The following is a 57,166-nucleotide window of genomic DNA, read 5'->3' on the forward strand; positions in this document are numbered from 1 at the left end:
ACTTGGACAGCAGCTCGCGCACTTCCATTTCGACCAGTTCCAGCAGTTCGGCGTCGTCCACCATGTCAGCCTTGTTCAGGAAGACCAGGATGTACGGCACGCCCACTTGGCGCGACAGCAGGATGTGTTCACGGGTCTGGGGCATCGGGCCGTCAGCGGCCGAGCACACCAGAATGGCGCCGTCCATCTGGGCGGCACCGGTGATCATGTTCTTGACGTAGTCGGCGTGACCGGGGCAGTCCACGTGAGCGTAGTGGCGGTTGGCCGTTTCGTACTCGACGTGAGCGGTGTTGATGGTGATGCCGCGGGCCTTTTCTTCAGGCGCTGCGTCGATCTGGTCGTACGCCTTGGCTTCGCCGCCGAACTTCTTCGACAGCACAGTGGCGATCGCAGCCGTCAGGGTGGTCTTGCCGTGGTCCACGTGACCGATGGTGCCCACGTTCACGTGCGGCTTGGTCCGTTCAAACTTGCCTTTTGCCATGATGCGCACTCCAGCTTTCGAATGAGCTCAGAAGATTCAGATGGGGAAGATTGTGGTGCCCATGGGCAGGATCGAACTGCCGACCTCCCCCTTACCAAGGGGGTGCTCTACCACTGAGCCACATGGGCATCGACACAGGTGTGTGCACGCAAAACCTGCACACACCGGTATCGACCGCGGGTACCACAGAGAAAACCGCGAAGATTTTGATTCTAGCACGCCTTGCGTGACAGTTTGGCGACAACCTCGAGCCTGGAGCGGGAGACGGGAATCGAACCCGCGTCATTAGCTTGGAAGGCTAAGGTTCTACCATTGAACTACTCCCGCCCGGGAGTGTTTCACTGACACAGCGCGCCGGGCCTGGTAAGGACCCCGGTGTTGCCTGGTGGAGGAGGCTGGATTCGAACCAGCGTAGGCGTTAGCCAACAGATTTACAGTCTGCCCCCTTTAGCCACTCGGGCACCCCTCCAAGGCAAGAACGCTACTGTAGCACAGTGTTTTTGGCTTTTTCAAGCCTCGCTGAAAATTTCTTCAAAAATCTTGCAGCGCCCAGCCCAGTGACACGCCTCGCTCGGCCAGGAAGCGTTGGGCCTGCCCGAAGTGCCCGTTGCCCACAAAGGGCGCTGGCGGGCGCGTGGCCGACAGGGGCGAGGGGTGGTTGCTTTGCAGCACCAGCAGGTCAGTGGCGGCATGGCCACTGGCGGCGCGGGCCTGTTCGATGCCTGCGCGCTTGCGCTGCGCGTGGGCGCCCCACAGCATGAACACCTTGGGGCCCGGGTCAGCGGCCACGGCCTGCATGAGCTGGTCGGTCAGGCGCTCCCAGCCCCAGCCGGCATGGCTGGCGGCCTGTTCGGCCTGCACCGTGAGCACGGTGTTGAGCAGCAGCACGCCGGCGTCGGCCCAGTCGCCCAGGTGGCCGTGCGCGGGCGCCGGCAGGCCCAGATCGCGGGCGATCTCCTTGCGGATGTTGCGCAGGCTGGGCGGAATGGCCAGGCCCGGCGGCACCGAAAAGCTCAGGCCCTCGGCCTGGCCGGGGCCGTGGTACGGGTCTTGCCCCAGGATGACCACCCTCACCTGCTGGCGTGGCGTGCGCTGCAGGGCCGCAAACACCTGGGCCGGGTAGATGAGCAGGCCGGCGGCCACGGCCGCGTCAACTCGCCGCACAAGGGCCTGGCCCTCGGGGCTGGCGACGAAAGGATCCAGCAGGGCGCGCCAGCCCGATGTGGGCGGCACGGCATCGAACTGGGCCTGCAGAGGGCCCTGCAGCCGGTTGTCGGGCGTGGGCTGCGGGCCAGGTGGGGCCGCCTTGCGCGGGGAGCGGCCGGCCCTGTCGGGCAAGGGCTCCAGTTCAGGGAACAGCGACACCGGGGCGCTGCTCAGGCGAACAGCTCGGCCAGGGCCAGGCCCGGATCGGGCTGGCGCATGAAGGCCTCGCCCACCAGGAAGGCGTGCACATCGGCGGCGCGCATGCGCTGCACATCGGCTGCGCCCAGGATGCCGCTTTCGGTGACCAGCAGGCGGTCGGCCGGCACGCGGTCGAGCAGGCCCAGCGTGGTGTCGAGCGTGACGTCGAAGGTGCGCAGGTTGCGGTTGTTGATGCCGACCAGCGGGGTCTTGAGCCTCAAGGCACGGTCGAGTTCTTCGCCGTCGTGCACTTCCACCAGCACGGCCAGGCCCAGGCTGTGGGCGCAGGCTTCCAGGTCGGCCATCTGGGCATCCGACAGGCAGGCGGCGATCAGCAAGATGCAGTCGGCGCCCATGGCGCGGGCTTCGTACACCTGGTAGGCGTCGACCATGAAATCCTTGCGCAGCACGGGCAGCGGGCAGGCGGCACGGGCCTGCTGCAGGTAGCTGGCATGGCCCTGGAAGAACTGCTCGTCGGTCAGCACGCTGAGGCAGGCGGCACCGTGCCGGGCGTAGCTGGCGGCGATCTCGGCGGGCACGAAGGGGTCGCGCATGACGCCCTTGCTGGGGCTGGCTTTCTTGATTTCGGCGATGACGGCGGCCTGGCCGGCGGCCACTTTGGCGCGCAGCGCGCCGGCGAAATCACGCAGGTCGGCCTGTTCGCGGTTGCGGGCCTCGGCGGCTTCGCGCACGCTGGCCAGCGACTGGCGCTGCAAGGCCGCAGCAACTTCCTGGTGCTTGACCGCGACGATTTTCTGGAGGATGTCGGACATGGGAAAGGCTTTCGGCGCGGGGCTCAGGCGGTGGGCTTGAACGATTGCGTGGTTTGCACGAACTGGTACAGGCGCTCGGCCGCGGCGCCACTGGCCAGGGCCGCGCGGGCACGCTCGATGCCATCGGCCAGGGACTCGGCCACACCCGCCACGTACAGCGCGGCACCGGCGTTGAACAGCACGATGTCGCGGGCGGGGCCGCTCTGGTTGTCGAGCACGCGGCGGGCGGCGTCGACCGAGGCCTGCGGGTTGCTCACGCGCAGGGCCGAGCCGTCGTGCACGGCCAGCCCGAACTGCTCGGGGCGAATGGTGTACTCGCGCACTTCGCCGTCGCGCAGCTCGGCCACGTGGGTGTCGCCGGCCAGGGTGATCTCGTCGAGGCCGTCGCAGCCGTGCACGATCAGCACGCGTTCAGAGCCCAGGCGCTGCAGCACGCGGGCCTGGATGCCGACCAGGTCACGGTGGAAGACGCCCATGAGCTGGTTGGGCGCGCCCGCCGGGTTGGTGAGCGGCCCCAGGATGTTGAACAGGGTGCGCACGCCCAGCTCTTTGCGCACGGGCGCGGCATGCTTCATGGCGCCGTGGTGGTTGGGCGCGAACATGAAGCCGATGCCGGTGGTTTGCAGGCTTTGGGCCACCTGCTCGGGATTCAGGTTGATGTAGGCGCCCAGGGCTTCGAGCACGTCGGCACTGCCGGTGCTGGACGAGACGCTGCGCCCGCCGTGCTTGGCCACGCGGGCCCCGGCGGCGGCGGCCACGAACATGGCCGTGGTGGAGATGTTGAAGGTGTGGGCGCCGTCACCGCCCGTGCCGCACAGATCGACCAGGTGGGTGGTGTCGGCCACGGCCACCGGGGTGGCGAACTCGCGCATGACCTGGGCGGCGGCCGCGATTTCACCCACGGTTTCCTTCTTGACGCGCAGGCCGGTGATCAGGGCGGCCATGGTGACGGGCGACATCTCGCCCTGCATGATGCGGCGCATGACGCTCAGCATCTCGTCGTGGAAGATTTCGCGGTGCTCGATGACGCGCTGCAGGGCGTCCTTGTCGCTGATGGTGCTCATGACGTGGGCCTTGCGTGGGTCACATGGTCAGGAAGTTCTTGAGCATGGCGTGGCCGTGCTCGGTCAGGATGGACTCGGGGTGGAACTGCACACCTTCCAGCGGGGCGAAGTTCTGGTCGGTCTGCGGGCCCTTGTGGCGCACGCCCATGATCTCGCCGTCGTCGGTGGTGGAGGTGATCTCCAGGCAATCGGGCAAGGTGGCGCGCTCGATGGCCAGCGAGTGGTAGCGGATCACGGTGAAATCGGCCGGCAGGCCGGCGTACACGCCCTTCTGGTCGGTGTGGATGACGGCGGTCTTGCCGTGCATCTGCACCTGGGCACGCACCACCTTGCCACCCAGGGCCGCGCCGATGCTCTGGTGGCCCAGGCACACGCCCAGGATGGGCAGCTGGCCGGTGAAGCGCTGCAGTGCGGGCACGCAGATGCCGGCCTCGGCGGGCGAGCAGGGCCCGGGCGACAGCACCAGGCGGTCGGGCCGCAGGGCAGCGATCTCGTCGAGGGTGATTTCGTCGTTGCGGACGACCTTCACCTCTTCACCGAGTTCGCAGAAGTACTGCACCAGGTTGAAGGTGAAGCTGTCGTAGTTGTCGATCATGAGCAGCATGGCGGATTCCTCAGTCGGGCCAGGAGGGGGTTGCGGGGCGCGGGGTGTGCACTCAGTGCAGACACAAGCGGCGCCATCGCCACGACTCACCGCCACGGTGAGGGCTGTTCAGGATCGCAAGGGGCAACACGGCAAAACGGTGGCAACACATGATGGTTGCCACATTATCGCCCCCCAGGGGCGTGCCTGCTCAGGGCCGGGTCATGCCAAGGTGCAGCCGGTGCTTCGGGCGGCCGCGGGGGCGGGCCAGCCCCGTTGTTCGGGCGCGGCCAGCTCGGGCAGGCCCTGGCGGCTGCGCTGGCGGGCCGACACCAGTTCTGCCGCGATCGACACGGCGATCTCGGCGGGGGTGCGGCTGCCGATCGGCACGCCGATGGGGCCGTGCAGACGGCCCACCTCGGCCTCGCTGAGGTCGAAATGGCGGCGCAGCCGGTCACGGCGGGCCTGGCTGTTGACCTGCGAGCCCAGGGCGCCCACGTAGAAGGCGGGCGAGCGCAGGGCCTCCAGCAAGGCCATGTCGTCGAGCTTGGGGTCGTGCGTGAGCGCCACGACGGCCAGGTTGGCGTCCGGGCGCTGGGCCACGACCACGTCGTCGGGCATGCCGGGCAGCCAGGGGGCCTGGGCCAGGTCCCACTCGGCATGGTATTCCTCGCGCGGATCGCACACGCTCACGGCAAAGCCCAGGCTGTGGGCGATGGGCACGAGGCAGCGCGCCACCGGGTTGGCGCCAATGAGCAGCAGGCGCCAGCTGGGGCCATGGGTGGTGGCCAGCACCCGGCCGTCCCACTGCACCTCGGGGGTGCCTGTGGCGTCGAGCACCTGCACGGTGCCGCTCGCCAGGTCGATGCGGCGGCACATGCGGCGCCCCTCGCGGATGCCGGCCTGCAGGTGAAGCAGGCTGGCCAGGTCGGGGCAAGACTCCACCACCAGCGCCAGGGTGCCGCCGCAGGGCAGGCCGAAGCGGTGGTTGGCCTCGCGGTGGCCGCCGTAGGTGACGCATTCGGGCGTCGCGCCGTGGTGGGCCAGCTCGCCCCGGCGCACCCGGTCGATCAGGTCGTCTTCGATGCATCCCCCTGAGACGGAGCCTTGCACGCGGCCGTCGTCACAGATGGCCAGCCAGGCGCCAGGCTGCCGAGGAGCCGAGCCCCAGGTCTGGGCCACGGTGACCAGGGCAAAGCGGCGCCCCTGGGTGTGCCAGCGCAGCACGGCGTCGAGCACCTGCAGGTCGAGGCTTTCCATGGCCGAACCTGTTTCAGCGGGCGGCGCCGGCCATGCGCGAGGCGGCCAGCTTGATGGCTGCGCGGATGCGCCCGTAGGTGCCGCAACGGCACACGTTGTCGAGCGCGTCGATCTCGGCGTCGGTCGGGTTGGGGTTGCGGTTCAGCAGCGCCACCGCCGCCATGATCTGTCCAGGCTGACAGAAACCGCACTGCGACACGTCGAGGTCGAGCCAGGCCTGCTGCACAGGGTGCAGCTGCCCGTTGGGTGCCAACCCCTCGATGGTGGTGATGTGCTGGCCGCGCACGGTGGCAACCGTGGTGGAGCATGGCGTGAAGGCTTTGCCGTTGACATGGCAGGTGCAGGCTTTGCACACGTTGATGCCGCAGCCGTACTTGGGCCCGGTGATGCCGAGCTTGTCGCGCAGCACCCAGAGCAGGGCCATGTCGTCGGGGGCGTCGACCGACACCTGCTTGCCATTGACGGTGAGGTTCTGTGTGGGCATGTGGGACTCCTCGGTGCGGGATCGGGGGGGGCAGGGTCAGTTCGGCAGGGGCAACTTCAGGCGCTCGGGCAGCTTGCCCGGCGGGAAGGGCGTGAAGTCCACCGGGAAGAACAAGGGGAACTTGCGCACCTTCGTGCCGGTGGCGCGGGCATAGGCATTGGCGATGGCGCCGCTGGAGGCCGACAGCCCGACCTCGCCCAGGCCACCGATGGCTTCGCCGTTGGCAGGCATCTGGATCACCTGCACCTGTTTGGGATAGCTGTTGATGCGGCCGTAGTGGTACTGCGAATAGCTGCCTTCCAGCGGCAGGCCGTTGCGGATGTGCAAGCCGGCGCTGAGCACGATGGAGATGGATTCGGCCAGCGCCCCCTGCACCTGAGCGTCGATGCCACTGGGGTTGATGGGCACGCCCACGTCGATGGCAATGACCGCCCGGGTGACCAGGGCCGGCCCTGTGCCTGCGATGGCGGGCCGGGCGTCGAGTTCGACCAGGCAGGCCGTGTAGGCGCGGGTTTCCTGGTGCACGGCAATGCCCTGGGCAAAGCCTTTGGGCATGGCCTTGCCCCACTGCCCGGCTTCGGCCACGGCCTTGAGCACCGCCTTGGCGCGTGCCTGGCGCAACAGGCGCATGCGGAAGGCGTAAGGGTCTTGCCGCAGGGCCTTGGCCATCTCGTCGACGATGACTTCCTCGACCAGGCGTGCGGGCTGGATGTGCACCGAGCGGTACGAGCCCGTGTTCATGATGATGGGCTGGGGCAGCAGCAACTTGTTGGCCACGCCGAAGTTGTAGGGCGAGGACACCATGGTCTTGAACAGGGCCTCTTCAACCGCCAGATTGCCCAACGACTGCTGGACGATGGCGGGCGCCGCCGTGGCCACGGCGCTGAGCAGGTCACCGAAACCGTGGCGGGTGTCCAGACGCGGGCTGGCGATGCGGTGGTCGACCGACACCACCTGCCCGGCCACGGCCGTGGCCCGGATGCGGTGGTACTGCGCCGGGCGGCCGCGGCCATGGCGCATGTCGTCGGCGCGGTGGTACATGAGCTTGCAGGGCCGACCCAGCAACTTCGACACCTGCGCAGCCTGCTGCACCGGGTCCCAGAACAGCCGGCGGCCAAAGGAGCCGCCCGAGGGCAGCACGTGCGCCTTCACCGCCAGGGGCGACAGGCCCAGGTCGAGCGCCACCGACTGGGCCGCGGCAATGGGCGACTGCATGCCGGCCCAGATTTCACACCCCACGACCTTGCCGTTGCCGTCGGTGCGCACATCGGCAATGGCGCAATCGGTTTCCAGGGGCGCGTGGCTGAGCGGCGCCATTTCGAACTCGCCCTCGACCACCACCGAACCCAGCGATGGCAGGTTCAGCATGGGCGGCACGGCCTTCTTGAGCTTGGCCGTGATGGTGTCGTTGTTGTCGGCGTCGATGGTGCCGGCGCCCCAGGTGACGTCGAGCGCATTGACCGCATCCCAGGCCTGGCCGAAGGTTTCGGCCATGACCGCCACGCCGGGCGGAATGGGCGTGACGGCGCCGCCCTTGGGCAGCACGCACACCCCGATCACCCCGGGCATGGCCTTGACCGCGGCCAGGTTGTTCACGCGGACCACCGTGCCCAGCAGCGTGGGCGGGCGGCGCACCATGGTGGGCTTGGCGTTGGGCACCGGCAGGTCCAGGGTGAACTGCTTCTTGCCGGTGACGATGTCCAGCGCGTCCAGGCGGCGGGCGGCCTTGCCGATCACCTTGTACTGGCCCGGGTTCTTGGGGCGCACGTCGAGCGGCGGCGGGATCAGCGAGGCGGCCAGCGTGAGCGCGCCGTAGGTGAGCCGGCGGCCGTCGGGCGCGACCACCGAGCCATTGACCGTGATCAGCGTCGAGGCGCCCACGTTCAGCTGGGCGGCGGCTGCGGCCACCAGGCGGGCACGGGCCTTGGCGGCCAGCAGGGGCAACACCCCGGCAAAGCTGCGCACCGTGGTCGAGCCCCCGGTGAGCTGGTTGAACACCAGTTCGGGCCGCATGTCGGACAGCACCACATCCACCTGGGACAGCGGCACGTCCATCTCCTCGGCGATCATCATGGCCAGGGCCGTGTTGATGCCCTGCCCCGACTCCAGCCGCGGCAGCTCGAACAGCACGCGGTTCTGCGGCGTGACCTGCAGCTTGACCAGCGGCATGGTGGGCAGAGCCGCCTGCGTGACGGCGTCACCCAGGTCGTAGAAGTCGGTGGTATCGGGGGGCGTGAGGGGCAAAGCCGCCTGGGCCTCGGTGGGCAGGGCCAGCCCCGCGGCCATGGTCATGACCGGTGCGCTCAGGGCGTAGGTCAGCAGGGTGCGGCGGGTGAGGCCCGTCGGTGCATCGCCCTCGGCAAGCGGGCCCTCGGCCTGCTCGGTGTCTCGCTCGTTCATCGCGCCAACCTCCGTCGGTCAGTGCTGCCCATGCAGCGTGACCGGAAGGTTACGGAATGTATCGAGCGGTCATTCAGGGGGTCTGAACAAACAATCGCAGGGCGTGCGCAGCGTCACGAACTGGTGCGCCGCACCATGCCACCGCGTGCGGTTTCGCACGCTGGCGTGTGCCCCTGAAAACACACAAGCCCCACCGGGCGGAGGGGCTTGCAGACAGATCGCGCCACGAACGCGACAAATGGCGACAGAAGAAATCAGGGCGGGGTTCAGAGCCCCTGCTCGACCATCTCGGCCGCACGCATCACGGCACGGGCCTTGGCCTCGGTTTCCTTCCACTCCAGTTCGGGCACCGAATCGGCCACCACGCCGGCCCCAGCCTGCACGTACAGGGTCTGGTCCTTGATGACCCCCGTGCGGATGGCAATGGCCACGTCCATGTCGCCCGCAAAGCTCAGGTAGCCCACGGCGCCGCCGTAGATGCCCCGCTGCACGGGCTCGAGCTCGTCGATGATTTCCATGGCGCGGATCTTGGGCGCACCGCTGAGCGTGCCGGCCGGGAAGCTGGCGCGCAGCACGTCGAGCGGGCTCATGCCGTCTTTCAGCAGGCCTTCGACGTTGCTGACGATGTGCATGACATGCGAATAGCGCTCAATGCCGAAGGCTTCGGTCACCTTGACCGTGCCGGTCTTGGCGATGCGGCCGATGTCGTTGCGGGCCAGGTCGATCAGCATGACGTGCTCGGCCCGCTCTTTCGGGTCGGCCAGCAGCTCGTGCTCGTGGGCCACGTCCTGCTCGGGGGTGGCGCCCCGCGGGCGGGTGCCGGCAATGGGGCGCACGGTGATCTTCTCGCCTTCGTCCACCCGCTCCTGGCGCACCAGGATCTCGGGGCTGGAGCCCACGATCTGGTGGTCGCCCATGTCGTAGTAGTACATGTAGGGGCTGGGGTTGAGCGAGCGCAGCGCGCGGTACAGGCTCAGCGGCGAGGCGGTGAAGCGCTTTTCCAGGCGCTGGCCGATCACGACCTGCATGCAGTCACCCGCGGCGATGTAGTCCTTGCAGCGCAGCACGGCGGCCTCGAAATCGGCCTTGTCGAAGTGACGCTGCACCGGGTGGGCCTCGGTGGCTTCGGTGGACGGCACGCTGTAGCCCTGCTTGAGTTGCGCCTGCAAGGCGGCCAGGCGGGCCTGGGCACGCTCGTAGGCCTGCGGCTGAGCCGGGTCGGCATAGACGATCAGGAACAGCCGGTCAGACAGCTTGTCGATGACGGCCAGCTCTTCGCACTGCAGCAGCAGGATGTCGGGCGTGCCGATGCCGCCGGTTTTGTGGGTTTTCGCCAACCGGGGCTCGATGAAACGTACCGTGTCGTAACCAAAGTAACCGGCGAGGCCGCCAATGAAACGCGGCAGCCCCTGGGGCACGGCCACCTTGAAGCGCTGCTGGTACTGGGCGATGAAGTCGAGCGGGTTGCCCTCGAAGGTCTCGACCACCTGGCCGTCGGTGACCACCTCGACATGGTGCCCGGTGGCGCGCACCAGGGTGCGGGCGGGCAGGCCCACGAAGGAATAACGGCCAAAACGCTCACCGCCCACCACCGATTCGAGCAGGAAGCTCAAGGGCTGGCCCTGCGTGAGCTTGAGGTACAGCGACAGCGGGGTGTCCAGGTCGGCCAGGGCCTGAGCGACCAGGGGGATGCGGTGGTGGCCTTCGGCGGCCAGGGCCTTGAATTGGTCCAGGGAAATCATGTTCAGGCGCTCCAGCAGGGGCCGCATGGCCCTGCCTTCAGGATGTGGGGGCGGGAGGGGTGCCCGCATGCCGCAAAGCGGAATCAGGCGGGCTGTCGCAACACGCCGCGACGCCAGGGCCAGGCCCCCCGGTCGTTGCAACCTTTGGTGAACTTGCGCGGCAGAAACATGCAGATGAGTGTATCAGGGCCCACTTTGTGACAGATTTCCGGGGGTAGATACTGAGAGGTGAAATCGGGGCCGCATGTAACATGGGGTTACTTAATGCGAGTGATGGCCAACGCATAACACCAAGCATTTCACTGACGGGCCCTCACCAATGGAAGAGACAATGACACGCAGCTTTCAGCGACTGGGCGCCGCAGGCCTGATCGCCCTGACCTTGGGGTTGGGTTTCAACGGCCTGGCAGCGGCCGGCAACACCGACATCGCCGGGGTGCACTACGACGCCACCGTGAAGGTGGAGGGCCAACCTCTGCAGCTCAATGGCTCGGGCTTGAGCTACAAGGCGCTGCAGAAGGTCTATACCGTGGGCCTGTACACCAAGCGCAAGGCCAGCAAGGCCGAAGACGTGCTGCGCATGGACGGCCCCAAGCAGCTGAAGTTCGTGATGCTCGTGCCCATGCGCATCGACGAGCTGGGCAAGCTGATCGCCCGTGGCATCGAGGCCAACAGCCCGCGCGACGAGTTCATGCGCCTGATCCCGTCCACCGTGGACATGGGCCGCACCTTCTCGAAGCTGCGCCGCATGAGCCCGGGCGACAACGTGGTGATCGAGTACGTGCCACGCCGTGGCACCGTGTTCTATGTGAACGGCCAGCCCGCGGGCCTGCCGATCGGCCAGCAGGATTTCTACAACGCCATCCTGAAGGTGTGGCTGGGCAAGAACCCCACCAGCCAGGACCTGAAAGACGCCCTGCTCGACTTCAAGCCCGCGCCGCTGCTCGACGCGCTGGAATGAGCGCTGCGTCGCCCCACTGAAAAAAGGCCCCGAGGGGCCTTTTTTCATGCCGGAGGCCCCATGCCGGGCGCGGAATCAGGTTCGCACCTGCCATTCGATCTGGTCCATGCGATCGACATGGGCCAGCGCCGGCACCTCGTCGATCGGGTGGCCATGGTTGTAGCCATAGCGCACCAGCACCACGCCACAGCCGGCGGCGGTGGCGGCCTGGGCGTCGTTGCTGGAATCGCCCACCATCACGGTGTCGGCCGGGGCCACGCCCAGCGCTTCGCAGGTCTTGAGCAGGGGCAGCGGGTCGGGCTTCTTGCGCTCGAAGGCATCGCCCCCGAACACGCAGGCGAAATGCCCGCGCAGGCCCTTGAGCTGCAGCAGCTGCTCGGCAAAGGCCGTGGGCTTGTTGGTCAGGCAGGCCATGGGCAGGCCCAGGGCGGCCAGCTGGGCCAAGCCTTCGGCCACACCGGGAAACACATCGGCATGCTGGCCATTGAGGCGCTGGTAGTGGCCCTGGTAGTGCCGCCAGGCTTGCGGCACCTGGGCGGCCACCTCGGCATCGTCATCCGGCAGGCCCCAGGCATGGGCCAGGCTGCGGCGCAGCAGGTCTTCGGTGCCCTTGCCCACCGTGAGCTCCAGGAAGGCACGATCGACCCGCGCGATCTCGACCGGGTGGCACCCCATGTCGGCCAGGGTGTGCTGCAGCACGACGACGAAATCGCCCAGGGTGTCGACCATGGTGCCGTCGAGGTCGACGATGACGGCGCGGGCGGGGATGGCAGAAAGCTGTCGGTGTAGATTCACGGTGATCACGCTGAGAGCGACGCGGAACAAGCCCGCGATGTTCTCAGAAATCGTCCCCGGGACGGCGCAATCCCAGGCGCCTGACCATGGCCATGATCGCCCGAGGTTGTACCCCGGCCTTGTCGGCATAGCGGCTGTCGGTGTATCCCCACCAGTCCCAGCAGCCCTGCGGGTTGCGTGGCTCGAGCGCATCGACCTGCGGGTACAGCACCAGAATGCGGTTGGTGTCCGCCCAGCGGTTGTACCCCGTGTCGCGCAAGAAAACCTCCCCGACCTTCGTCACCGACTGCGCACACCCATGAAGCGCGACATGAACGCGGCATCGCGAGCCCACAGGCTGACATGCTGGCGGCACGTAAAGGTAAGCGGCAGCGGCCATGGACGAAGACGCGGGGGCGAAACCACGTTGCCGAAACTTCAGCAAGTTGCCCTGGGCCTGCGCCGAGGGCGGCTGCAGTGTGCCCAGCAAATGCGTGAGCAGGTCACCGGCCTGGTCATAGGCTTGCCCTTGCACCTGACAGTGATTGATGTATGGCGAGGCGTTGTCGGCGCAATCACGCCCCTGCCCGGTTGTGATCAGCGCGTGGCCCGAGGGAATGTCGTTGACGTAGCGCAGATGCGCGGTCGGCACCCCGACCTCCTCGAAGAAGGCCACGGTTGCATCCACGGCAAGGGGCCGCACGATGTTGTCTCGCGTGCCGCTGTAGACATAAACACGCCGGGCTGTCAGATGCTCCAAAGGGTCGATGCGTCCATCCGCGGCGCGGTCTCTGGCAAAGCCAGCCCGAAGGCTCGCATTGGGCGGCAACAAAGGGTTCTGCCCCATGCACTGCCAGGTGAAGAACACCGAATTCAGTGCGCAGTAATACGGCCCACCGGCCACCACACCGACGCCTGCAATGCGTGAGGAAAAGGCCACTTGCAACTGAACGGCCATGAACGCCCCCGAAGACAGCCCCGACACCGTGGTCTGGCTGAGATCGGCCCCCATGCGGGGCAGGGCCGGCACCGCAGCGCCAACAGGCAGGCAAGCCAGCAAAAGCGCACCGAACCACCCCCAACACCACGACCTGTTGTGCATGCGCCCTCCCGCTGTGATGTGATTCCGGCAGAGTGTGGGCGGCATGCGGCGCCGCAACAATCCCTAGTTCTGCAGCACCACAGCCGCCCCGTAAATGCGCAGGAAAGGCTCGGGCATGCGCCGCACCTTGCCCTGCGCAATGTCCACGCACACATAGTGCGTGCGGGCGCGGAACACGGTCTGGCCGTCGCTGGCGCGCACAAACTGGTGATGGCGGTGCAGCGAGAGCTTGTCGATGGCCACCAGCCAGGTGCCACGCACAAGGGTGTCGCCCAGGCGAGTGGGCTGCAGGTAGCTCAGCTCGTGCTGGCGCACCACCATGCCATGGCCGAGGGCTGCGTACTCGGCCTGCCCCAGGCCCAGGGCCGTGGAATGCGCCCAGGCCATGTCTTCCACCCACTGCAGGTAGTTGACGTTGTTGGTGTGCTGCATGAGGTCGATGTGGGCAGGCTGCACCACAAGCGTCTCGGTGTAGGGGGCCGGGTGGTCCCAGGCGATGTCAGGCAGGCTCATGGCGGCAGATCATGCCACCGAGGCCCACGCAGCACTGAAAGGTCGCTGAAAGGCATGTTGGCGTACAAAGTAGGCCTGACGCCCACCCCGTATTGCGGACATCCACACCACCGCCCGGCGCTGACTTCCTACAATGGCTCCCTCAGGCCACTCAAACCACCCCATGACCACGCCAGAACAGAAACGCGCTGAACTCAAAAAGGCAGCGCTTGAGTACCACGAGCTGCCCACACCCGGCAAGCTCGCCATCAGTGCCACCAAGCAACTGACCAACCAGCGCGACCTGGCGCTGGCCTACTCGCCCGGCGTGGCTGCGCCCTGCGAAGAAATCGTCGAGAACCCGGCCGCGGCCTTCAAGTACACCAGCCGCGGCAACCTGGTGGCCGTGATCACCAACGGCACGGCCGTGCTGGGCCTGGGCGACATCGGCCCGCTGGCGGCCAAACCCGTGATGGAAGGCAAGGCCGTCCTGTTCAAGAAGTTCTCCGACATCGATGTGTTCGACATCGAGATCAACGAGAAAGACCCGGAAAAGCTGGTCGAGATCATCGCCAGCCTGGAGCCCACCTTCGGCGGCATCAACCTCGAAGACATCAAGGCCCCCGACTGCTTCTACGTCGAGCGCAAGCTGCGCGAGCGCATGAAGATCCCCGTCTTCCACGACGACCAGCACGGCACCGCCATCGTGGTGGGTGCGGCCATGCTGAACGGTCTGAAGGTGGTCGGCAAGGACATCAAGCAGGTCAAGCTGGTCACGTCGGGCGCCGGTGCGGCCGCCCTGGCCTGCCTGCAGCTGCTGGTCAAGCTGGGCCTGCCGCGTGAAAACATCTGGGTGACCGACCTCGCCGGCGTGGTCTACGAAGGCCGCACCGAGCTGATGGACCCGGACAAGGCGCAGTTCGCGCAGCCCACCGAGCAGCGCAAGCTGGCCGAGGTGATCGAGGGCGCCGACATCTTCCTGGGCCTGAGCGCCGGCGGCGTGCTCAAGGCCGACATGGTGGCCAAGATGGCCGCCAAACCCCTGATCTTCGCGTTAGCCAACCCCAACCCCGAGATCCTGCCGGACGAGGTCAAGGCCGTGCGCGACGACGCCATCATGGCCACCGGGCGCACCGACTTCCCCAACCAGGTCAACAACGTCCTGTGCTTCCCGTACATCTTCCGGGGCGCACTGGATTCGGGTGCGACCACCATCACCGACGAGATGGAGATCGCGGCCGTGCACGCCATTGCCGAGCTGGCCCAGGCCGAGCAGAACGAGGTGGTGGCTGCCGCTTACGCCGGCTCGAACCTGAGTTTCGGGCCCGAGTATCTGATCCCCAAGCCGTTCGACCCGCGCCTGATGATCATGATCGCGCCCGCGGTGGCTCAGGCTGCGGTGGCCTCCGGCGTGGCGACCCGCCCGGTGCCGGACATGGCGGCCTACAAGGAAAAGCTGCAGAGCTTCGTGTACGCCTCGGGCAACACCATGAAGCCCATCTTCAGCGTGGCCAAGCGCGCCAAGAACAAGCGCGTGGCCTTTGCGGAAGGTGAAAACGAGCGCGTGCTGCGCGCCGCGCAGATCGTGGTCGACGAAAACCTGGCCCGCCCGGTGCTGGTGGGCCGCAGCGACGTGATCGCCCAGCGCATCGAGCGCTTCGGCCTGCGCCTGCGCCCCGGCATCGACGTCGACCTGGTCAGCACCGAGCACGACCCCCGCTACCGCGAGTACTGGCAGACCTACCACGAGCTGACCGAGCGCAAGGGCGTGACCCAGCAGATGGCCAAGATCGAAATGCGCCGCCGCCTGACGCTGATCGGCTCGATGCTGCTGCACAAGGGCGAGGTGGATGGCCTGATCTGCGGCACCTGGGGCAACACCTCGCTGCACCTGCACTACATCGACCAGGTGATCGGCAAGCGCGCGGGCGTCAAAACCTACGCGGCCATGACCGGGCTGATCCTGCCGGGCCGCACGGTGAACCTGCTGGACACGCACATCAACTACGACCCGACCGCCGAGCAGCTGGCCGAGATCACCATCATGGCCGCCGAGGAAATGATGCGCTTCGGCCAACGCCCCAAGGCAGCCCTGCTGTCGCACTCGAATTTCGGATCGAGCAACCAGCCCTCGGCCGTGAAGATGCGCGAGGCCCTGGCCCTGATCCAGCAGCAGGCCCCCTGGCTGGAGATTGATGGCGAGATGCACGGCGACACCGCCCTGGACGAGGCCTACCGCCAGGAACTGATGCCCCGCACCACCCTGAGTGGCGAGGCCAACCTGCTGGTGTGCCCCAACATCGACGCGGCCAACATCTCGTACAACCTGCTGAAAGTGGCCGCCGGCAACAACATCGCGCTGGGCCCCGTGCTGCTGGGTGCGGCCAAGCCGGTGTGCATCCTGACGCCCTCGGCCACGGTGCGCCGCATCGTCAACATGACCGCCATGACCGTGGCCGACGCGAACGCGATTCGTTAAATTTCGCTGACAAAGTGGGTGAACGCCCACTTGTCAAGCCCCGGCCCAAAGGCCCCGCAATGCTGTCATCGCAGCCTGCGGGGCCTTGAGTTTTTGGGGGGGTTTCTATAGAGTTGCGGCTTCGGAATTCGCACGATTTTGAGCGCCAAGCTGGAACACACGGCCAAGGCATCGGACATGAGGCAGCACGTGACATCTGGGGAGACTTCCTGGACCACCCGGGCCCGGCAGGCGCTGAAAGCAGGCGCACTGGCAGCCGCCACCGCCCTCACGTTGGCAGCGGGTTGGGCGCCACAAGCGCAGGCCTTCGTTCGCAGCCAACCCGCCGAGACCGCTCCAGCCACCGAGGTGGTGGGGCTGTCCCAGCTGCCCAGGCAGGCGCAAGACGTTCACCAGCGCATTCTGGCTGGTGGCCCGTTCCGGTACGAGAAGGACGGCACTGTGTTTGGCAACCGCGAGCGGCTTCTGCCCCGCGAGCCCCGTGGCTTCTACCGCGAGTACACCGTGCCGACGCCGGGCGCTCGCAACCGGGGCGCGCGCCGCATTGTGTGTGGCGGCAAAGTTGTGCAAATGCCCGAAACTTGTTTTTACACCGCGGATCACTACCAGAGCTTCAGCCGTATTGATCCCGCGCGTTGAGCCCGATTTGACCAGCTTCCGTACCCGGTAACTCCATGCATCAGTCTCAAGCGATCATGTTGCTGCAATCCATCCGCCCGAACATCGTTCAGGCCATCCGCGCGTACCGCCCGGACGACCTCCAGGCGGCCGCCCAAGAGGTGGGTCAGCACTTCCTGTACACCAACCTGTCCGAAGCGAAGGACAAACAGGACGTGTTCGACATCATTGCACGCGACTTCCTGTTCCCCGACCACTTCGGCAAGAACCTCGATGCCCTGTACGACTGCATCACCGATGCCGTGCACAAGTCGGGCCCCCAGCCCGGCTTCATCGTCGTGCTGGAACTGCTGCCGAACGATGCCCGCATGGACCGCGAATCGCGCGAGCTGCTGCTCGACGCCTTCCGTGACGCCGCCGACTTCTGGTCGGAGCGCAAGGTGCCCTTCCGCGTGTTCTACTCCATCGCCGTCTCGGGCAAGGAATCGGCCGGCAACTGGGACAAGGCCGAAGTGGCCCAGAACGACACCCCGGCCAAGCCGGTGAAGGTGTCGAAGAACGCCCCTCAGCCGATGATCATGAACCTGCCGCCGATGAGCAGCGTGTTCGACACCGCCCAGCTGCTGTCGGCCGCCTGATTTCAGGCTCCCCCACATGCTGAACAGGCCACCTTCGGGTGGCCTGTGTCGTTTACAGCGCGGGTTGATGGGGCGGTTCAGCGCCCGGCCAGGCTGCGCAGGAAGTCGAGCCGGCGGGCCCAGTCACCGCTGCGGTTGAGGTACTGCGGCGCGATCGCCTCGGCCGAGGCCGGCGTGATGCCCAGTTCGGCCAGCCCTGGCAATGCCCCGGTGGCCACATTCGGCACCTGCATCGAGTCGAGGTTGTCCTTCGACATCAGGGGCTCGCCCGGCATGAAGGCCATGGCCGCAGCCTGCAGGCGCCCCACGGCCATGGGCATGGGCACCACCCAGCGGGCATGGCCACTGCCCTTGCCGGCCAGGCGCACCAGATCGGCCAGGGTCAGCACCTGCGGGCCCGCGCATTCGTAGGTTCGGCCTGCGGTGGCCGGGTCGAGCAGGCAGGCCACCAGGGCCCGGGCCACATCTTCCACCCACACGGGCTGAAACCGCGCCTGTGCACCGGCCAGTGGCATGAAGGGCGCCACGGCCTGCAATTGGGCGAACAGGTTCAGGAAGCGATCGTGCTCACCGAAGATCACGCTGGGGCGCAGCACGGTCACGTCCAGAAGGCCAGCCGCCTGGGCTTCGCGCAGGGCCTTTTCGCCCTCGGCCTTGCTGGTCAGGTAGTTCGAGGGGGCCTGGGCGGGGTCATCGGGCACGCCCAGCGCGCTGACGTGCACCAGGCGTCGCACCCCCTGCTTCACGCAGGCCTGCACCAGGCGCTGCACCAGGGTCACATGGGCCTGCTCGAAAGCCTGGGGCGTGCCATGCAGGATGGCGACCAGGTTGACCACGGCGTCGGCGCCGGCCAGCACGCGCTGCAGGTCGGCCTCGCGGTGCACGTCGGCCTGCAGCACATCGACGCGCGGCAGGGTGAACAGGTGCTTGGCCCGCTCGCGCCGTCGGCTGGGCACCAGCACGCGCAAGCCACTGAGGGCCGGGTGCGCCGAGATCTGCTCGCACAGGGACCGGCCCACGAAGCCGGACCCTCCCAGGATCACCACGCGGTTCATGTGTTTTCCTTCAGCCCCAAGGCGTGCTCAGGGCAGTTCGGTGTTGTCGGGAACGCCGCCAGGGGCCTTGGGCCCGACGCCACTTCCCAGACGGTTTTTAATCGACAGCGACTTGCCGTGCAAGACGTGGCCGTACATGACGGCGTTGTACAGCACCTTCTTCACGTAATCGCGTGTTTCGTTGAAGGGCACGTTTTCGGCCCAGGCGGCGGTTTCCAGGCGGGCGCCTTCACGCCATTTGCGCGGTCGCCCCGGGCCGGCGTTGTAGGCAGCCGCGGCCATGGCCTGCGAGCCGTCGAGGTCGTCCATGACCAGCTTGAGGTAACCGGCACCCAGGCGCAGGTTGGTGTCGCGGTCGGTGATCATGTCGGGCGTGTAGTCGTTCATGCCCAGCTTGCGGGCCGTCCATTGCGCGGTGGCCGGCATCACCTGCATCAACCCTGCCGCACCCACGTGCGAGCGCACCGTGATCTGGAAGCGAGACTCCTGCCGGATCAGGCCGAACATGTAGGCCGCATCGAGGCCCACGTCACGGGCTGCGGCCACGATTTCGCGGCGGAAGGGCAGCGGGAAGCGGGTCACGACATCGAACTCGCTGCGCGTGCGCTCGCTGGTGTTGATGCAGCGGTCCCAGATGTCGAGGCTGCAGGCCAGCTCGGCGGCGGCGATCAGCTCGCGGTCGTTCATGCCGCCCGGCTTCTGGAAGTTCAAGGCGTAGTTCCATTCGCGCGCACCTTCACTGCGCCAGCCTTGCTCGTACAGGCGCAGCGCGCGGTCAAGCCCCGGGTGCTGGCGCGCAGCGTCCATCTCGTCGGGGCCCGGGCGGGCCAGGCGGCTGGGCGCTTTGAGGGGCTGCCCGTTCAGGTCTTCGGCGGCCAGCAAGCCGTAAAAGTGATGGGGCGAAGCCACGCGGCTCAGCATTTCGCGACCGGCCATGCGGCGCGGATCGGCCACCGAGGCCCCAGCCGACTGCGCCAGCAGCGACCGTGCCTTCCAGTACATCCAGGCCGGGTCGGCCTTCTGCTCGGCCGACATGGACTCGTAGGCGAAATCGACCAGCGGCCAGGCGCTGGACTGCCCTGACGTGCTGGCGCGCACGCCCGTGCGCACGGCCCAGGCCAGGGTGTCGGGCGCCCAGGCACGGGCAAAGGGCATGGGGGCTTCGTTCAGCTCAGCCATCACCATGGCGCGGTCGAAATGGCGCACGGCCTCGGGCATCAGGCGCCCGGCCGCCACACGGCCCACCGAGGCCCAGGCCCACACCTGCTGTTCGCGGTCGAGCTGCCAGCGGCGCGCGGCACCGTCCTGACCCAGGGCGGCGGCGGCGGCCACCGGGTCGAGCTGCGCCCAGCGCTGCAGGGCCAGCAGGTTCACCGGGCCCGCGTGAGCAGTGGGCACGGGCGGCGGCGGCGGTACCAGCGCACGGCTGGGTGCCTGTTTGCCCTTGCCGGCCTTGGCGTTCTTCTGGCGCTGGGCCTTGGCCGAAGCTTTGGCCCCCTTGGTCGGCGTGGGCTCGACGGTGGCACCTGGTGCGTGGGCCCCACCGGGTGGCACCACGGCCTGGTCCTGCGTGAGGAAGGCCTGAGGTGCGCCCATCAGCCGGGCAATCGCCTGCTGCGTGGGCTCGCCCAGCAAGCGTGAGGTCTGCGAGATGGCCTTGGGCATGGCGTTGTCCATCGACTGCCACAGCTTGCGCCACACGTCGGAAGGTTGCAGCACATTGGCCGCCAGCAGGGCCTGGGCCATGGTGTCGCAACCGTTGTCGGCGTCGCGCTGGGCCAGCCAGGCCTGACGGGCCTGCTCGCGCAGGTCATTGGGGCCCTCCATGGGCAGGCCCAGCTGCTGGCGGGCCAGCAGGCCCAGGCACAGCACTTCACGGTCATCGGCCATGCGGAAGGCCGGCTGCACACGCAAGAAGTTGCGCCAGTCCTTGCGGCGCCCCAGCTCCAGCAGCCAATCATTGCGGAAGCGGTCGGCCACGTAGGCATCACCCCATCGGGCCATGAACTCGTCGGCCTCGGCCGGGCCCATCTCGACGATGCGCAGCGAGGCCCACCAGTAGTCGGCCCAGGGCGCCAGTGGGTGGCGCTCGGCGATCAGGGCATCACGGGCAGCCAGCAGGCGGGCACGGTCTCGCAGGCGCCAGGCCTCGCGGGCATCGGAGATGCTGTACTCGGCCGCTTGTGCTGTGGAGGCTCCCAGGCCCAGCCCGCTCGCTCCGACCACCAGGGCACAGGCCATGACCACCGACGCCAGCACCGGCCGACGCCCCTTCGCAAAGGTCCACAATCGCATTCTTGATTCTTTCCTCGGGCCCTTGGGCCTCGCACGCCATGCCAGATTCCCGCACCGCCCTTCGCCAGCAACTGCTGCAGGCCCGTCAGGCCTGGGCAGCCACCGAAGCAGCCGTGGCCGCACAGGCCCGGCTGAACGAGCACCTGCTGGCCTTGCTGAGCCAGCTGGAGCCCGAGGGGCTGGGCCTGTACTGGCCAATTCGTGGCGAATTTAACCCATGCCCTGTGGCCGAGACGCTGGCCGGGACATTGAATTTGCAACGCAGCCTGCCCCACGCCTTCAAGGGTGAAGGCGGGGCCGGCCGACGCATGGAGTACCGCGTGTGGGACGGGCAGGCGCCGCGTGCGGTGGACGAGTGCGGCATCGCATGCAGCGACGGCGCGAAGGCCTCCCCCGACGTGCTGCTGGTGCCCTGTGTGGGCTTCACGCGCAGCGGGTTCCGGCTGGGCTATGGCGGCGGGTATTTCGACCGCTACATGGCCGCACACCCCCACGTCACGGCCGTGGGGGTGGCATGGGACGAAGCGCTGGTGGATGACACCGCCTTCGCCCCGCAGGCACACGACCAGCCCTTGATGCTGATCGTCACGCCCTCGGGCGTGGTGGACGCCTGATCAGAAACGCCAGCCGATGCCGACGCCAGCCAGGATCGGGTCGATCTTGACCTTGCCGATCGATGTGCCGCCCGCCAGCAGGTCGGTGCGGATGTAGACCTTCTTGAGGTCGAGGTTCAGGTACACGCCCTTGCCCACCGGGATGTCCACACCGGCCTGGAAGGCGGCGCCGAAGCTGCTGCGGTCGACGTCAAAACCGGCCGGCAGCTTCACGCTGGAGAAGTTGGTGTAGTTCAGGCCAGCCCCCACGTACGGGCGCACACTGCCTTCGGGCATGAAGTGGTACTGCAAGGTCAGGGTGGGCGGCAGGTGCTTGAGGGTGCCGATCTTGCCGCCGTGCGCGGTGGACGACACGTCCTGCTTTTGCGGGTAGGTCAGGATCAGCTCGGCCGCGATGTTCGGCGTGATGAAGTAGCTGATGTCCAGCTCGGGGATGACCTTGCTGTTGATCGACACGTCGGTCACGGCCACGGTGTCCTTGTTGGACGGGTCGAGGTTCACGGCGCGGGCGCGCACCAGCCAGGGGCCTTCGGCGGCCTGGGAGGCCATCACGGGCAGCATCAGGGCGGCAGCAGCAGCCAGGGCGAGCAGGGAGCGTTGCTTGTTCATGGTCTTGTCCTTCAGGTCAATGCGTTGGAATCACGTTGGGTGTGACGCCATTGCAGCAAGACATGCAACCATCGCGATTGACGCACCGCAAGGTCTGCAAGGCCGCCGGCTCGCGCGCCCCGCCCACCTGCGGCAGGTTTGCGCTTGATCAGCATCCCGCGCTCCAGCTGAGGCATTGAGGCAACATGCGCGACCCAAGGCCCAGGGTGTTTCACTCACGCGCAACGGTCGTCAGACACGGCAAGATGTGCACACCCTGATCAGCACCGGCATGACGCCCATGCAACCGACCGCATCCATCGATCAAATCGCCACCCAGGAATTCAAGGTGGCCTTCCCTGAACTGCAGGCACAGCCGGTGCAACAGGCACAGCTGAGGTTTTTCAAACGCCTTGATGACGCTGTGGCAGACGCCTTGTCACGCACCAGCGTGGCATGCCAAGCCGGGTGCGATCACTGCTGTCACTACGTGATCCGAGCCACCGGCGCCGAATTGCTGATGATTCGGCAACACCTGCTTGACCACTTCCCGGCAAGCCGAATCAAAGAAGTGATCGACCGGGCCAAGGCCAATGTGCAGGCGGGCAAAGGCCTGAGCAATGAACAGCTGACTGCCATCAACCTGGCCTGCCCGTTCCTCTCGGCTGGCCAATGCACGATCTACCCGGTACGGCCTGCCAACTGTCGCGGCTACCACTCGACCGACGCCCAGCAATGCCGAGACACCTTCGAGCGGCCTCAAGACGTGCTGCCTCGCAAAGTGGCGCGCGCCGTTGAAGATGCCGCTGGCGGTGTGCTGGGCGGCTACCTCGATGCTCAAAAACGCGCCGGCCTGGACACCCGGGAATACGAATTGAGTTCAGCGCTGGTGGAGGCCATGGCGTCGCCCCAGCTGGCCCAACGCCTGAAGGCCGGCAAGAAAACCTTGCAGAAGGCCCGCGTGATGGCCGGAGGCGCCTGAACTCGGGCTCACAGTCCCAGCTGTTCGCAGATGGCCTTGACCGGCCCAGACTGGTTCATGGTGTAGAAGTGCAGTCCCGGCACGCCCACGGCGCGCAGCTGCTCGCACAGGTCGGTCACCACATCGAGGCCGAAGGCCTGGATGGAGGCCTTGTCGTCACCGAAGCCTTCCAGGCGGGTGCGGATCCAGCGGGGGATCTCGGCGCCACAGGCATCTGAAAACCGCATCAGCTGCGAGCTGTTGGTGATGGGCATGATGCCCGGCACGATGGGGATGTCCACGCCCAGGGCCTGCACGTCTTCGACGAAGCGGAAGTACGCATCGCTGTTGAAGAAGTACTGCGTGATGGCCACGTCGGCACCGGCCTTCACCTTGGTGACAAAGGCCTGCAGGTCGGCCTGCGGGTTGCGGGCCTGCGGGTGCATCTCGGGGTAGGCGCCCACCTCGATGTGGAAGTGGCTGCCGGTTTCTTCGCGGATGAAGGCCACCAGCTCGCTGGCGTACTTGAACTCGCCGAAGCCGCCGTAGCCGCTGGGCAGGTCACCGCGCAGGGCCACCAGGCGCTTGATGCCCTCGGCCTTGAACTGGGCCAGCTGCTCGCGCACGCTGGCTTTGCTGGCGCCGATGCACGAGAAGTGCGGGGCCGCGTCGTGCCCTTCCTTCAGGATGGCGCGCACCGTCTGGATGGTGCCGTCTTGCGTGGAGCCGCCCGCGCCATACGTGACCGAGCAGTACTCGGGCTTGAGCGCGTACAGCTGCTGGCGCACGGCCGTCAGCTTGTCGGCGCCCTCGGGCGTCTTGGGCGGGAAAAACTCGAGGCTGATGGGCAGTGGGCCCGAAGCGAAATCGCTCATGTGTTCAGCTTTCCGGATCAGAGAAAGGGGCAGGTCAGGCCGCAGACGCTGCAGCAGGTGACTGAGCCCAGATGAAGAATTCAAGGTTGCCATCGCCACCCTTGATGGGGCTGTCAAAGCCCTTGAGGGCTTTCCAGCCCAGGTCGGTGCAGGCACGGCGCACCATGTCGCGGGCGCGGGCGTGCTGGGCCGGGTCTTTCACCACGCCGCCCTTGCCCACGTGCTCCTTGCCCACCTCGAACTGCGGCTTGATCAGCAGCAGCACCTGGCCACCCGGCTTGAGCCAGGGGCCCAGGCTGGGCACGATCTTCGACAGCGCGATGAAGGACAGGTCGGCCACGATCAGGTCGAAGCCGCCTTCGGGCGCATGCTGCCCCAGCACGCTGCCTTCCAGCTCGCGCGCGTTCAGCTCTTCGAGGCACACCACGCGCGGGTCGGCGCGCAGGCGCTCGTGCAGCTGGCTGTGGCCCACCTCGATGCCCACCACGCGGGCGGCACCGCGGCTGAGCAGCACGTCGGTGAACCCGCCGGTGCTCTGGCCCACGTCCAGACAGTTCATGCCGGCCACGTCGATGCCGACCACCCCCAGCGCCCCTTCGAGCTTCAGCCCTGCGCGGGACACCCAGCGCAGCTCCTCGTCGTTGGTGATGCGCACCTCGGCACCGTCGGGCAGGTCTTCACCCGATTTGCGCACCGTGGTCCAGCCACGCGGGCCGTTCCATTGCACGCCACCGGATTCGATCAGGCGCTGGGCGGCCGACCGGGTGGGCGCATGCCCCCCGGCCACCAGTTGTTGGTCGGCTCTTGGCATGTCGATCAGTAGCGGTAGGTGTCAGGCTTGTAAGGGCCTTGCTTGGAAACGCCGATGTAGGCGGCCTGCTCGTCGCTCAGCTCGGTCAGCTGGGCATTGAGGGTGACCAGCTGCAGGCGGGCCACCTTTTCGTCGAGGTGCTTGGGCAGCACGTAGACCTTGCCGTTTTCGTAGGCTTCGGGGCGCGTGAACAGCTCGATCTGGGCGATGGTCTGGTTCGCGAAGCTCGACGACATCACGTAGCTGGGGTGACCCGTGCCGCAGCCCAGGTTCACCAGGCGGCCCTTGGCCAGCATGATGATGCGCTTGCCATCGGGGAAGATCACATGGTCGACCTGCGGCTTGATCTCTTCCCAGGTGCACTTGGCTTCGGCCTCGGCCACATCGATCTCGTTGTCGAAGTGACCGATGTTGCACACGATGGCGTTTTCCTTCATCGCCTCCATGTGCTTGTAGGTGATCACGCTCTTGTTGCCGGTGGCGGTCACGAAGATGTCGGCCTTGTCGGCAGCGTAGTCCATGGTCACCACGCGGTAGCCTTCCATGGCGGCCTGCAGGGCGTTGATGGGGTCGATCTCGGTCACCCACACCTGGGCGCTCAGGGCGCGCAGGGCCTGGGCCGAGCCCTTGCCCACGTCACCGTAGCCCGCCACCACGGCGATCTTGCCGGCGATCATCACGTCGGTGGCGCGCTTGATGCCGTCGACCAGCGATTCGCGGCAGCCATACAGGTTGTCGAACTTGCTCTTGGTGACCGAGTCGTTCACGTTGATGGCGCGGAACAGCAGCGTGCCCTTGGCGCTCATTTCGTTCAGGCGGTGCACACCGGTGGTGGTCTCTTCGGTCACGCCGATGATCTCGGCGCCCTTGCGGCTGTACCAGGTGCTGTCTTGCGCCAGCTTGGCCTTGATGGCGGCAAACAGGATGCGCTCTTCTTCGCTGCCGGGGTTGGCCAGCACGGACGGGTCGGTCTCGGCCTTCTTGCCCAGGTGCATCAGCAGTGTGGCGTCACCACCGTCGTCCAGGATCATGTTGGGGCCTTCGCCCTTCGAGCCCTTGGGGCCGAATTCGAAGATGCGGTGGGTGTAGTCCCAGTAGTCTTCCAGCGACTCGCCCTTGTAGGCGAACACGGGCGTGCCGTTGGCCACCAGGGCGGCCGCGGCGTGGTCTTGCGTCGAGAAGATGTTGCAGCTGGCCCAGCGCACTTCCGCTCCAAGAGCTTGCAGGGTCTCGACCAGCACACCGGTCTGGATGGTCATGTGCAGCGAGCCGGTGATGCGCGCGCCCTTCAGGGGCTGGCTGGCGGCGTATTCGCGGCGGATGGCCATCAGGGCCGGCATTTCATGCTCGGCGATGGTGAGTTCCTTGCGGCCCCAATCGGCCAGGGACATGTCGGCGACGACACAGTCAACGCCTTGGTGCTCGGTTTGCAGGGATTTCAGGACAGCGTTCATGACAAAAGCTCCGGTTCAGAGGTGGTGTCTGAAACCGCAGGGCCGACCGGGAAGCTGTCAGGGCGCAAAAACACCGGGCGTGGCTGTTTCAGCCACACGGCGCGCGCAAAGTTCTGCAAACTCACCCAGAGGGACACATGCGGGTGAGCGCCGTTGCAATGGAAAGCGTCTCGAGCCTGGGGACATGCGCCAACGGTGTGGGCAGCCTTGCAACGCTCCTCGAGACAGGCTGCATTCTACATGGGTGAGGGGGCCTGTGCCTGAACACTGGCCGGTCAAAACCCGCCATTTCCGCGAGGCATTTCACGGGTGGTGTCCCCTTGAGACGAGGGTGCTGATTTCCCGCAATGCGGGCTGCAATGCAAGCTCATTAGGGTAACCCCGGTCCTTCTCATCCAGAGCTTCGGCGTTGAATACGCACGGGCAAACGACGTGCCCACGTGCTCTCTAAGGATCCCATCACCATGAACATTCGCCCCCTTGCCATTGCCGCCGCTGCGCTGTTTGCTGCTGCCGGTACCGCCCAAGCCAAACAACTGCTGTGCGTCTGGGACGTCGCCGGCAAGTCGGGCGACGTCTTCAACATGGCCATCGACTACAGCGTGGCCATGCAGAAGGCCGCTGGCGTTGATTTCGAACTCAAGAGCTATGTCGACGAACGCGTGGCCGTGGAAGATTTCCGCGCCGGCCAGTGCGACGGCGTGATCGCCACCGCTTTCCGCATCAAGCCCTTCAACGGCGTGTCGACCTCGATGGACTCCATCGGCTCGGCCACCATCGTGCGCAACAACAAGATCGACCTGCCCGCCAGCTACGACGTGGTACGCAAGGTCATCCAGGTGTTCGCCAGCCCGGCCGGCGGCAAGCTGATGGTCGAAGGCAACTACGAAATCGGCGGCATCTTCCCGCTGGGCGCGGCTTACCCCATCGTGCGTGACCGCACCTGGAACTCGGTCGAAGCCCTGTCGGGCAAGAAGATCGCCGCCTTCGACTACGACAAGGCCCAGGGCGCCATGATCCAGCGCATCGGCGCTCAGCCCGTGTCGGTCGACGTGACCAACATCGGCCCGCGCTTCAACAACGGCTTCGTCGACATGGTCACCCTGCCGGCCGTGGCCTACAAGCCCCTGGAGCTGTACAAGGGCATTGGCAGCAAGGGCGGCATCGGCCGCTTCCCGGTGATGATCCCGACCGTGCAGATGGCCTTCAACCGCAGCAAGCTGCCTGAAGGCTTCGGCGAGAAGTCGCGCACCTTCTGGTTCAACCAGTTCGACCGCGCCATGGGTCTGATCAACAACGCCGAAAAGGGCATCCCGGCCGCCACCTGGGACGACCTGCCCGCCGAAAACGTGCCGAAGTACGTGCTGATGCTGCGCGAGTCGCGCATCGACATCGCCAAGCAAGGCATGTACAACAAGCAGGCCCTGAACATCATGAAGAAGGCCCGCTGCAGCGTGAACCCCTCTGACGCCGAGTGCGCCAGCAAGAACGAAATCGACTGAGTCCAGAACTTCAGCGAACACCTCGGTACACGAGGAGACAAGGAAAGGCCCGCTCACAAAGCGGGCCTTTTTCTTGGGGCGCGGCACTCAGCGCATGGCGATGCGGCACGTCACCAGTCGATCTCGACGCGGTTTCGGCATTCCGCATCCTGCGGGTTCACATGGCAGCGCACGCGCTTGATGATGCGCAAGCCCCGCTGGTCATAAATGCCCTGCTTGGCCATGTCGACGCGGGCCTCCTGCAGCATCAGGGTGTAGCGGTACATGGCATCGGCCGACAGGTCGATCCAGGCCGCCGCCGGGATGTCCATGGTTTCCGCGCGGCGGATCAGCTGCAGCGACCGATCGAACTGCGACAACCACCAGCTGCGCGATTTCTGGCCAAAGCCTTCGGGGAACTTGCTGCGGTCCAGCACCAGCTGGTAGGTCAAGATCATCAGCGGAAACCGCGCCACCCCCCCCTTGGGGCCCATGGCCTCGTCCACGCGCAAAGGGCGAAAGGCCAGCGCGGGCAGCGCGATCACGTCGGTGCGTGCTTCGCGCAGCGCAGGCACCACCGTGGTCACATCGGTGGACACCGGCTGCGCCTGGATGCGCCGGATCATCATGGCCTGGGCCGGGTCGTAGTCCATGGCGGCAATGCGCTTGCCCTTCATGGCCTCGACCGAATCGATGCGGCGGTCACGGGTGATGATGTAGGCGGCCCCAATGGGCGCCATGCCCCCCACCTCGTGCTTGCCCTGGTTCATCAGGGCCTGGGCCTGACTGGAATCGGCCGCAAAGGTCTGCACCAGCTTGCGCAGCACCTCGTAGCTGGCATTGATGTCGATGGCACCGTTGCGCACGATGGTGGTCGAGCCCAGGGTGTCGATGGCACCCGACACGGTGTTGAAGGGCCGTGTGCGCAAGCCCGTGGCCCACAGGGCGTCGCAGCGGCCCGCCTTGTAGTCCTCCACCGCGCGGGCCTCGCTGGTGTAGGCCCGCATCTCGATGAACACGTTCTCGCGCTGCATGGCGAGCACGTAGTCTTTGGCGAAGTTGTAGGCGTCGCCGGTGGTGCCGACCAGGTCGAACACGCACATGGATGCGGCCTGCACAGCACCGCTGGCCATCAGGCCCCAGGCCAGCATGACCCGTTTGGCTCCCGCCACTTTTTTCATGATGTCTCCTCTGAACGGCCACTAGCATACGTCCATCGGCAGACATTCAACTGTCACTTCAGTTCCAGTCTTCCTCCTGGCGGGTCTTGCACTCGTTGTCAGAGGGGTTCACGTGGCAGCGCACTTTTTTCATGATGCGCAGTGCTCGCTTGTCGTAGATGCCCTGCCGCGCCATGTCGATGCGGGCTTCCTGCAGCATCAGGTTGTAGCGGTAAGTGGCCTCGGGGCTGGGGTCCAGCCACAACGAAGCCGACACGTCGATGGTTTCAGCCTTGCGGATCAGCTGCAAGGCCCGGTCGTATTGCGACACCCACCAGGTGCGCGACTTCTGGCCGAAGCCTTCAGGGAACTTGTTGCGGTCCAGGATGACCTGGTAGGTCAGGATCATCAGAGGGAAGCGCCCGATGACGCCGTTGGGCCCCATGGCGTCCTCCACCCGCAGGGGGCGAAACGCCAGAGCCGGCAGGGCGATGATGTCGATGCGGTTGTCCCGGAAGGCCGACATCACGCCATTGATGTCGGTGAGGAAGGGCACGGCCTCGATGCGCCGCACCATCATGGCCTGCGCCGGGTCGTACTCCATCGACATGATGCGCTTGCCCTTCATCGACTCGACCGAGTTGATGCGGCGGTCTTTGGCCAACAGATAGGCCGCGCCAATGGGCGCCACACCGCCCACCTCGTAGCGCCCTTGCGTCATGAGCGCCTGGGCCTGCGGAGAATCGGCCGCGTAGATCTGCAGCAACTTGCGCAAGACCTCGTAGCTGGCATTGATGTCCATGCGGCCATTGCGCACGATGGTGGTCGAGCCATAGGTGTCGATCGAGCCCGACACCAGGTTGAACTGGCGCGTGCGCAGGCCGGTGGCAAACAGCGCATCGCAACGCCCGGCCTTGAACTCTTCCACGGCACGGGCCTCGCTGGGATAGGCCTTGAGGTCGAAGCTCACGTTCTCGCGCTGCATGGCCAGCACGTAGTCTTTCGATGCATTGAAAGCATCGCCTGTGGTGCCCACCAGGTCGAACACGCACAGGGTGGCGGCCTGCGCCGCCCCACTCAAGGTCAGCAAGGCACACCCCGCGGCCAAGATCCATGCGCTCACATGACGTACTGCTGTCGTGACCACTTCAGTTCCAGTCTTCTTCCTGGCGCGTCTTGCACTCGTTGTCGGCAGGGTTCACGTGGCAGCGCACCTTCTTCAGGATGCGCAAGCCCCGCTTGTCGTAGATACCCTGGCGTGCAATGTCGAGCCGAGCCTCCTGCAGCATCAGGGTGTAGCGGTAGATGGCGTCATCGGGCAAGGTCATCCAGGCGCGGGCTGGAATGTCCAATGCTTCAGACCGGCGAATGAGTTGCAACATGCGGTCGTACTGGCTCATGAACCAGGTGCGCGAGCGGGGCCCGAAACCTTCGGGAAACTTGCTCGGGTCGATGATGACCTGGTAGGACAGCAGCATCAGCGGAAACCGCACCACGGCACCCGACACGCCCAGTGCCGAATCGACCTGGAACGGCCCGAAGGCCAGGGCTGGCAGGGCAATGACATCGACCTTGTTGTCACGGAAGAAGGGCACGATCTGCGACACCTCCATGGGCGTGGGCACCGCCTTGATGCGCCGGATCATCATGCTTTGCGCCGGGTCATGCGGCAGCGCGATCACGCGCTTGCCGGCCAGCGCCTCGACCGTGGTGATGCGGCGGTCTCGGGTGATCAGGTAGGCCGCCCCCACAGGCATGATCCCTCCCACCTCGTACTTGCCCTGCACCATCAGGTTGTAGACCTGCGGCGAGTCGGCCGAGTAGGTCTGCAGCAGCTTGCGCATGACTTCGTAGCTGGCGTCGATGTCGAGCTGGCCATTGCGGATGATGGTGGTGCCGCCCAGGCTGTCGATGGCGCCGGTCGCCCGGTTGTACTGACGCAAGCGAAGCCCGGTGGCCAGGATGCCATCGCACAGCCCCGCCCGGAAGTCGTCATGGGCCCTCGCCTCGTCCTGGTACACCTTGAACGTGAGCGAAGCCCCCTGCCGCTGCATGGCCAGTGCGTAGTCCTGCATGAGGCTGGGCATGGGCCCTGCATTGCCCGCAGGGTCGAACACGCACATCGACGCGGCGTGCGACACCCCGCTGCCCAGGGCACCGATGGCCAAGAGTACCGCTGAACACCAAGACCTGAACTGCATGGGTGGCGCCTTACGCTCAATACAAACGAAGTACCAGCATATCCAGACACCCCCGGCCACCGCGATGCGGGAATGCCCGCTCCCGCTCGCTTTCACTGATGGGGGAAGTCAGGCCACCGCACCGTCACATTGCACCCTGTTGCGCCCGGCACGTTTACCGGCGTAGAGCGCTGAATCGGCCCGGGAAATGGCCTGCTCGGCCGTTTCACCCTCGCGCACCTCGCTCACGCCGAAGGTGGCGGTGATCGGCAGGCCGCGCACCGGTTGCCGGGCCACCGCCTGACGCAGGCGTTCGGCCACCTGAACAGCCTCGCCTGCATCGGTGTCGGGCAGCACGATGAGGAACTCTTCGCCACCCCAGCGCGCCAGGTGGTCGATGTCGCGCACCCCGGCGGCCAGGGTCTGGCTCACCTGGCGCAGCACCTCATCGCCCGCGTCGTGGCCCAAGGTGTCATTGACCTGCTTGAAGTGGTCGATGTCGGCCATCACGAAGGACAGCACCTGGCGCCCACGCTGCAGCCGGCGCTCTTCGTGGCGAATGACGTCCATCAGGGCCCGGCGGTTGCTGAGCTGGGTGAGCGGGTCGGTGGTGGCCAGGGCGCGCAGCTGCCGTTCGACCTTCTGGATCTGCAGGAAGTAAAAGGCCGCCAAGAAGCACAGGATGACCATGCAGGCCACCAGGTTGAAATAGTGCAGAAAGTTCAGCACCGGCAGGTCCAGCACCACCTGTGGGGCTCGGGTTCGGAAAGCCACATCCACCCCGATGGCCACCCCGGCCAGCGCCGGCGTGAAGAACAGCTTGTCGCCGCGGTGGATCACGCTGCTGACAATGACCACCGGCAAAGGCAACAGCAGGTAGTAATGAAAGCCGCTGCCCCACCCCAGCACCCACAGGGCCAACACGGCATGGCCGATGACTTCGACCCCAGCCATGATCAAGGCGCCACGCAACTGACCGCGCCGGGCCAGGTGGAACATCAGCCAATAGCACAGCACACTGGCCACATTGACCACCGCCAACACCTGCACACCGGCCCACAGCATCAGCAGCAGGAAGCACAGGTGGGTGACCCCTGCCACCAGGGCCGTGCCCAGCAGCACCAGAGCGAAACCCTGCTGGTGCACCGAGAGCGGTTGCCCGGCCGCATCCACGGTGGGCACTTGGTCCTGGAAATAGGCGAGCACAGACATGACCTCGGGGGCGATGGCCCCCAGTGCCATCTTATCGACGCGAGCCCCCCGCCCCTTGAGCCTGCACAGAAACAGTCAAGCCTGAGACAATAGCGGGTTCCCCGCCCTGCTCTTTGCATTCCGAGGCCCGACGTGACCGATTCCCCCCATGGCGCCGAGACGCGCCGCCGCCGCACCTTCGCCATCATTTCCCACCCCGACGCCGGCAAAACGACGCTGACGGAAAAGCTGCTGCTGTTCTCGGGCGCGATCCACATTGCGGGCTCGGTGAAGGCACGCAAGGCCTCGCGCCATGCCACGTCCGACTGGATGGAAATCGAAAAGCAGCGCGGCATCTCGGTGGCCTCGTCGGTGATGCAGATGCTGTACCGCGAGCACGTGGTCAACCTGCTCGACACCCCGGGCCACAAAGACTTCTCGGAAGACACCTACCGCGTGCTGACCGCGGTCGACTCGGCCCTGATGGTGATCGACGCGGCCAACGGCGTGGAAGCCCAGACCAAGCGCCTGATCGAGGTCTGCCGCCAGCGCGACACCCCCATCATCACCTTCGTGAACAAGATGGACCGCGAAGGCCGCGACCCGCTGGAGCTGCTCGATGAAGTCGAGCAGGAGCTGGGCATGCCCTGCGTGCCCATGACCTGGCCGGTGGGTCAGGGCAAGCAGTTCGGCGGCATCGTGAACCTGCGCACCCAAAGCATGCGCTTGTTCAGCGCCGGCGAAGACAAGCGCAGCGACGAATACGAAGAGATCCCGCTGAGCGAGCGCGACAAACTGGCCGAGCGCTTCGGCCACGACTGGGAACTGGCCGAAGGCAACATGGAACTGATGGCCGAAGCCGCGCCGGCCTTCGACATCGAGCAGTTCCTGGCCGCCAAGCAGACGCCCGTGTTCTTCGGCTCGGCCGTGAACAACTTCGGCGTGCAGGAAGTGCTGGACGCCCTGGTCGACCTGGCCCCCTCGCCACGCCCTCGATTCAGCACCGAAAAAGACGGCAGCCAGAAGGAAATCACCCCCGACATGCCCAATTTCTCGGGCGTGGTGTTCAAGGTGCAGGCCAACATGGACCCGTCGCACCGCGACCGCATCGCCTTCGTGCGCGTGTGCTCGGGCAAGTACGAGCCGGGCATGAAGCTCAAGGTGCAGCGCAGCGCCAAGGAACTGCGCCCCACCTCGGTGGTGACCTTCCTGTCACAGCGCCGCGAAGCGGTCGACGAGGCCTTTGCGGGCGACATCATCGGCTTCACCACCCACGGCGGCGTGCAACTGGGCGACACCATCACCGACGGCATCACCCTGCAGTACACCGGCCTGCCCTTCTTCGCGCCCGAGCTGTTCCAGGCCGTCGAGCTGAAGAACCCCATGAAGAGCAAGCAGCTGCAAGCCGGCCTGCTGCAGCTGGGTGAAGAGGGCGCCATCCAGGTGTTCCGCCCCGAGGTGGGCGGCATGATGCTGCTGGGCGCGGTCGGGCAGCTGCAGTTCGAAGTGGTGCAGCACCGCCTGATGGCCGAGTACGGCGTGGACATCCGCCTGATGCCCTGCCGCTTCACAGGGGCCCGCTGGATCACGGCCGAAACGCCGGAGGCCATGAAGAAATTCTGCGACGAGAACGCCAGCAAGCTGGCCCTCGACGCCGCCGACACCCTGGCCTACATGATCACCTCGACCTACGACCTGCGGCTGACGGCCGAGCGCCACCCGCAGATCAAGTTCCACCCGCTGCGCGAGCATGCGGGCTTGAGCCTGTCGAACCAGTGATGCGCAGGGCAGGCGCACAAGCACCTGCCGCGCTCAGGGCGTCAGCCAGTACTCATCCAGCATCCGGAAGCCCCACTGCCCCGGGTTCTCGCGCGATTCGATCTGGTCGTTCGATTTCGACAGGTCGATCACTTCCGGTGCAATCGGCTCATTGGCACGGGTCGAGAAAAAGGCCTTCACCGTGGGCTGCAGCAGCGACTGCCCGCCCTGCACCACCACCACGGCCAGCTTGCCCGACTTCAACCGCACCAGCGAACCGGTGGGGTAGATGCCGATGCTCTTGACGAAGGCCTGGAACACGCGAGGGTCGAAATGCCCCTCCTGCGCCCATTGCGCCATCTTCTGAAGGGATTCAGACGGGTCCCAACCCGCCTTGTACGGGCGGTTCGAGGTGATGGCGTCGTACACGTCGCACACCGCCCCCATGCGCGAGTAGATGGAAATGTCGTCGCCGGCCAGGCCATGCGGGTAGCCCTTGCCGTTCACCTTCTCATGGTGGTGGAGGCACACGTCCATGGGCACCTCGCCCACGCCGCGGGCCTCCTTGAGCATGTCGTAGCCGGCCTGCGGGTGTGATTTCATGATGGCGAACTCGGCCTCGGTCAGCTTGCCTGGCTTGTTCAGCACCTCGTTCGGCATCATGGCCTTGCCCAGGTCATGCACCAGCCCGGCCATGCCGGCCTCTCGTGTGTCGGCCTCGTTCAAGCCCAGCTGGCGGGCCAAGGCCACCATGAGGGCACACACGGCCACGCTGTGCATGTAGGTGTAGTCGTCGCTGGTTTTCAGGCGGGCCAGGCTCACGATGGCGCCCGGATTGCGCGACACCGACTGCGTGATGTCGTCCACCAGGGGCAGGCAATGCTCGGCATCCACGGCCTTGCCCAGGCGCGCGTCTTCGAACATGCTTTTCATCTGGCCGCGCGCCTGCTGCACGATGCGGTTGGCGCGCACCACCTCTTCTTCGAAAGGCACAGGCCGAGGCGGCTCCGACTGGGCTACCAGCACCAGCGGAGCAGTGTCGCCCACATGCTCGGGTTCTTCCGCAGGCTCGTGCAGCGAGGCTGCTCCTGGCGCCTCTTTGGACACATCCAAGCCCTTGCGGGTGTCGATCACCACCTCTTTGACCGCGCCCCCCTGCAACTGGAGCAATTGCTTGTCCGAACTCAACAGGAAGCTGCTGCGCCAGAACGGGTGGTCCATCCAGGAACCACACACCTCCTGCACGTACATGCCGGTTCGCAGCTGTTGGATGGGAATTTTCTTGAGCATGGCAGGGCTTGGAGCCGCCTGAGCAACACTGCTGTGGATATCGGCATGTGCGAACCAGGGTTGAGTGGCAGGCCCATGCACCCAGCCTTGGGCCTGCTGAACCCAGGCGCCCATCGTGGGCACCTGGGTCTACCCGGGATCAACGGTTGCCGCTGTACTCGTAGCGACGCATGAAGCTGCGCGTGGGGCTGTCAAAGGTCTCCACTTGCAGCACCTTGTAGCCGATGCCATCCTGCCCTGGGTCGCCCAGGTTGATCTGGGTCTCGGCACGCCCCTGCGCGTTGGGCAGCAAATCCTCACTCGCATCGGCATAGTTGCCGCCTGCATTGCGGCCGGCATACACGCGGGCCAGGAAGCCCGTGTTCAAGCGCATGGCACCCACATTCGTCTGATTGAAAAAGTCGGTGTCCAAGTCAAATGCATCCAGCGACGAAGGCAACACAATGTCCGGGAAGGGCGACGAGGCCGCCGTCATCTCCGCCAGCGTCACGGGGCGCTTGAACAGCTTGCGCTGGTAGGTGTGCAGCACGGTGCCGCTGCCGCCCTCCAGCGCAATCTGGTACACCGACCCATCGGGAATGGCGGCAATCTCTTGATCGGTCATCAGCGCCGAGCCACCGCAATCCTGTTCGGTCAGGGTGTACAGCGAACCGCCGATGCCGCCGATCTCGTAGCGGCCAGGGGCACCGCCAGGCTGGAACACCAGGCCCAACTCGGGCAGACCAGGCCCGGTCACCCGCACGGTGGAGACGCCGCTGCTGTTGGCCGTGTCATAGTCTTCGATGTAGAACTCTAGGCCCGATCGCTTGCAGTCCCCATTCACCGATGCATTGTCCTGAGTGATCACGGCCAGGGCCATGGCGCTCACATCGATCACCTCCTGGTTGCCGTGCAGCTTCCAGGTCGTGGCGTCCGACGCGCGTGCCAGCTTGAAGTCACGCACCACATCGATCACCGCGCCATTGGCGGCACGCACCGTCATGGTCACCGTGGCGTATTCGGTGTTGGCATCGCCGTAGTCGAAGCCCTGAATCTCCACGTCGGTGAACCGCGCGTTGACCATCAGCCCGTCTCCTGCCAGTTCGCTGGCAAACAGCAGCTTGTCGCGGTCGTTCATGAGGAAGTCGTCGGTCAACTGGGCCTGGATGTCGCCAGGGTCTGGCAACCCGCCCGCAAACAGCCCCGTGAAGGCCTGCAAGGCTGCCCGCACGCGGGTGATGTCATCGGCCGCGGTGCTGAGGTCGGTGGTGTTACTCATGACCGGCGGGTTGGTTTCGGCACCGGCCTTCACGGCCAGGTCGTCGGAAATGGTTTCGCTGGTCAGCACATTGCGCAAAGTGGCCGTGTTGTTGACGCTGTCGTACTCCACGCGCACGGCATCCAGCGCCTTGTCCAGCGCGCTCACCAAGGGGGTGAACGGCGTGCGCAACAAGTCGGTCGCGGCATCCACGCCCATGGCCGACAGCACTGGCAGCAGCTTTTCCTTGAGCTTGGCCACCTCGGCATTGAGGGCAGCGGGGCTCAGTTCGTTGGCCGCACTGCCCTGGAAGCGCTCAAAGTAGCCTGAAGCCAGCTCACCGGCCACGTTCGACAGCACCAGGTCGGTCAGCGGTGTGATGTTGATGGTGCCATTGGCATCGGCGCTGGTGGCGCCCGAGTGCAACGTGTAGGTGGCGCTCCCCGCCGTGCCTGACGCACGGAACACAAAAGGCCCGGTCATGTCGGACACGTCCACCGTGTATGCACCATTGGCGCCAATGGTCACGGTCTTGACTCGGCCTGTGGCGTCTTTCACGGCCACGGTCCCGACCAGCGGCAAACCTGCTGCCGCCGTACCTGAGATTGTCAAGGTGGTGGGCGATGTGCCCGTGCTGTCATCGCTGTCGCCGCCGCAGGCCGACAGCAGCACGGACATCGCCAGCGCTGAATAGAAAAAGTTGGACTTCATCGCACACTCCTTTGAGACATTGAATGGGTATCGCGCCGCAACAGGCGCAATTCATGTCATCGGCCGATGGCGGTGGCCGATGAAGCAGCGCATGCCCCCGACGCGGTGTTAAGTCACATGAGTTGCCAATCCCACCATCTGCTCTTAAGATGCAACAAATCACGCCAAACAGGGGTTCTGCATGTTCCAAGTGAGACACATTGCGTGTGCCAGCGCATTGGCCTTCACCGCCATTGGCTCAGCCCAAGCGGCCAGCTACACGGCACAGGCCAACCTGAGCAACTTGCAGTTCCAAGTGATCGACCTGACCCCAGGCGACGGCCTGACCGCCGGATTCACTTACGACATGAACAGCCCCCTGGCCTTTGTCGGAGCCATCACGGTGATCGAACCGGTGTTCGGCGGCAGCATTCAAGATGTGAAGAACATTCGCCGGTCATCGCCCGTGAGCAGCAGCTCGCCGTTTGATGTCAGCAGCCAGAGCACCTGGGCCGACGCCGGCCGCACCGGCTTTGCCAGCGCACAAGCAGGCACGCTCAGCAGTGGTGTCACCCTCAACGCCATGGGCTCGGTGCTGTACACCGAAAGCGTGGCCGCCGCCCTGAACCTTGACGTCACGCAGCCTGACCCGAGCGTGCTGCCCGCTCAACGCGTGCTGGTGCTGGCGCCCTACACCAGCGTGACGCTCACCGGGCTGGCTCGCACCAGCCTGACCCTGGCAGATGCCACGGCCTGCCCCAACTGTGCTTACGACATTGAGGCACAGACCGCGCTGCTGAACAGCGAACTGTTTGACACCTACTTCAACGGAGAAGACGGCAACCTGCTGGACAGCACCGATGTGCTCGGCCAGGACTACATGGCGATGGGCATCAACCGCTTCTACCAGCCCGACCAGTTGGGCAACGTGACGCTGGAGAGCACCCTCAGCATCACCCTGCGCAACGACACGGCCCAGACCAAGACCATGGGCTTCATTGCCGACACCTGGGTGTACGCACGCACCTTCCAGGGCGTGACCACGCCGGTGCCTGAAGCCAGCACCTGGGCCTTGTTTGCAGGAGGCATTGCCACGGTGCTGGTGGCCGGCAGGCGCCGGCGTGCAACCAGCCACCCAGCCGTGGCCTGAACTGGCGCGGCTGAGGGCCTGAAGCAAGGACTGTCTTACAGGCCGGCCGCTGCACGCAGCGCAGCCACCTTGTCCGTGCGCTCCCAGCTGAACTCGGGCTCTTCGCGGCCGAAGTGGCCGTAAGCCGCGGTCTTGCTGTAGATGGGGCGCAGCAGGTCGAGCATCTGGATGATGCCCTTGGGGCGCAGGTCGAAAATGCCGGCTTCGGCCACGATCTGCGACAGTTTTTCGTCAGACACCACGCCCGTGCCCTCGGTGTACACCGTGATGTTCATGGGCTGGGCCACGCCGATGGCGTAGGCCACCTGCACCTGGCACTGCTTGGCCAGGCCGGCGGCCACGATGTTCTTGGCCACGTAACGGGCGGCGTAAGCGGCCGAGCGGTCCACCTTCGAGGGGTCTTTGCCCGAGAAGGCACCACCACCGTGCGGGCAGGCGCCGCCGTAGGTGTCCACGATGATCTTGCGGCCGGTCAGGCCACAGTCGCCTTGCGGGCCACCGATCACGAAACGGCCGGTCGGGTTGATCAGGTAGCGGGTGTTCTGCAGCCATTCCTTGGGCAGCACCGGCTTGATGATCTCTTCGATGATGGCCTCGTTGAACTCGGGCTTCATCTTGTCGCCCAGGCTCCACTCAGGCGCGTGCTGGGTGCTCAGCACCACGGTGTCGATGCTGTGGGGCTTGCCATCCACGTAGCGCATGGTCACCTGGCTCTTGGCATCAGGGCGCAGGAAGGGCAGGCGGCCATCCTTGCGCAGCTGGGCCTGGCGCTCGACCAGGCGGTGCGCGTAATAAATGGGCGCAGGCATCAGCTCGGGCGTTTCGTTGCAGGCGTAGCCGAACATCAGGCCCTGGTCACCGGCGCCGATGTTCAGGAAATCGTCAGACGCATGGTCCACGCCCTGGGCGATGTCGTTGCTCTGCTTGTCGTAGGCCACCAGCACGGCGCAACCCTTGTAGTCGATGCCGTACTCGGTGTTGTCGTAGCCGATGCGCTTGATGGTGTCGCGCGCCACCTGGATGTAATCGACGTGCGCGTTGGTCGTGATCTCGCCGGCCAGCACCACCAGGCCGGTGTTGCACAGCGTTTCGGCGGCCACACGGCTCTTCGGGTCTTGCTCGAAGATGGCGTCGAGGATGGCGTCAGAGATCTGGTCGGCCACCTTGTCAGGGTGCCCTTCAGAGACGGATTCGGAAGTGAAGAGGAAATCGTTCGCCACGGTGTGTGCTCCAGAAAGTTGTGACCTCGGCGTGTCGCCGTGGCTGGGGGAGCAAACAACTTTCTCCGGGCAGCGGCGAACGCTTTAGCGGCATGTTTGAATCGCCCCGCAAGTTGTCCTGTTAACTCGGCGATGCAGAAAGTGTAGCGCAAGGGCTCATTTCCGGTGTCCGCATCAGGCATGGTCTGCGGGCCTTTATCATTCGCGCCACCATGACCCGTGTGTTTTTCATGCTGGCTCACTGGCCTCTGGGGCTGCTTCAGGCCATCGGGGTCGTGCTGGGCTGGTTGGCCTTCCTGCTGTCGCCCTCTTACCGCCGCCGCCTGTGGCAGCACGGCGGGGCGGCGGGCCTGACGGTGGGGCAAAGGCTGTCGGCCGTGGCCCACGCCGGGCGCATGGTGGCCGAAACCCCGTACCTGTGGGGACGCCCCCGTGACGCCAGCCTGGGCCAGCGCGTTCAATGGCGGGGTGCAGAGCATGTCGATCAGGCCGTCGCCCAAGGCCGGGGCGTGATGATCCTCACCCCCCACCTGGGTTGCTTCGAGGTGGTGGCTCAGGCCTACGCCGAGCGCCACGGCGCCGAGCACCCCATCACCGCGCTGTACCGGCCCTCCAAGCAGCCCTGGCTGGCCGAGATGATGGTGCACGCGCGCAACCGCCCGGGCATCCTGGCCAGCCCCGCCACCTTGAGCGGTGTGCGTCAGCTCGTTCGGGCGCTCAAAAAGGGCGACACCATCGGCGTTCTGCCCGACCAGGTGCCCCCTGAAGGCATGGGCGAATGGGCGCCTTTTTTTGGTCGGTCTGCCTACACCATGACCATGGCCGCCAAGCTGATCGCCCAAACCGGCTGCACCCCGGTCCTGTTGCGCGGCGAACGCCTCGGCCTGTTGCAACGCTGGCGCCAGGGCTGTGATTTCGTTGTGCATGCCACGGCGGTGCATGCGCCTGCCATGGCCGTGCTGCGCGAAGGCAACAACGTCCGTTCCGCCGAGGTCATGAACCAGCTCATGGAAGCCATGATCCGCCAGTGTCCCGAGCAATACCTCTGGGGCTACAACCGCTACAAGGGCCCCAGGCCCGACATCCTGACCACGGCGGCCGAACCATGAAAAGCTTCGGCATTCGCCTGTTCCTGTCGTTCATGTGGTTGCTGCACTGGCTGCCCCTGCCGGTGCTGGCGGCCCTGGGCCGTGGCCTGGGCGCCCTGCTCTACCGTCTGGCGGGCTCGCGCCGCAAGATCGGCCTGCGCAACCTCGAACTGTGTTTGCCCGGCATGCCACTGGCCGAGCGCCAGGCCTTGCTGAAACAGCACTTCGGCTGGCTCACGCGCAGCCTGATCGAGCGCAGTGTGCTGTGGTACGGCAGCGAGCAGCGTGTGAAAGGGTACATCCAGGTCGAAGGTGACATTGGCCTGGCCGAGCGCGTGTTCCAGGAAACCGGCCGCCCCACCATGTGGCTGTGCCCGCACTTCGTGGGCCTCGATGTGGCCGGTGCGGCCATTTTGTTGTGCCAGCCCCGCCCCGGCGCGTCGATCTACCAGACACAAAGCAACCCCGTCATCGATGCCGCCATGCGCCGCGGGCGCCTGCGTTTCGGTGACGCCGAGATCTTCCCGCGCAGCGATTCGGTCAAGCCGCTGCTGCGCGCCGTGAAACAGGGCCGCGGCTTCTTCAACCTGCCTGACATGGACTTCGGTCGCCAAGATTCGGCATTTGTGCCCTTCTTCGGCGTTCCTGCAGCCACCTTGCTGGCGCCTTCGCGGCTGGCGCGCATGCTGAACATGGTGGTGCAGCCCGTGATCGCCGAGATGCTGCCGGGTGGCCAGGGCTACAAGGTGCACTTCATGCCGCCGCTGGACAACTTCCCCACGGCCGACACCGAAGCCGACACCCTGCGCCTGAACCAGTACATCGAGCAGCAGATCCTGCGCAACCCCAGCCAGTACCTGTGGGTGCACAAGCGCTTCAAGACCCGTCCAGAAGGCGAACCCAGCCTTTATTGACGTGGCGCAAACAGCCCCCTGGCTGCGCTCAATTTCCCCTCACCAGCGGCCGATACCTGCTCAGAGCCGGTCATCAGTGTGGACAGACCGGGCACAACGCATGGAGTGTCGGTATGCAAACCTGGATCACCTGGCTGCGGGGCTTTTCCATCCGCGCCCGCCTGATCGCGTGCATGGGCCTGGTCGTGGGCATCGGCCTGCTGGTCGGTGGCGGCATGACCGTGCAGCTGCTGGGCCTGAAAACTTCGCTGGATGACTTTGCCGACCAGGAGTTCATGGCCACCCAGAAAGTGGGCCAGCTCGCCCAGGTGCTGGGCCAGTTGCGCGCCAACGAAAGCGCCGCCCTCATCAACACCGGTGATTCAGTGACGGTGGAGGCTGAGGTCAAGGCCTGGAACGCCCGCCACGCGGAACTGGTCGACGTGCTGCAAAGCCTGAATGCAGGCGCCCCCACACCCGCCATTGCCGAGCAGGTCAAGGCCATGCAAGCCCTGCTGGGGGCCTACGACAAGGGCATCCGGCCCACGCTCGACCTGATGCTGTCGAACGCGATTTCGTCGTCGGCCGAGGCCTTCCAGAGCACCGCCGAAGGCCGCCAGCAAGCCGCTGAACTCGACAAGGCCGCCACCCGGCTGCGCAATGATGTGGAGAAACTGGCCCAGGCCCGGCGCGACCAGACCGGCGCCACCGTGCAGCAAAGCCTGCTGGGCCTGTGGGTGATGCTGCTGGCGCCGGGCTTCATCTTCCTGCCGCTGATGGGGCTGACCATCCTGTCGGTGTCGCACCCGCTCAAGCGCGCCGAAGACATCACACGCGCCATTGCCGACGGCGACCTCACCCGCGACATCAACCCCCGAGGCAATGACGAGATCGCCCGCCTGATGCTGGCCATGCACCACATGCAGGAATCGCTGCGCGACATGGTGGCCTCGGTGCGTGAATCGGCCCAGTCGATGCTGCGCGCCAGCACCGAGATCGCCGCCGGCAACCAGGACCTGTCGCTGCGCACCGAGCAGACCGCCTCCAGCCTGCAGGAAACCGCCAGCTCGATGGAGCAGCTCAATGACACGGTCGATCGCTCGGCCATGTCGGCCTTCACGGCCAATGAGCTGGCCGACACCGCCAGCCAGCGCGCCCAGCACGGCGGCGAGGTGGTGGGCAACGTGGTGCAGCAGATGGACGCCATCAGCCAGGCCTCGCGTCAGATCAACGACATCATCGGCGTGATCGACGGCATCGCCTTCCAGACCAACATCCTGGCGCTGAACGCGGCGGTGGAAGCCGCCCGCGCGGGCGAACAGGGCCGAGGCTTTGCGGTGGTGGCTGGCGAAGTGCGTTCGTTGGCCCAGCGCAGCGCCGAAGCCGCTCGCGAAATCAAGACCTTGATCGGCCAGTCGGTCGAGCGGGTCGATGTGGGCGCACAGCGCGTGAAAGACGCCGGCGAGGTGATGAGCGAGATCGTCCACTCCATCACCCGGGTGACGCAGGCCATGGGCGAGATCACCGGCGCCACCCAGGTGCAGGCCCAAGGCATCAGCCAGGTGTCGAAGGCGGTGGGCCAGCTCGACCAGATGACCCAGCAGAACGCCGCCCTCGTGGAACAGTCGGCGGCAGCGGCCGACAGCCTGCGCCAGCAGGCCCTGGCCCTGCACGACGCGGTGGCGCGCTTCAAGTTGCAATCCTGAATTGCAGATCTGACGAGCGCATTCGTCCGAAAAAGCCACCCGGTGGCCACAAATGACAGCTTTCTGGCCGTCTGAGTGAATGATCCACTGGGCGGGCCTGCTGCAGAATGTTGCAAAGCACCACAACGGGTCACAGAGCCCCGGTGCACCAACCGGGGAGCACGGCATTGAAACGTCTGACGGACCTCGCCTCGCAACTGGCACTGCTGCATCGGCGCGGCGCCAGCATTGGCGTGGATTTCAAGTTCATTGCCGACCACCTGAACCTGCACGTCTCGGTCAAAGACCCTGAACTGCGCTACCGCTACATCAACATGCCCGGCCAGGTGAACCACCTGTTGCCCGGCAGCCTGCAAGGCCAGCTGTCTGATGCCGACCTGATCGGGCAGGACGTGGCCAGCTGGCGCGTGCAGGCCGACCGACTGGCCCTGCGCAGCCGCGAGCCCCACATCGTCTGGTCTGAGCCCCAGCCCGGGCCCGACGGCCACGCCGTGCGCCAGCCTCAGGTCAAGATCGGCCTGCACGACGAACGCGGCATGCCCGCCGGCGTGCTCGACCTGGCCCCCGTGGGTGACGATGTCGAGCACATGCGCATGGAAGTGCAGCGCCTGCGCGAAGCCCTCGACCTGGTCACCGAGGTGCTGGGCCTGCTGATGCGGCACGACCATGAAACCGACCTGCTCGAACGCGTGTGCAGCACCCTCGTGGTCAAGGGCCGCTACCTGGCCGCCGCCGTGGTGCCCGTGGAAAGCAGCAAGCGCACCGTGCATGTGCCCCTGTGCCAGGCGGGCAACCGGGCCGAACTGTGCCTGCCCGGGCCCTTCCGCCTGGACGACCCCATCTGGGAAAGCCACCCCCTGGTGCGCACCGTGGAATCGGGCATCTGCATGGTGCAGCGCCTGAACTCGGCCCGCGAACAGCCCCTGTGGCAACAGGCGCACCCGCCCGAACACGCCCAGGCCCTGATCGCCCTGCCGCTGCACACCGACGACGACGTGCACGCGGTGCTGCTGCTGGCCTGCGACGGCGTGGACAGCTTTGCCCCCTCGCGCGCGGTGCTGCTGCAGCGCATGGCCGACGAACTCTCGCTGGGCCTGGAGCTTCTGCGCTCGCGTCACCGCCTGGCCACCGAGCGCCAGCAGAAAGAGCTGCACCTGCGCCAGCAACTGGCCACCTCGCAACGCCTGAACCTGGCCACCCACAGCGGCCAGGTCGGCCTGTGGGAGTGGGATCTGGCGCGCAACACCGTGGTGCTGGACGAACAGGCCACCGCCCAGCTGGGCCTGCCCTCGTACGCACGCACCCTGCCCCTGAACACGGTGCTGGGCTGGATCCATGCTGACGACCACCCGGGTGCGGTGGTGGCGCTCGACCAGGTGCGGCACGAAGGCCTGGCCGTCGACACCACCATGCGCATCATCCCGCCCGACGGCCGCGAACGCGTGCAGCGCGTGTGCATGGCCGCCTTGCGCCAGGAAGACGGCACCATCACCGGCGTGCTGGGCGCCAACCTCGACATCACCGACCCCACGCGCGACATGGAGCGCCTGCAGCACCTGGGCACCAAGCTGCAACTGGCCACTCAGGCCACGGGCCTGGGCATCTGGGAGCTCGACCTGGTGCAGTTCCGCATGCTGCTCGACGGACGCGCCTGCCAGATCCATGGGCTGGACGAACCCCAGTCGGTGGTGAGCTGGCAGACCTGGCTGCAGTGGGTGCACCCGGCCCAACGCCAGGAAGTGCATGACCAGTTCAGCCGCGGCCTGCGAGAGGCCAGCCAGGGCCAGTTCGAATGCGCCCTCACACCGCCCGACCAGCACCCCCGGCGCCTGCTGGTGAACTGGGCCAGCCAGGCCAACGAAGAAGGCCAGGTTCAGCAACTGCTGGGCACCCTGGTGGACCTGACCGAGCGCCGCCGCAGCGAGGCCCGCACCGCCCAGACCCACCAGCGCCTGGCCCTGCTGGCCGGGGCCACCGGCGTGGGCCACTGGCGCTACGACCTGCAGGAAGGCTTCCATTTCGACGAGCCCATGCTGCGCTTGCTGGGCGTGCACACCACACCACCGCCGGCCACGGCCTGGCTGATGGAGATGTGCCTGAACGGCACGCAACGCGAGGCGCTGGAGCTGGCACTGATCACAGCCGACGAACAGCTCGAAGTGGCGCTGCAGTGGCAGGGCCTGGACGGGGTGAACCGCCGTGTGATCTGGCTGGGCACGGTCGACCGAGACAGCCGCCGCACCGTCACCCGGGCCGAGGGCCTGTGCATCGACGTGACCATGCAGCACCAGCTGGAAGAAGCCCGCCAGCGCGAAAGCCTGGGCCACAAGGCCGACCGCAGCGCGCTGGTCTCGCGCATCAGCCAGGAACTGCGCTCGCCGCTGAACGCCATGCTGGGCTTTGTGCAACTGCTGCGCCGCTCGGGCAGCCCTGAGCGCCTGCAGCAGTTCGACGACTACATGGCCCAGGTCGAACAGGCCGGCTGGCACATGCTGGCGATGGTCAACGACGTGATGGACCTGTCCAGCCTCGAATCGGGCAGCACGCCTCTGGACATTGAAACCGTCTCGCTGGTCGACCTCATGGGCGAACTGCTGCCCCTGATCGAACAACTGGCTTCGGTGCAGCACGTGCGCATCGACCTGCGTGAACTGGGCGCCTGGCCTTCGGTCAGGGCCGACCGCCGCCTGCTCAAGCAGACCCTGGTGAACGTGGCCTCGCACGGCATCCAGCGCACCCCGGCCTATGGCACTGTCACCCTGGCCTTCGAGCCCTTCGGGCATGAGGTGGCCATCCGCGTGATCGACGAAGGCCTGCCACTGACCCCCATGCAGGTGGGCGCCATGCTCGACCCCTACGGCGCCCTGCAAGAAGCGACCCTGAATGACAAAGAGCCCCACCAGGGCATGCGCCTGGCCATCTCGCGCCAGGCCCTGGAATCGATCGGTGGGCACCTGCGCATCGACAACGGCCCCGACAGCCCGGTGGCCCTGAGCCTGGTGCTGCCACGCGCCGAGCCCCTGATGGACACCCTCCTGCCCGTGCCAACGCGCATCACGGCAGACGAGGCCGTGCAGGTGAACGCCCACACCCGAGGCAAGGTGCTGTACGTGGAAGACAACCCCAGCAACGTGCTGCTGGTGCGTGAGTTCCTCAGCCTGCGCCCCGAGGTGGAGCTGGTGGTGGCCCACAACGTGGCCGAAGGCCTGGCCGCCGTGGCGGGCCAGCGCTTCGACTTCGTGCTGCTCGACCTGCAATTGCCCGACGGTGACGGCTACGAAGTGCTCCAGGCGCTGCGCAGCCAGCGGCACCCCACGCCCTGCGTGGCCCTGACCGCCAACGCCATGATCAACGAGCGCAACCGCGCGCTCGAAGCCGGTTTCGAGGCCTTCTGGACCAAGCCCCTGAACCTGCCCGAGTTCCTGCAGGGGCTGGACCTGTGGCTCAGCAGCCGCCGCAGCCGTGCCGAGGCCTGAAAGCCCATTGAACAGCCCATGAACACGCCATGTGCGCCGATAATGGGCACATGAAGCTGCGTTTCACCAAGATGCAAGGCGCGGGCAACGACTTCGTCGTGCTCGATGCCACCCAGGCGCCCCTGGCCTTGAGCCCGGCGCAATACCGGTTCCTGGCCGACCGACGCTTTGGCATCGGCGCCGACCAGATCCTGATCGTCGAGCCCGGCAACGCCGCCAACGGCACCGACTTCACCTACCGGATCATGAACGCCGACGGTGGCGAGGTGGAACAGTGCGGCAACGGCGCCCGCTGCTTCGCGCGCTTCGTGCACGACGCCGGCCTGACCACCCAAACCAGCATCCGCGTGCAGACCCTGAAGTCGGTGATCGAACCGCGCCTGCAGGCCGATGGCCGCGTCACGGTCGACATGGGCGCGCCCTTTCTGGTGCCTGCCGAGGTGCCCTTCAACCCCGAAGGCCTGAGCCCCACCCTGGTCAACGGCTGCGCGCTGTACACCATCGAGCTGGCCAATCACCCGGTCGATGTGGCCGTGGTCGGCATGGGCAACCCGCATGCCGTCACCCGTGTCGGCAACGCCGAACAGGCCCCGGTCGATGAACTGGGCCCCCAGATCGAAGGCCACGAGCGCTTCCCCCGCCGCGTGAACGCCGGCTTCATGGAAGTGGTCAGCCGCAGCCACATCAAACTGCGCGTGTACGAACGGGGCTCGGGCGAAACGCTGGCCTGCGGCTCGGGCGCCTGCGCCGCCGTGGTGGCCGGCATCCGCCTGGGCTGGCTCGACAACACCGTTGATGTCGACATGCGCGGTGGCCGCCTCACCATTTCCTGGGCCGGCCCCGGCCAGCCCGTGCTCATGACAGGCCCGGCCGTCACCGTGTTCCACGGCGAAATCGACGTGCCCGCCCTCTGACATCCGACCCCATACCCCTGCCATGAACCTGCAAGGCATCACCGAAGACGAAATCGCGAACTACCTGATCCACACGCCGGGGTTTTTCGAGCGCCAGGCCCAGCTGCTGCATGCCGTGCAGCTGGTCAGCCCACACGGCCAACGTGCCGTGTCGCTGCAAGAGCGCCAGCTGGAAATGATGCGTGACAAGGTCAAGGGGCTCGAACGCCGCATCATGGAGATGATCCGGCACAGCCAGGAAAACGAAGCCATTGCCCAGCGCCTGCAGCACTGGGTGCGCACCGTGATGCTCACGCACGACGACGCGCAACTGCCCGAGGTGCTCACCACCGAACTGCAGCGGCAGTTTCTGATCCCGCAAGTGGGCCTGCGCGTGTGGGGCAACGCCCAGCACCCGGTCAAGCCCGAGCATGCCGAGCTGCCCTGCGCGCAGGCCATCAGCGACGACGCCCGCAGCTTTGCACGCAGCCTGACCCTGCCTTACTGCGGCGTGAACGCCGGCTTTGAAGCCGCCCGCTGGCTGGAAGACCCGACCACCGTGGCCTCGCTGGCCCTGCTGCCCCTGCACCATGATGGCGACGTGTTCGGCCTGCTGGTGCTGGCCTCGCCCGACGCCACCCGCTACACGGCCGACATGGGCGTGGAGTTCCTGACGCAGATCAGCGAGCTGGCCAGCGCCGCGCTGTCACGGCTGCTGGCCTGAAGGCTGGCGCCTGATCAAGCGCCCGCCTGACGCCGACGGCGCGCTGCCGCCACGGCCAGCCCCGCACCCGCCAGAGCCAACCACGTGGCGCCTGCCTCGGGCACAGCGCTCACGCGCTCCAAGGTCGTGGTGGTGAAGCTGTACGAGGTGTCCTGGGTGACGCTGCGCACATTGAAGTACTGGCTCACCAGCTCAATGCCGAAGCGCGAAGCGCTGCCGCCCCTGGCATTTTCCAGGCCCAGGGTCAGCACCCCTGGCGCCGAGATGCCATAACGGCCAGCGTCCCAGGTTTCAGAGCGAACCGACAAAAAGGTGTCGGTGCCCGCCGTACCGGCCCGCACCCCATCGAAGGTCACGGCGGGCGGCACCGCCACGGTGGCCCCGGTGCGCGGGTGCGTGAAGCTGCCATTGCGGCCCTCCACGCGCACCGCTGCGTCGCGCACATCGCCCGTGAAGTTGAAGCGCACATCGAACCAGTGGGCCGTGCCTTCGTCCGGGGCCGTGAAGCTGCCACGCCAGTCCAGCATGTCGTAGCTGCCGTACTGGGTTTCGGTGGTCTGCTGTACGTCGATGCGGCTGACACGGTAGGCATACAGCTCACCGGTGGCGGCGTCGACAAACTGCGAACTCATGTCCAGGCCCAGGTCCACCACCGTGCGGCCCAGCTCGTTCGTGGCCGACGCAATGCCCACGTCGGTGTAACGCCAGGCTCCGAACAGCTCATCGGGCAGCAACTGGGCTTGCGGGCTCGAGGTGGTCGACGTGATCGACACGCCCACGCGGGCCTCGGCCAGGTTGATCAGTTCAGACTGAAACGCCTGGGCATGCCCGGCAGCCAGCGCCCAGGCGCCACACAGGGCCACGCCCTTGAACGACATCCATGCGCGCTTCATGCGGCCTCCTTGAGGGCGTTGTTGGTTTTGCTTTGCTTGCGGGCGGCGCCCAGGGCCACCAGCGCGCCCACCAGGGCCAGGCCCACCACTTCGGGCTCCGGCACGGCGGCCGGCGTGTACTGCAGCGACGAAAACTGGGTGCCCTGGAAGGTGGTCTTCTGGTAGGTGTTGTAAGCCTTGCTGCTCACGCCAGCAAACCAGCGGTCGGTGTAACCACCCGGCAGGTGGTCGGTGGCCAGCAGCACACCGGTGCTGTCGGAGCCCACAGAAGCCACCGTGGCGCTCCAGCGGGTGTCAACGGTGGTGAGGAACACATTGCCACGCTGCTCAGCGGTCTGGCCATCCACCAGCACCCCGGCGGCCACCGGCACACCCAAGCCCGAGTGGTTGTGCACAAACTGGCCCGACGTGCCGTACAGGCTCACGTTGAAGCTCGCCACAGGCTGAGAAAACGAAAACTGCAGGTCCAGCCACGAGCCATTGGCGCCCGCGGCCCCTGCACCGGGCTGCCCTTGGGCATCTCGCACCTTGCCCGTGCTGGTCAAGGTGTCCACCGAGCCGTACACGGCCAGCACATTGCGGCCTGTGCGCTGGGTCACTTCGCGCACATCGAACAGCACCCCGTTGATGGTTTCCTGCCAAGCCGGCGAATACAGCGTGTCGCTGAACGTGTCGCCCACGCTGAGCTGCTCCACGAACACATCGTTGGTGGTGCTGATGAACTGACGCACGTCGGTGAGTTGCGCGGCATACGAGCCGCTGACCGACACATTGACCGACAAGGCAGCGTGTGCGCCACTGACGCACAGCCACCCTGCCGCAGCGCACAGGGCGCGCGTGAACAGGGGGTTCATGGTTCCTCCGGGTTGAATGACAAGCCCGAAGGCCCGCGCTTTTGTGCCCGTAGGTTACGCCACCGATGCCCCTTCTTTCAATGGGGTTCCCACCAAAGGGGGCCAGGATCCCGAGTTGTCGGGATGGTTAGGAGCAAATCCAAGCTCTCACACTGCTGGGTTGCCCCTACTGCCGTCTGACCCATGCGCTCCATTGTTGTTGCCGCTGCCGCCGCCCTCTGGCTGGCCAGCACCACGGCCCAAGCCACCTCCATCGTGGCCACCTTGCCTGTCTTCTACACCGACGAAGCCAGCTTCCTGGCTGCTGCGGCGTCAGCGCGCATCACGCTGACCGAAGAAACCGTCGAGAACCTGACTTACCCCACAGTCCAGTCACTCACTCAACTGGCGTCTGGGCTGAATGTGCAATCCAACACCGCGCTGTTCCCCCACAGCGGCAACTTCTGCTGGGGGCAGTCGGGCTGCATGCTTCTGGTCAACCCAGTGGAAGGCAGCCGTCTCACATTCACCTTCGACGCCCGCACCATGAACGCCTTCGGCTTTCACACCGGCGACCTGGGCGATGTGGGGCCCACCACCTTCACCTTGCAAACGCCACAAGGTTCAGCGTCTTATGTGTTTCATTACCAGGCCGACTCCAACCACAAGTTCTTCGGCGTGATCAACACCCACCGCGCTTTCAACCAGGTGGTGGTGACGGGCAGTGCGCCAGGCGACGCAGTCGGCTTCGACCAGTTCCGCTTCGGCAAGGTCAGCCCTGTGCCAGAACCTTCGGCCATCCTGCTGATGCTGGCCGGCGCACTGGCTGCCGGGGTTGCCGCACACCGGCGCCGGGCAGGCTGAGGCCACTCTCACGTTCAAACCCGGCGCTGGCGCCCCCACACCCCCCAAGCCAACAGCCCCACGGCGGCCATGGCCCAAGTGCTTGGCTCGGGCACAGGCAACAGGCGTGACACCGCCACCTGCTCATACACCGGCGTGGGCAACCAGACAAAGTTCCCGTCACGTGCGGTGTCGGCATACACCCACAAGTTTGTAATGTCTGCGCCCGGCGCGGCTTGCGCCAGCAGGCCGCTGAACGTGACATCGGGCTGATAACCCAGATCGAGGCGCCACTCGGTCAGGCCCGACGGCCCGATGCCCCGGTCGACCATGGTCACCTGCTGCCCATTGAACGTCACCACTGGCGCCTGGGCGCTGGTCAGGCTCAGGGTCAGCGACAGCAGCGGGTCGGTGGTGGTGGGTTGAAGGCTCAGCGTCTGCCAGCCCACCTCGGGCGGCCCCGCCAAAGCCGGCCCAGAGCTCACTGAAAACCGATCCACCGAAGCGGCCCGCAAGTGCCAGTCGTCCCCCTGGATCAGCTGCGTGCCCTCCTGGCGAACCACCCACTGGCCGTTTTCGTCGCGGAAAGGTTCTGAAGTTTCGGGCGCCCACCACTCAGCCGACACGAAGGTCTGCCTGCGGGTCACCCCCACCCATTCGTCGAAAGTCAAGAAGGAATAGGAGGCGGTCGTGAGGTCACGCGCGCCCTCGGGCCCCGTCAATGTGGTGATGAAATTCACCTCGCCGATGGCGGCCTGGGCCCCACCGGCACACAGCGCCCATGCCAACACACCCCATGCGGCCACGCCGCAGCCCCCCTTGCTTTTCATGCAAGCCTCCGCTGTTGATTGATGGTCACATTGAACCCACTCGCCGCAAAAAGCGCCATAGAAATAGCCCGAATGCACTGCGCCCCCCTCAATCAAGCGGGGTTCCATACACATCTGGTGACCAAGGGTGGGTTGTTTGCTGCGCCGCAGCGTGTTAAAAATGTCACAACCGACGCGCTACGGAATCCACATGGCGCGCTGTCTTGAACCTACACGGGAGTGATCCACATGTTTTTCCAACGCGCAGCACTCGGCATCGCAGCCGCGCTGGCCTTCTCGGCCGCCCACGCATCCGTGCCCCTGGCCTCCGGCCCGGGCGCCATTGACCTGAGCGACGGCAGCGAAAGCATCTTCGCCGCCGCCTACACCCCTGCCGCCTACAGCTTCGCGCTGGGCGCAGGCAGCACCTACCAGCTCGACCTGTCGTTCTTCTCGCTGTTCGGCCCGGTCAACATCAGCAGCATCGCTCTGAGCGGCCCCACCGCCAGCAGCCTCAGCCCCAGCGCTGGCACCGCTTCGTTCACCGGCCTGGCCGCTGGCAACTACAGCCTGACCTTCAACTTCGCGCCCAGCTCGGGCCTGCTGGCCGGCAACATCAATGTCACCGCCACCCCGGTGCCTGAAGCCGAAGCCACCATCCTGGCCCTGGCCGGCATGGGCGTGGCTGGCCTGATGGCCGCTCGCCGCCGCCGCGCTGCCTGATCCAGCAGGGCGTCGTCAAGCCGCCCAGCCAGCGGCTCAGCATGCGCCACCCCAGGCGCTTGAGCCTGGCACCAGCCGACCCTCGGGTCGGCTTTTTTTGTCGATTTTTTTGACAGTGCGCCTGGCTCAGCCCATGTCACCCCTTTGAAATCAATGGGTTACAAATTGGCACAACTATTGCGACAAGTGAGTTGAAGCCGCCTTTGACCAGGCGGGTGCATCCCTCACAAGCTAAGGAGCCACATTTTGCGCAAGCAGTACATCGCCATGGCGGCCAGCACCCTTGTCATGGGCGCCGCCCAAGCGGGCGTGATCCCGTCCGGTCTTCAAACCAACGTGTCCAACGCCACCATTGCCGGCTGGGGCTGGACCGAGTGCTCACGCACCAACGCCTCTTACGCAGCCAGCACCGCCGCCGTGCTGAGCAGTTGCCAGGGTGACTACCTGGCCATGGGCATCTGGGACGCCAGCCTGGGAGCCTACGGCGTGGTGGGCGTGGGCGCGTACAGCACCGTCACCCGCATCACCTACGCCGACTACCGGGGTGACGACAACGGCACCGTGCAAAACTGGTCCAACGGGCTGAACTGGTACCGCACCTCGGGTGACGGCTCTTGGGGCTTCACCACGGCGGCTGAAACCGCGCTCAACAGCGCTGACATCAACCTGTTGAACGGCATCAACAGCTTTGACAACGAGGGCACCCTTGAAACCACGCTGGCCAAGGGTGTGAGCTTCCACGTGGACTACTACGGTAACTTCAGCAATGGCTGGGCTTACAACGCCACAGGCAACAACTTCACGCCGATGGAATACTACGGCAATGACCAACGCGTGTTCTGGACCGTGTCTGCCCCGCAGGCCGTGCCCGAGCCCTCGGCCCTGGCCCTGATCGGCCTGGTGCTGGGTGGTGTGTACCTCAGCCGCCGCCGCGCCGCCTGAACCAGCAGGCGCTCTGGCCACAGCCGATCAGCCGACCTCAGGGTCGGCTTTTTTGTGCCCACCACCAGAAGCGTGAAGTTTTCACTCCCCTGGCTGCAGGGCTGGAGGGTGGTCGGCCGGTTACACCTTGTCACCTGGAGCTAAGCTTTGCAGCGCCGTGCTCGGCTGGGCACGGACTCTTGCCCACAGCTCACGCGGAGGACCCCGTTTTGCGCACGCCCCACACCGCCCTGGCCGCTGCCATCACCATGTCGCTGCTGGCCAGCACGGCCCACGCCGGCGTGATCCCATTTGGCATTCAAACCAACGTCAGCACCGACACCGTGGCCAGCTGGGGCTGGACCGAGTGCTACCGCTCCAATGCCACGTCCGCCCACCTCATCAGGCCTGTTCTGGACGCCTGCACCGGTGGCGACTACATGGCCATGGGTTTGTGGGACGCATCGCTGGGCGCTTACGGCGTGATCGGCATGGGCGAAACCAGTGCGGTGAGCCGCATCACCTACGTTGACCACACCGGCGACGACACCGGCACTGTGCAGAACTGGTCGAATGGCCTGAACTGGTACCGCACCTCCGGCTCTGGTGGATGGGGCTTCACCACCGCCGCAGAAACGGCCCTGAGCATTGGCGTTGAGCGCAATTTGATGGACGGCTTTGGCAATGCGAGCACCGCTGGCACGCCAGAAACCACGTTGGCGCGTGGCCTGTTTTTCAGCACCGGGAGCTTGGGCGTCTTGGGCGGCAGCATCCAATACAACCCCACAGGCAACAACCGCACAGGTGTTGCCACGGGTGACCAGCGCGTGTTCTGGACCTACTCGTCCAACCCGCAGGCCGTGCCCGAGCCCTCGGCCCTGGCCCTGATCGGCCTGGTGCTGGGTGGCGTGTGCCTCAGCCGGCGCAAGGCATCAAGCCAAGGCTGAGTTGACCGCTCGCTGGCGCTTCAGCGTACTGCGCCTGGCCAGCCCAACGCCGGCCAGCACAAGCACCGCCAGTGCCATGGCGCCAGGTTCAGGAATTTCTGACACATCACCGGTGACTGTCAGACGGTAGTCGCCATGGTCTGCCACGACATAGCTTGCACCGTTCCACGTGATCGGCCCCCTGCCGAACGCTGACCCAGACAAGGCGTCCACATCATCGAAGTCCCACGAGCCCACCGCCAGGAAGTAATCGCCTGCGGCCAGGTTCGCGCTCATGAAGGCGTCGCGGTCGTAAATCGACCCATCGCCGTTGATGTCGGTCGGAGGCGAAGTGCTGCTCCCGCCCGCCCCCTCCCATGACAGGATGTCAAAGGTGACGCTGCCCGGCGAATTCACAGTGAATCGGTGGATGCCGACGGTCGTCTGCACCAAATCGCCAGAACCGCTGTACCAAGGTGCGGCGGCCCCCAGCTGCAACCCACCTGTGCGGTACAGCGTGCCGTCCACGACGGATGCCGGCATTCGCTGCAGTCGCCACCGTCCAAGCGATCCAACTGATCGCTGCTTTCACCTTGGATCCAACGTTGCGCATGGCATTCACCTTTTGGTTGATGAATGAGCCAAGACGCCAGCAATTTCTGCACCTGCAGGGATGCCGAAAAGCACCACTTCGGTCAGGTGGCCTGCGTGCCCTTGTTCGTCATGGGCACGCGGCTGAATTTCAGGCCCGGCGGCGGCTGGCCACGCCCAGCCCGGCCAGCGTCAAGCCCACCAGGGCCAGTGCCGAGGGCTCGGGCACCTGCTGCGGGGCGGCCACCAGGGTCTGGAACACCAGGTCGGCATTGGTCACGCCCGCCTTGTAGGTGATGGGCATGTGGTAGCCCTGCCCCATGAACACGCCCGCCGCGTAAGCATCGGTGTTTTGGATGGCGCTGTAATTACAAGCCCACATGCTGCCGCCACACACCAGGTTTTCCAACGAGAAGGTGTACACACTGCCAGCGGTCTGCGCCACGCTCAGGCTGGTGGTCAGGGCCTGCAGCCCGTTGTTGCCTGCCAGGTTGCTCAAGGTGTAGCTGCCCAGCAGCGTGCCGGTCACGCCAGTGCCAGCGTAGATCTTCAGGTCGGCGCTGGCAATGGTGCCGCCCCAAGCCATGCCCACCCCAGCCAGGTTGCCCGTGATGCCCGCGGTGTACGACTGCCAGACGCTGACTGGGCGGTCCCAGTTGTACAGGTTGCCGAACAAGCCATAGTTGACGTTGGACGCGGTCTGCGACTGGTCCACCACGATGGGGGCGGCCAGGGTGGCCTGCGACAAGGCCGCCAGGGCGAGGGCCACAACGGCGGGCTTGAATGAGCGGCGGGTGGTCATGACGGTACTGCTTTCGATGCACACCCAAACGTCTGGGCAGGCTCAAACCAGCAATGTTCGGGCCACGCACCCTCAATGCCCAAAAATCAATGACTTGCGAAAGGTTGTTGAGCCCCCGCCGCAAAAAGTGTCAAATTCTTCGACACCTCAATCTTGCCCAAACAAATCGCGGCTGTACACCTTGTCGGCCGCATCGGCCAGTTCGGGGCTCATGCGGTTGGCCACGATCACGTCGCAGCGCTGCTTGAACTCGGCCAGGTCACGCACCACTTCGGAATTGAAGAAACGGCTTTCTTCCAGCACCGGCTCGTACAGCACCACCTCCACGCCCTTGGCCTTGATGCGCTTCATCACGCCCTGGATCGAGCTGGCGCGGAAGTTGTCGCTGCCTGCCTTCATGATCAGGCGGTAAATGCCCACCACCTTGGGCTTGCGCTCCAGGATGGAATCGGCCACGAAATCTTTGCGCGTGGTGTTGCTGGTGACGATGGCGCCGATCAGGTTCTGCGGCACCGCGCTGTAGTTGGCCAACAGCTGCTTGGTGTCTTTGGGCAAGCAGTAGCCGCCATAACCAAAGCTGGGGTTGTTGTAGTGCTGGCCAATGCGGGGGTCCAGGCACACGCCGTCAATGATCTGGCGGGTGTCCATGCCATGCAGCTGGGCATAGGTGTCCAGCTCATTGAAATAAGCCACGCGCATGGCCAGGTAGGTGTTGGCAAACAGCTTGATGGCCTCGGCCTCGTCGCTGCCGGTCAGCAGCACGCGCACGTCTTGCTTCAGGGCCGCCTGCTTCAGCAAGGCCGCAAAGCGCTCGGCACGGGGCGACTGCTCGCCCACCACAATGCGGCTGGGGTGCAGGTTGTCGTACAGCGCACGCCCCTCACGCAGAAACTCGGGGGAGAACATCACGTTGCTGGTGCGCAAGCGCTCGCTCACATCTTTGGTGTAGCCCACCGGAATGGTCGACTTGATGACCATGACCGCGTCAGGCGCCAGCGACAGCGTTTGCGCAATGACCGACTCCACGCTGCGCGTGTTGAAGCGGTTGGTTTCAGAGTCGTAATCGGTGGGCGTGGCAATGACCACGAACTCGGCACCCTCCAGGGCCTCGGCCGCGCTGGTGGTGGCGCGCAGGTTCAGGGGCTCAGATTGCAGGTAACGCGTGATGTCTGCGTCTTCAATGGGTGACACCTTGTCATTGACCTTGGCCACCCGGTCGGCCGACAGGTCAACGGCCACCACCTGGTTGTGGCGGGCCAGCAGCACGGCCATGGACATGCCGACGTAGCCGAGGCCAAACACGGCGATCTTAACTTCACCCGAAGATACATTCATATCAGCACCACTGAATCAAAAGGATTACAAAAAGAACGCGAGAAATGAAAAATAGTAATCAATAATTTACCTAAGAAGAACATCCCTAAAGCCAGGAAGCCACTTTGAACTTTTAAAATCAAAAACACCAAAGTCGCTCGCTATTTGCCAATAAAACCAAGGAATCCTGTATTCACGAGCCAAAGCAACAAAAGTGGAAGTATATTCAATCCGAGACTTATGATCAGCAATATTAATAGAACCAAATTCACCAACAAAAACGGGGCGCCCGTATGTTTTAGACCATCGACTGATCCGAAAAATTCTATTTCGAATCAAAGCTATTTGCGCATAGTCACAACAAGACACACCAACAGGCCTGGTAGGCTTTACCCAAGAGGCGCCTTGGTGAGTAAACAGGAAAGGATCATATACATGCACAGTATAAATGACATTGACATCATCG

At 65.7% G+C, this 57,166-nt stretch carries 51 protein-coding genes, 3 tRNA genes and 1 riboswitch (1 of these 55 cut by a window edge); of the genes, 19 read left to right on the forward strand and 35 right to left on the reverse strand.

What is annotated here, in order from left to right; all coding sequences use genetic code 11:
• The 12 genes from EYS42_RS14710 to trpE all read right to left on the reverse strand — a co-directional run.
• On the reverse strand, positions 1-481 hold a 481-nt coding region (locus EYS42_RS14710), incomplete at its 3' end, for a GTP-binding protein (protein ID WP_130968960.1).
• A gap of 53 nt (positions 482-534) precedes the next feature.
• Positions 535-609 (reverse strand) — tRNA-Thr (locus EYS42_RS14715).
• A gap of 125 nt (positions 610-734) precedes the next feature.
• A tRNA-Gly gene (locus EYS42_RS14720) sits at positions 735-808 on the reverse strand.
• 56 nt (positions 809-864) lie between these two features.
• Positions 865-950, reverse strand: a tRNA-Tyr gene (locus EYS42_RS14725).
• A 62-nt stretch (positions 951-1,012) separates the two neighbouring features.
• Positions 1,013-1,840, reverse strand: a complete 828-nt coding sequence (locus EYS42_RS14730; protein WP_425358907.1) for a uracil-DNA glycosylase — start codon at positions 1,838-1,840, stop codon at positions 1,013-1,015.
• Positions 1,841-1,857: 17 nt separating this feature from the next.
• Positions 1,858-2,658 carry an indole-3-glycerol phosphate synthase TrpC gene (gene trpC, locus EYS42_RS14735; protein ID WP_130968961.1) on the reverse strand — a complete coding sequence of 267 codons (801 nt, stop codon included), beginning with the start codon at positions 2,656-2,658 and terminating at the stop codon, positions 1,858-1,860.
• A 23-nt stretch (positions 2,659-2,681) separates the two neighbouring features.
• Positions 2,682-3,722 (reverse strand): anthranilate phosphoribosyltransferase, encoded by a 1,041-nt coding sequence (trpD, locus tag EYS42_RS14740; protein WP_130968962.1) that lies wholly within the window; start codon positions 3,720-3,722, stop codon positions 2,682-2,684.
• A 19-nt stretch (positions 3,723-3,741) separates the two neighbouring features.
• On the reverse strand, positions 3,742-4,326 hold the full coding sequence (locus EYS42_RS14745; protein ID WP_130968963.1) for an aminodeoxychorismate/anthranilate synthase component II: 585 nt from the start codon (positions 4,324-4,326) through the stop codon (positions 3,742-3,744).
• 201 nt (positions 4,327-4,527) lie between these two features.
• Positions 4,528-5,565: an XdhC family protein gene (locus EYS42_RS14750; RefSeq protein ID WP_130968964.1), complete on the reverse strand. Its 1,038-nt coding sequence runs from the start codon at positions 5,563-5,565 to the stop codon at positions 4,528-4,530.
• A gap of 13 nt (positions 5,566-5,578) precedes the next feature.
• A complete protein-coding gene (locus EYS42_RS14755) occupies positions 5,579-6,049 on the reverse strand; it encodes a (2Fe-2S)-binding protein (RefSeq protein ID WP_130968965.1) in 471 nt (156 codons plus the stop codon).
• A gap of 36 nt (positions 6,050-6,085) precedes the next feature.
• On the reverse strand, positions 6,086-8,449 hold the full coding sequence (locus EYS42_RS14760) for a xanthine dehydrogenase family protein molybdopterin-binding subunit (RefSeq protein WP_245503659.1): 2,364 nt from the start codon (positions 8,447-8,449) through the stop codon (positions 6,086-6,088).
• 266 nt (positions 8,450-8,715) lie between these two features.
• Complete coding sequence (trpE, locus tag EYS42_RS14765) at positions 8,716-10,191, reverse strand: anthranilate synthase component I (RefSeq protein WP_130968966.1); 1,476 nt, start codon at positions 10,189-10,191, stop codon at positions 8,716-8,718.
• 331 nt (positions 10,192-10,522) lie between these two features.
• Here trpE and EYS42_RS14770 point away from each other — a divergent pair, with 331 nt between their 5' ends.
• A complete protein-coding gene (locus EYS42_RS14770; protein WP_165456805.1) occupies positions 10,523-11,152 on the forward strand; it encodes a chalcone isomerase family protein in 630 nt (209 codons plus the stop codon).
• Between the two features lie 75 nt (positions 11,153-11,227).
• On the opposite strand, the gene gph is transcribed toward EYS42_RS14770, so the two are convergent.
• The 3 genes from gph to EYS42_RS14785 all read right to left on the reverse strand — a co-directional run bounded on the left by gph (position 11,228) and on the right by EYS42_RS14785 (position 13,541).
• The gene (gene gph / locus EYS42_RS14775; protein WP_425358908.1) at positions 11,228-11,953 is read right to left on the reverse strand and encodes a phosphoglycolate phosphatase; all 726 of its coding nucleotides are present in this window, start codon (positions 11,951-11,953) and stop codon (positions 11,228-11,230) included.
• Positions 11,954-11,990: 37 nt separating this feature from the next.
• Positions 11,991-13,028 carry an extracellular catalytic domain type 2 short-chain-length polyhydroxyalkanoate depolymerase gene (locus EYS42_RS14780; protein ID WP_130968969.1) on the reverse strand — a complete coding sequence of 346 codons (1,038 nt, stop codon included), beginning with the start codon at positions 13,026-13,028 and terminating at the stop codon, positions 11,991-11,993.
• Positions 13,029-13,091: 63 nt separating this feature from the next.
• Complete coding sequence (locus EYS42_RS14785) at positions 13,092-13,541, reverse strand: acyl-CoA thioesterase (protein WP_130968970.1); 450 nt, start codon at positions 13,539-13,541, stop codon at positions 13,092-13,094.
• Positions 13,542-13,704: 163 nt separating this feature from the next.
• On the opposite strand from EYS42_RS14785, the gene EYS42_RS14790 reads away from it, so the two are divergent.
• The 3 genes from EYS42_RS14790 to EYS42_RS14800 all read left to right on the forward strand — a co-directional run bounded on the left by EYS42_RS14790 (position 13,705) and on the right by EYS42_RS14800 (position 17,255).
• Positions 13,705-15,999: an NADP-dependent malic enzyme gene (locus tag EYS42_RS14790; protein ID WP_130968971.1), complete on the forward strand. Its 2,295-nt coding sequence runs from the start codon at positions 13,705-13,707 to the stop codon at positions 15,997-15,999.
• Between the two features lie 189 nt (positions 16,000-16,188).
• Positions 16,189-16,638, forward strand: a complete 450-nt coding sequence (locus tag EYS42_RS14795; protein ID WP_425358906.1) for a guanyl-specific ribonuclease — start codon at positions 16,189-16,191, stop codon at positions 16,636-16,638.
• Positions 16,639-16,673: 35 nt separating this feature from the next.
• Positions 16,674-17,255 (forward strand): barstar family protein, encoded by a 582-nt coding sequence (locus EYS42_RS14800; protein ID WP_342635528.1) that lies wholly within the window; start codon positions 16,674-16,676, stop codon positions 17,253-17,255.
• 77 nt (positions 17,256-17,332) lie between these two features.
• On the opposite strand, the gene EYS42_RS14805 is transcribed toward EYS42_RS14800, so the two are convergent.
• Positions 17,333-18,310 (reverse strand): complex I NDUFA9 subunit family protein, encoded by a 978-nt coding sequence (locus EYS42_RS14805; protein ID WP_130968972.1) that lies wholly within the window; start codon positions 18,308-18,310, stop codon positions 17,333-17,335.
• A 27-nt stretch (positions 18,311-18,337) separates the two neighbouring features.
• Complete coding sequence (locus EYS42_RS14810) at positions 18,338-20,605, reverse strand: lytic transglycosylase domain-containing protein (protein WP_130968973.1); 2,268 nt, start codon at positions 20,603-20,605, stop codon at positions 18,338-18,340.
• A 38-nt stretch (positions 20,606-20,643) separates the two neighbouring features.
• On the opposite strand from EYS42_RS14810, the gene EYS42_RS14815 reads away from it, so the two are divergent.
• Complete coding sequence (locus EYS42_RS14815; protein WP_130968974.1) at positions 20,644-21,219, forward strand: 5-formyltetrahydrofolate cyclo-ligase; 576 nt, start codon at positions 20,644-20,646, stop codon at positions 21,217-21,219.
• Here EYS42_RS14815 and EYS42_RS14820 read toward each other — a convergent pair whose 3' ends face one another.
• On the reverse strand, positions 21,220-21,828 hold the full coding sequence (locus tag EYS42_RS14820; RefSeq protein WP_130968975.1) for an OmpW/AlkL family protein: 609 nt from the start codon (positions 21,826-21,828) through the stop codon (positions 21,220-21,222).
• Between the two features lie 280 nt (positions 21,829-22,108).
• On the opposite strand from EYS42_RS14820, the gene EYS42_RS14825 reads away from it, so the two are divergent.
• Positions 22,109-22,789 (forward strand): YkgJ family cysteine cluster protein, encoded by a 681-nt coding sequence (locus tag EYS42_RS14825; RefSeq protein ID WP_165456806.1) that lies wholly within the window; start codon positions 22,109-22,111, stop codon positions 22,787-22,789.
• A gap of 8 nt (positions 22,790-22,797) precedes the next feature.
• On the opposite strand, the gene metF is transcribed toward EYS42_RS14825, so the two are convergent.
• Genes metF through ahcY form a run of 3 tightly spaced genes read right to left on the reverse strand, consistent with a single transcriptional unit; the run spans position 22,798 to position 25,908 of the window.
• Positions 22,798-23,643, reverse strand: a complete 846-nt coding sequence (metF, locus tag EYS42_RS14830) for a methylenetetrahydrofolate reductase [NAD(P)H] (protein WP_130968977.1) — start codon at positions 23,641-23,643, stop codon at positions 22,798-22,800.
• Between the two features lie 34 nt (positions 23,644-23,677).
• A complete protein-coding gene (locus EYS42_RS14835) occupies positions 23,678-24,454 on the reverse strand; it encodes a TlyA family RNA methyltransferase (RefSeq protein WP_130968978.1) in 777 nt (258 codons plus the stop codon).
• A 5-nt stretch (positions 24,455-24,459) separates the two neighbouring features.
• Positions 24,460-25,908: an adenosylhomocysteinase gene (gene ahcY, locus EYS42_RS14840; RefSeq protein WP_130968979.1), complete on the reverse strand. Its 1,449-nt coding sequence runs from the start codon at positions 25,906-25,908 to the stop codon at positions 24,460-24,462.
• A gap of 138 nt (positions 25,909-26,046) precedes the next feature.
• Positions 26,047-26,135, reverse strand: a riboswitch (S-adenosyl-L-homocysteine riboswitch).
• Positions 26,136-26,372: 237 nt separating this feature from the next.
• Here ahcY and EYS42_RS14845 point away from each other — a divergent pair.
• Positions 26,373-27,410, forward strand: a complete 1,038-nt coding sequence (locus EYS42_RS14845; protein ID WP_130968980.1) for a putative solute-binding protein — start codon at positions 26,373-26,375, stop codon at positions 27,408-27,410.
• Positions 27,411-27,520: 110 nt separating this feature from the next.
• On the opposite strand, the gene EYS42_RS14850 is transcribed toward EYS42_RS14845, so the two are convergent.
• The 4 genes from EYS42_RS14850 to EYS42_RS14865 form a co-directional block, all read right to left on the reverse strand.
• On the reverse strand, positions 27,521-28,570 hold the full coding sequence (locus EYS42_RS14850) for a putative solute-binding protein (RefSeq protein ID WP_130968981.1): 1,050 nt from the start codon (positions 28,568-28,570) through the stop codon (positions 27,521-27,523).
• 58 nt (positions 28,571-28,628) lie between these two features.
• The gene (locus EYS42_RS14855; RefSeq protein WP_130968982.1) at positions 28,629-29,672 is read right to left on the reverse strand and encodes a putative solute-binding protein; all 1,044 of its coding nucleotides are present in this window, start codon (positions 29,670-29,672) and stop codon (positions 28,629-28,631) included.
• Between the two features lie 25 nt (positions 29,673-29,697).
• A complete protein-coding gene (locus EYS42_RS14860) occupies positions 29,698-30,750 on the reverse strand; it encodes a putative solute-binding protein (protein WP_130968983.1) in 1,053 nt (350 codons plus the stop codon).
• Positions 30,751-30,858: 108 nt separating this feature from the next.
• Positions 30,859-31,941: a GGDEF domain-containing protein gene (locus EYS42_RS14865; protein ID WP_165456807.1), complete on the reverse strand. Its 1,083-nt coding sequence runs from the start codon at positions 31,939-31,941 to the stop codon at positions 30,859-30,861.
• A gap of 132 nt (positions 31,942-32,073) precedes the next feature.
• On the opposite strand from EYS42_RS14865, the gene EYS42_RS14870 reads away from it, so the two are divergent.
• Positions 32,074-33,699, forward strand: a complete 1,626-nt coding sequence (locus EYS42_RS14870) for a peptide chain release factor 3 (protein WP_130968985.1) — start codon at positions 32,074-32,076, stop codon at positions 33,697-33,699.
• Positions 33,700-33,732: 33 nt separating this feature from the next.
• Here the strand turns inward: EYS42_RS14870 and EYS42_RS14875 are convergent, their stop codons facing one another.
• Positions 33,733-34,968: a cyclic di-GMP phosphodiesterase gene (locus EYS42_RS14875; protein WP_130968986.1), complete on the reverse strand. Its 1,236-nt coding sequence runs from the start codon at positions 34,966-34,968 to the stop codon at positions 33,733-33,735.
• Positions 34,969-35,107: 139 nt separating this feature from the next.
• A complete protein-coding gene (locus tag EYS42_RS14880) occupies positions 35,108-36,916 on the reverse strand; it encodes a hypothetical protein (protein ID WP_130968987.1) in 1,809 nt (602 codons plus the stop codon).
• 181 nt (positions 36,917-37,097) lie between these two features.
• Between EYS42_RS14880 and EYS42_RS14885 the strand changes: the two genes are divergently transcribed.
• On the forward strand, positions 37,098-38,045 hold the full coding sequence (locus EYS42_RS14885) for a hypothetical protein (RefSeq protein ID WP_130968988.1): 948 nt from the start codon (positions 37,098-37,100) through the stop codon (positions 38,043-38,045).
• 35 nt (positions 38,046-38,080) lie between these two features.
• Here the strand turns inward: EYS42_RS14885 and metK are convergent, their stop codons facing one another.
• Positions 38,081-39,265 carry a methionine adenosyltransferase gene (metK, locus tag EYS42_RS14890; protein WP_130968989.1) on the reverse strand — a complete coding sequence of 395 codons (1,185 nt, stop codon included), beginning with the start codon at positions 39,263-39,265 and terminating at the stop codon, positions 38,081-38,083.
• A 212-nt stretch (positions 39,266-39,477) separates the two neighbouring features.
• Between metK and EYS42_RS14895 the strand changes: the two genes are divergently transcribed.
• The 6 genes from EYS42_RS14895 to EYS42_RS14920 all read left to right on the forward strand — a co-directional run bounded on the left by EYS42_RS14895 (position 39,478) and on the right by EYS42_RS14920 (position 48,045).
• On the forward strand, positions 39,478-40,374 hold the full coding sequence (locus EYS42_RS14895; RefSeq protein WP_130968990.1) for a lysophospholipid acyltransferase family protein: 897 nt from the start codon (positions 39,478-39,480) through the stop codon (positions 40,372-40,374).
• Positions 40,371-41,267, forward strand: a complete 897-nt coding sequence (locus tag EYS42_RS14900) for an LpxL/LpxP family acyltransferase (protein ID WP_130968991.1) — start codon at positions 40,371-40,373, stop codon at positions 41,265-41,267. The genes EYS42_RS14895 and EYS42_RS14900 overlap by 4 nt, the downstream gene beginning before the upstream one ends.
• A gap of 113 nt (positions 41,268-41,380) precedes the next feature.
• Positions 41,381-42,952, forward strand: coding sequence for a methyl-accepting chemotaxis protein (locus EYS42_RS14905; RefSeq protein ID WP_130968992.1), 1,572 nt, complete (start codon positions 41,381-41,383; stop codon positions 42,950-42,952).
• A 167-nt stretch (positions 42,953-43,119) separates the two neighbouring features.
• Entirely contained in the window at positions 43,120-46,428 is a 3,309-nt protein-coding gene (locus tag EYS42_RS14910; protein WP_130968993.1) for a response regulator, read from the forward strand.
• 50 nt (positions 46,429-46,478) lie between these two features.
• Positions 46,479-47,342 (forward strand): diaminopimelate epimerase, encoded by an 864-nt coding sequence (dapF, locus tag EYS42_RS14915; RefSeq protein WP_130968994.1) that lies wholly within the window; start codon positions 46,479-46,481, stop codon positions 47,340-47,342.
• Positions 47,343-47,364: 22 nt separating this feature from the next.
• Positions 47,365-48,045: a DUF484 family protein gene (locus EYS42_RS14920; protein ID WP_130968995.1), complete on the forward strand. Its 681-nt coding sequence runs from the start codon at positions 47,365-47,367 to the stop codon at positions 48,043-48,045.
• Positions 48,046-48,059: 14 nt separating this feature from the next.
• Here the strand turns inward: EYS42_RS14920 and EYS42_RS14925 are convergent, their stop codons facing one another.
• Positions 48,060-48,938 carry a PEP-CTERM sorting domain-containing protein gene (locus tag EYS42_RS14925; protein ID WP_130968996.1) on the reverse strand — a complete coding sequence of 293 codons (879 nt, stop codon included), beginning with the start codon at positions 48,936-48,938 and terminating at the stop codon, positions 48,060-48,062.
• On the reverse strand, positions 48,935-49,792 hold the full coding sequence (locus EYS42_RS14930) for a hypothetical protein (protein WP_130968997.1): 858 nt from the start codon (positions 49,790-49,792) through the stop codon (positions 48,935-48,937). The genes EYS42_RS14925 and EYS42_RS14930 overlap by 4 nt, the downstream gene beginning before the upstream one ends.
• A 183-nt stretch (positions 49,793-49,975) precedes the next feature.
• Between EYS42_RS14930 and EYS42_RS14935 the strand changes: the two genes are divergently transcribed.
• Positions 49,976-50,635, forward strand: coding sequence for a PEP-CTERM sorting domain-containing protein (locus tag EYS42_RS14935; RefSeq protein ID WP_130968998.1), 660 nt, complete (start codon positions 49,976-49,978; stop codon positions 50,633-50,635).
• Positions 50,636-50,649: 14 nt separating this feature from the next.
• On the opposite strand, the gene EYS42_RS14940 is transcribed toward EYS42_RS14935, so the two are convergent.
• Positions 50,650-51,444 carry a PEP-CTERM sorting domain-containing protein gene (locus EYS42_RS14940; RefSeq protein WP_165456808.1) on the reverse strand — a complete coding sequence of 265 codons (795 nt, stop codon included), beginning with the start codon at positions 51,442-51,444 and terminating at the stop codon, positions 50,650-50,652.
• Between the two features lie 228 nt (positions 51,445-51,672).
• On the opposite strand from EYS42_RS14940, the gene EYS42_RS14945 reads away from it, so the two are divergent.
• The 3 genes from EYS42_RS14945 to EYS42_RS14955 all read left to right on the forward strand — a co-directional run bounded on the left by EYS42_RS14945 (position 51,673) and on the right by EYS42_RS14955 (position 54,014).
• Entirely contained in the window at positions 51,673-52,146 is a 474-nt protein-coding gene (locus tag EYS42_RS14945) for a PEP-CTERM sorting domain-containing protein (RefSeq protein ID WP_130969000.1), read from the forward strand.
• Positions 52,147-52,392: 246 nt separating this feature from the next.
• Positions 52,393-53,088: a PEP-CTERM sorting domain-containing protein gene (locus EYS42_RS14950; RefSeq protein WP_130969001.1), complete on the forward strand. Its 696-nt coding sequence runs from the start codon at positions 52,393-52,395 to the stop codon at positions 53,086-53,088.
• 209 nt (positions 53,089-53,297) lie between these two features.
• A complete protein-coding gene (locus EYS42_RS14955) occupies positions 53,298-54,014 on the forward strand; it encodes a PEP-CTERM sorting domain-containing protein (protein ID WP_130969002.1) in 717 nt (238 codons plus the stop codon).
• Here the strand turns inward: EYS42_RS14955 and EYS42_RS14960 are convergent.
• The 4 genes from EYS42_RS14960 to EYS42_RS14975 all read right to left on the reverse strand — a co-directional run.
• On the reverse strand, positions 54,000-54,521 hold the full coding sequence (locus tag EYS42_RS14960; protein ID WP_165456809.1) for a PEP-CTERM sorting domain-containing protein: 522 nt from the start codon (positions 54,519-54,521) through the stop codon (positions 54,000-54,002). The two genes, EYS42_RS14955 and EYS42_RS14960, sit on opposite strands and share 15 nt — an antisense overlap.
• Before the next feature lie 214 nt (positions 54,522-54,735).
• On the reverse strand, positions 54,736-55,386 hold the full coding sequence (locus EYS42_RS17185; RefSeq protein ID WP_207301170.1) for a PEP-CTERM sorting domain-containing protein: 651 nt from the start codon (positions 55,384-55,386) through the stop codon (positions 54,736-54,738).
• Between the two features lie 147 nt (positions 55,387-55,533).
• Entirely contained in the window at positions 55,534-56,721 is a 1,188-nt protein-coding gene (locus tag EYS42_RS14970; RefSeq protein WP_130969004.1) for a nucleotide sugar dehydrogenase, read from the reverse strand.
• A gap of 66 nt (positions 56,722-56,787) precedes the next feature.
• Positions 56,788-57,166: the 3' end of a glycoside hydrolase family 5 protein gene (locus EYS42_RS14975; protein ID WP_165456810.1), read on the reverse strand. It continues 503 nt past the right edge of the window; 379 of the gene's 882 nt are visible here — the last part of the coding sequence; the start codon falls outside the window, past its right edge; its stop codon occupies positions 56,788-56,790.

This window comes from Aquabacterium lacunae, from assembly GCF_004310865.1.
GTDB classification, from domain to species: domain Bacteria; phylum Pseudomonadota; class Gammaproteobacteria; order Burkholderiales; family Burkholderiaceae_C; genus Aquabacterium; species Aquabacterium lacunae.

Bases quoted from the DNA above. Each gene is read 5' to 3' on its own strand.
- trpC (WP_130968961.1), bottom strand. From the start codon at position 2,658: ATGTCCGACATCCTCCAGAAAATCGTCGCGGTCAAGCACCAGGAAGTT.
- trpD (WP_130968962.1), bottom strand. From the start codon at position 3,722: ATGAGCACCATCAGCGACAAGGACGCCCTGCAGCGCGTCATCGAGCAC.
- EYS42_RS14745 (WP_130968963.1), bottom strand. From the start codon at position 4,326: ATGCTGCTCATGATCGACAACTACGACAGCTTCACCTTCAACCTGGTG.
- EYS42_RS14750 (WP_130968964.1), bottom strand. From the start codon at position 5,565: ATGGAAAGCCTCGACCTGCAGGTGCTCGACGCCGTGCTGCGCTGGCAC.
- EYS42_RS14755 (WP_130968965.1), bottom strand. From the start codon at position 6,049: ATGCCCACACAGAACCTCACCGTCAATGGCAAGCAGGTGTCGGTCGAC.
- EYS42_RS14760 (WP_245503659.1), bottom strand. From the start codon at position 8,449: ATGAACGAGCGAGACACCGAGCAGGCCGAGGGCCCGCTTGCCGAGGGC.
- trpE (WP_130968966.1), bottom strand. From the start codon at position 10,191: ATGATTTCCCTGGACCAATTCAAGGCCCTGGCCGCCGAAGGCCACCAC.
- EYS42_RS14770 (WP_165456805.1), top strand. From the start codon at position 10,523: ATGACACGCAGCTTTCAGCGACTGGGCGCCGCAGGCCTGATCGCCCTG.
- EYS42_RS14780 (WP_130968969.1), bottom strand. From the start codon at position 13,028: ATGCACAACAGGTCGTGGTGTTGGGGGTGGTTCGGTGCGCTTTTGCTG.
- EYS42_RS14785 (WP_130968970.1), bottom strand. From the start codon at position 13,541: ATGAGCCTGCCTGACATCGCCTGGGACCACCCGGCCCCCTACACCGAG.
- EYS42_RS14790 (WP_130968971.1), top strand. From the start codon at position 13,705: ATGACCACGCCAGAACAGAAACGCGCTGAACTCAAAAAGGCAGCGCTT.
- EYS42_RS14800 (WP_342635528.1), top strand. From the start codon at position 16,674: ATGCATCAGTCTCAAGCGATCATGTTGCTGCAATCCATCCGCCCGAAC.
- EYS42_RS14805 (WP_130968972.1), bottom strand. From the start codon at position 18,310: ATGAACCGCGTGGTGATCCTGGGAGGGTCCGGCTTCGTGGGCCGGTCC.
- EYS42_RS14810 (WP_130968973.1), bottom strand. From the start codon at position 20,605: ATGCGATTGTGGACCTTTGCGAAGGGGCGTCGGCCGGTGCTGGCGTCG.
- EYS42_RS14815 (WP_130968974.1), top strand. From the start codon at position 20,644: ATGCCAGATTCCCGCACCGCCCTTCGCCAGCAACTGCTGCAGGCCCGT.
- EYS42_RS14820 (WP_130968975.1), bottom strand. From the start codon at position 21,828: ATGAACAAGCAACGCTCCCTGCTCGCCCTGGCTGCTGCTGCCGCCCTG.
- EYS42_RS14825 (WP_165456806.1), top strand. From the start codon at position 22,109: ATGCAACCGACCGCATCCATCGATCAAATCGCCACCCAGGAATTCAAG.
- metF (WP_130968977.1), bottom strand. From the start codon at position 23,643: ATGAGCGATTTCGCTTCGGGCCCACTGCCCATCAGCCTCGAGTTTTTC.
- EYS42_RS14835 (WP_130968978.1), bottom strand. From the start codon at position 24,454: ATGCCAAGAGCCGACCAACAACTGGTGGCCGGGGGGCATGCGCCCACC.
- ahcY (WP_130968979.1), bottom strand. From the start codon at position 25,908: ATGAACGCTGTCCTGAAATCCCTGCAAACCGAGCACCAAGGCGTTGAC.
- EYS42_RS14845 (WP_130968980.1), top strand. From the start codon at position 26,373: ATGAACATTCGCCCCCTTGCCATTGCCGCCGCTGCGCTGTTTGCTGCT.
- EYS42_RS14850 (WP_130968981.1), bottom strand. From the start codon at position 28,570: ATGAAAAAAGTGGCGGGAGCCAAACGGGTCATGCTGGCCTGGGGCCTG.
- EYS42_RS14860 (WP_130968983.1), bottom strand. From the start codon at position 30,750: ATGCAGTTCAGGTCTTGGTGTTCAGCGGTACTCTTGGCCATCGGTGCC.
- EYS42_RS14865 (WP_165456807.1), bottom strand. From the start codon at position 31,941: ATGTCTGTGCTCGCCTATTTCCAGGACCAAGTGCCCACCGTGGATGCG.
- EYS42_RS14875 (WP_130968986.1), bottom strand. From the start codon at position 34,968: ATGCTCAAGAAAATTCCCATCCAACAGCTGCGAACCGGCATGTACGTG.
- EYS42_RS14880 (WP_130968987.1), bottom strand. From the start codon at position 36,916: ATGAAGTCCAACTTTTTCTATTCAGCGCTGGCGATGTCCGTGCTGCTG.
- EYS42_RS14885 (WP_130968988.1), top strand. From the start codon at position 37,098: ATGTTCCAAGTGAGACACATTGCGTGTGCCAGCGCATTGGCCTTCACC.
- EYS42_RS14895 (WP_130968990.1), top strand. From the start codon at position 39,478: ATGACCCGTGTGTTTTTCATGCTGGCTCACTGGCCTCTGGGGCTGCTT.
- EYS42_RS14900 (WP_130968991.1), top strand. From the start codon at position 40,371: ATGAAAAGCTTCGGCATTCGCCTGTTCCTGTCGTTCATGTGGTTGCTG.
- EYS42_RS14905 (WP_130968992.1), top strand. From the start codon at position 41,381: ATGCAAACCTGGATCACCTGGCTGCGGGGCTTTTCCATCCGCGCCCGC.
- dapF (WP_130968994.1), top strand. From the start codon at position 46,479: ATGAAGCTGCGTTTCACCAAGATGCAAGGCGCGGGCAACGACTTCGTC.
- EYS42_RS14920 (WP_130968995.1), top strand. From the start codon at position 47,365: ATGAACCTGCAAGGCATCACCGAAGACGAAATCGCGAACTACCTGATC.
- EYS42_RS14925 (WP_130968996.1), bottom strand. From the start codon at position 48,938: ATGAAGCGCGCATGGATGTCGTTCAAGGGCGTGGCCCTGTGTGGCGCC.
- EYS42_RS14930 (WP_130968997.1), bottom strand. From the start codon at position 49,792: ATGAACCCCCTGTTCACGCGCGCCCTGTGCGCTGCGGCAGGGTGGCTG.
- EYS42_RS14935 (WP_130968998.1), top strand. From the start codon at position 49,976: ATGCGCTCCATTGTTGTTGCCGCTGCCGCCGCCCTCTGGCTGGCCAGC.
- EYS42_RS14940 (WP_165456808.1), bottom strand. From the start codon at position 51,444: ATGAAAAGCAAGGGGGGCTGCGGCGTGGCCGCATGGGGTGTGTTGGCA.
- EYS42_RS14945 (WP_130969000.1), top strand. From the start codon at position 51,673: ATGTTTTTCCAACGCGCAGCACTCGGCATCGCAGCCGCGCTGGCCTTC.
- EYS42_RS17185 (WP_207301170.1), bottom strand. From the start codon at position 55,386: ATGACCACCCGCCGCTCATTCAAGCCCGCCGTTGTGGCCCTCGCCCTG.
- EYS42_RS14970 (WP_130969004.1), bottom strand. From the start codon at position 56,721: ATGAATGTATCTTCGGGTGAAGTTAAGATCGCCGTGTTTGGCCTCGGC.